This is a genomic window from Enterobacter cloacae complex sp. ECL411 (assembly GCF_021869665.1).
Lineage (GTDB): Bacteria > Pseudomonadota > Gammaproteobacteria > Enterobacterales > Enterobacteriaceae > Enterobacter > Enterobacter intestinihominis.
In genome coordinates this window covers 1,209,061-1,264,784 of record NZ_CP091486.1, presented here as the reverse complement: position 1 = coordinate 1,264,784, position 55,724 = coordinate 1,209,061, and the positions used below count along the sequence as shown (strand labels likewise).

The 55,724-nt window shown below is 58.2% G+C and carries 55 protein-coding genes (2 of these 55 only partly in view); 25 read left to right on the top strand and 30 right to left on the bottom strand.

Going from position 1 to position 55,724, the window contains the following annotated elements:
* A protein-coding gene (gene crcB / locus L3069_RS05975) for a fluoride efflux transporter CrcB (protein WP_017382474.1) crosses the window boundary here: on the top strand, positions 1 to 44 show its 3' end. It extends 340 nt beyond the left edge of the window; only the last 44 of its 384 coding nucleotides appear in the window; its start codon lies beyond the left edge, outside the window; the stop codon is at positions 42 to 44.
* 219 nt (positions 45 to 263) lie between these two features.
* On the opposite strand, the gene cspE is transcribed toward crcB, so the two are convergent.
* The 7 genes from cspE to L3069_RS05940 all read right to left on the bottom strand — a co-directional run bounded on the left by cspE (position 264) and on the right by L3069_RS05940 (position 7,725).
* A complete protein-coding gene (gene cspE, locus L3069_RS05970) occupies positions 264 to 473 on the bottom strand; it encodes a transcription antiterminator/RNA stability regulator CspE (RefSeq protein ID WP_002439184.1) in 210 nt (69 codons plus the stop codon).
* A gap of 189 nt (positions 474 to 662) precedes the next feature.
* On the bottom strand, positions 663 to 1,238 hold the full coding sequence (gene pagP, locus L3069_RS05965; protein WP_038415677.1) for a lipid IV(A) palmitoyltransferase PagP: 576 nt from the start codon (positions 1,236 to 1,238) through the stop codon (positions 663 to 665).
* 161 nt (positions 1,239 to 1,399) lie between these two features.
* The gene (locus L3069_RS05960) at positions 1,400 to 4,516 is read right to left on the bottom strand and encodes an efflux RND transporter permease subunit (protein ID WP_038415675.1); all 3,117 of its coding nucleotides are present in this window, start codon (positions 4,514 to 4,516) and stop codon (positions 1,400 to 1,402) included.
* On the bottom strand, positions 4,513 to 5,712 hold the full coding sequence (locus L3069_RS05955; RefSeq protein WP_038415673.1) for an efflux RND transporter periplasmic adaptor subunit: 1,200 nt from the start codon (positions 5,710 to 5,712) through the stop codon (positions 4,513 to 4,515). The genes L3069_RS05960 and L3069_RS05955 overlap by 4 nt, the downstream gene beginning before the upstream one ends.
* Positions 5,709 to 6,965 (bottom strand): TolC family protein, encoded by a 1,257-nt coding sequence (locus L3069_RS05950; protein ID WP_032624672.1) that lies wholly within the window; start codon positions 6,963 to 6,965, stop codon positions 5,709 to 5,711. The genes L3069_RS05955 and L3069_RS05950 overlap by 4 nt, the downstream gene beginning before the upstream one ends.
* 11 nt (positions 6,966 to 6,976) lie before the next feature.
* The gene (locus L3069_RS05945; protein ID WP_038415671.1) at positions 6,977 to 7,270 is read right to left on the bottom strand and encodes a copper-binding protein; all 294 of its coding nucleotides are present in this window, start codon (positions 7,268 to 7,270) and stop codon (positions 6,977 to 6,979) included.
* Positions 7,271 to 7,323: 53 nt separating this feature from the next.
* Positions 7,324 to 7,725 carry a hypothetical protein gene (locus L3069_RS05940; protein WP_038415669.1) on the bottom strand — a complete coding sequence of 134 codons (402 nt, stop codon included), beginning with the start codon at positions 7,723 to 7,725 and terminating at the stop codon, positions 7,324 to 7,326.
* A gap of 342 nt (positions 7,726 to 8,067) precedes the next feature.
* On the opposite strand from L3069_RS05940, the gene dcuC reads away from it, so the two are divergent.
* Together dcuC and rna are read left to right on the top strand one after the other, a co-directional pair.
* Positions 8,068 to 9,435, top strand: coding sequence for an anaerobic C4-dicarboxylate transporter DcuC (gene dcuC / locus L3069_RS05935; RefSeq protein ID WP_017382481.1), 1,368 nt, complete (start codon positions 8,068 to 8,070; stop codon positions 9,433 to 9,435).
* Positions 9,436 to 9,529: 94 nt separating this feature from the next.
* Positions 9,530 to 10,339: a ribonuclease I gene (gene rna, locus L3069_RS05930; RefSeq protein WP_100167666.1), complete on the top strand. Its 810-nt coding sequence runs from the start codon at positions 9,530 to 9,532 to the stop codon at positions 10,337 to 10,339.
* On the opposite strand, the gene L3069_RS05925 is transcribed toward rna, so the two are convergent.
* On the bottom strand, positions 10,333 to 10,959 hold the full coding sequence (locus L3069_RS05925) for a flavin reductase family protein (protein WP_038415666.1): 627 nt from the start codon (positions 10,957 to 10,959) through the stop codon (positions 10,333 to 10,335). The two genes, rna and L3069_RS05925, sit on opposite strands and share 7 nt — an antisense overlap.
* 262 nt (positions 10,960 to 11,221) lie before the next feature.
* On the opposite strand from L3069_RS05925, the gene rnk reads away from it, so the two are divergent.
* Complete coding sequence (rnk, locus tag L3069_RS05920; protein WP_022647414.1) at positions 11,222 to 11,632, top strand: nucleoside diphosphate kinase regulator; 411 nt, start codon at positions 11,222 to 11,224, stop codon at positions 11,630 to 11,632.
* A gap of 139 nt (positions 11,633 to 11,771) precedes the next feature.
* On the opposite strand, the gene L3069_RS05915 is transcribed toward rnk, so the two are convergent.
* A complete protein-coding gene (locus L3069_RS05915) occupies positions 11,772 to 13,010 on the bottom strand; it encodes a zinc-dependent alcohol dehydrogenase (protein ID WP_015571156.1) in 1,239 nt (412 codons plus the stop codon).
* 179 nt (positions 13,011 to 13,189) lie between these two features.
* Between L3069_RS05915 and uspG the strand changes: the two genes are divergently transcribed.
* A complete protein-coding gene (uspG, locus tag L3069_RS05910; RefSeq protein ID WP_038415664.1) occupies positions 13,190 to 13,618 on the top strand; it encodes a universal stress protein UspG in 429 nt (142 codons plus the stop codon).
* 59 nt (positions 13,619 to 13,677) lie between these two features.
* On the opposite strand, the gene ahpF is transcribed toward uspG, so the two are convergent.
* Entirely contained in the window at positions 13,678 to 15,243 is a 1,566-nt protein-coding gene (ahpF, locus tag L3069_RS05905) for an alkyl hydroperoxide reductase subunit F (protein WP_022647412.1), read from the bottom strand.
* Positions 15,244 to 15,430: 187 nt separating this feature from the next.
* Positions 15,431 to 15,994, bottom strand: coding sequence for an alkyl hydroperoxide reductase subunit C (gene ahpC / locus L3069_RS05900; RefSeq protein ID WP_014882974.1), 564 nt, complete (start codon positions 15,992 to 15,994; stop codon positions 15,431 to 15,433).
* Between the two features lie 621 nt (positions 15,995 to 16,615).
* Here ahpC and L3069_RS05895 point away from each other — a divergent pair.
* From L3069_RS05895 to L3069_RS05885, 3 genes are all read left to right on the top strand, one after another.
* The gene (locus tag L3069_RS05895) at positions 16,616 to 17,536 is read left to right on the top strand and encodes a LysR family transcriptional regulator (protein WP_022647411.1); all 921 of its coding nucleotides are present in this window, start codon (positions 16,616 to 16,618) and stop codon (positions 17,534 to 17,536) included.
* 129 nt (positions 17,537 to 17,665) lie between these two features.
* The gene (locus L3069_RS05890; protein WP_038415659.1) at positions 17,666 to 18,889 is read left to right on the top strand and encodes a phosphoadenosine phosphosulfate reductase; all 1,224 of its coding nucleotides are present in this window, start codon (positions 17,666 to 17,668) and stop codon (positions 18,887 to 18,889) included.
* Positions 18,874 to 19,500 carry a ParB/RepB/Spo0J family partition protein gene (locus tag L3069_RS05885; RefSeq protein WP_038415657.1) on the top strand — a complete coding sequence of 209 codons (627 nt, stop codon included), beginning with the start codon at positions 18,874 to 18,876 and terminating at the stop codon, positions 19,498 to 19,500. Before L3069_RS05890 ends, L3069_RS05885 begins: the two co-directional genes overlap by 16 nt.
* Here the strand turns inward: L3069_RS05885 and L3069_RS05880 are convergent, their stop codons facing one another.
* Complete coding sequence (locus L3069_RS05880; protein WP_032676370.1) at positions 19,501 to 20,661, bottom strand: pyridoxal phosphate-dependent aminotransferase; 1,161 nt, start codon at positions 20,659 to 20,661, stop codon at positions 19,501 to 19,503.
* 122 nt (positions 20,662 to 20,783) lie between these two features.
* Here L3069_RS05880 and L3069_RS05875 point away from each other — a divergent pair, with 122 nt between their 5' ends.
* From L3069_RS05875 to L3069_RS05865, 3 genes are read left to right on the top strand one after another with little or no spacing between them, the layout of a single operon-like run.
* Positions 20,784 to 21,398, top strand: a complete 615-nt coding sequence (locus tag L3069_RS05875; protein ID WP_038415654.1) for a methylthioribulose 1-phosphate dehydratase — start codon at positions 20,784 to 20,786, stop codon at positions 21,396 to 21,398.
* Positions 21,395 to 22,087, top strand: a complete 693-nt coding sequence (gene mtnC, locus L3069_RS05870; protein ID WP_038415652.1) for an acireductone synthase — start codon at positions 21,395 to 21,397, stop codon at positions 22,085 to 22,087. The genes L3069_RS05875 and mtnC overlap by 4 nt, the downstream gene beginning before the upstream one ends.
* Complete coding sequence (locus tag L3069_RS05865) at positions 22,084 to 22,626, top strand: acireductone dioxygenase (RefSeq protein WP_032624681.1); 543 nt, start codon at positions 22,084 to 22,086, stop codon at positions 22,624 to 22,626. The genes mtnC and L3069_RS05865 overlap by 4 nt, the downstream gene beginning before the upstream one ends.
* Positions 22,627 to 22,747: 121 nt before the next feature.
* On the opposite strand, the gene L3069_RS05860 is transcribed toward L3069_RS05865, so the two are convergent.
* Positions 22,748 to 22,972, bottom strand: a complete 225-nt coding sequence (locus L3069_RS05860) for a helix-turn-helix transcriptional regulator (RefSeq protein ID WP_023299573.1) — start codon at positions 22,970 to 22,972, stop codon at positions 22,748 to 22,750.
* 106 nt (positions 22,973 to 23,078) lie between these two features.
* Between L3069_RS05860 and L3069_RS05855 the strand changes: the two genes are divergently transcribed.
* Positions 23,079 to 23,351, top strand: coding sequence for a helix-turn-helix transcriptional regulator (locus tag L3069_RS05855; RefSeq protein WP_032624682.1), 273 nt, complete (start codon positions 23,079 to 23,081; stop codon positions 23,349 to 23,351).
* 61 nt (positions 23,352 to 23,412) lie between these two features.
* On the opposite strand, the gene L3069_RS05850 is transcribed toward L3069_RS05855, so the two are convergent.
* Together L3069_RS05850 and mtnA are read right to left on the bottom strand one after the other, a co-directional pair.
* Complete coding sequence (locus L3069_RS05850) at positions 23,413 to 23,883, bottom strand: SRPBCC family protein (protein WP_032624683.1); 471 nt, start codon at positions 23,881 to 23,883, stop codon at positions 23,413 to 23,415.
* Positions 23,884 to 23,926: 43 nt separating this feature from the next.
* Complete coding sequence (gene mtnA / locus L3069_RS05845) at positions 23,927 to 24,943, bottom strand: S-methyl-5-thioribose-1-phosphate isomerase (protein ID WP_038415650.1); 1,017 nt, start codon at positions 24,941 to 24,943, stop codon at positions 23,927 to 23,929.
* 102 nt (positions 24,944 to 25,045) lie between these two features.
* Between mtnA and mtnK the strand changes: the two genes are divergently transcribed.
* Entirely contained in the window at positions 25,046 to 26,245 is a 1,200-nt protein-coding gene (gene mtnK, locus L3069_RS05840; protein ID WP_032624685.1) for an S-methyl-5-thioribose kinase, read from the top strand.
* An 87-nt stretch (positions 26,246 to 26,332) separates the two neighbouring features.
* On the opposite strand, the gene L3069_RS05835 is transcribed toward mtnK, so the two are convergent.
* From L3069_RS05835 to L3069_RS05820, 4 genes are all read right to left on the bottom strand, one after another.
* Positions 26,333 to 27,574 (bottom strand): LVIVD repeat-containing protein, encoded by a 1,242-nt coding sequence (locus L3069_RS05835; RefSeq protein WP_022647399.1) that lies wholly within the window; start codon positions 27,572 to 27,574, stop codon positions 26,333 to 26,335.
* 92 nt (positions 27,575 to 27,666) lie between these two features.
* The gene (locus L3069_RS05830; RefSeq protein WP_022647398.1) at positions 27,667 to 28,731 is read right to left on the bottom strand and encodes a sugar ABC transporter substrate-binding protein; all 1,065 of its coding nucleotides are present in this window, start codon (positions 28,729 to 28,731) and stop codon (positions 27,667 to 27,669) included.
* 19 nt (positions 28,732 to 28,750) lie between these two features.
* Positions 28,751 to 29,746: an ABC transporter permease gene (locus L3069_RS05825; protein WP_038415648.1), complete on the bottom strand. Its 996-nt coding sequence runs from the start codon at positions 29,744 to 29,746 to the stop codon at positions 28,751 to 28,753.
* Positions 29,743 to 31,245, bottom strand: coding sequence for a sugar ABC transporter ATP-binding protein (locus tag L3069_RS05820; protein WP_038415646.1), 1,503 nt, complete (start codon positions 31,243 to 31,245; stop codon positions 29,743 to 29,745). The genes L3069_RS05825 and L3069_RS05820 overlap by 4 nt, the downstream gene beginning before the upstream one ends.
* 159 nt (positions 31,246 to 31,404) lie before the next feature.
* Here L3069_RS05820 and L3069_RS05815 point away from each other — a divergent pair, with 159 nt between their 5' ends.
* The 4 genes from L3069_RS05815 (at position 31,405) to L3069_RS05800 (ending at position 34,159) form a co-directional block, all read left to right on the top strand.
* Positions 31,405 to 32,493: an oxidoreductase gene (locus L3069_RS05815; RefSeq protein WP_038415644.1), complete on the top strand. Its 1,089-nt coding sequence runs from the start codon at positions 31,405 to 31,407 to the stop codon at positions 32,491 to 32,493.
* Positions 32,494 to 32,550: 57 nt separating this feature from the next.
* Positions 32,551 to 33,294, top strand: coding sequence for an SDR family NAD(P)-dependent oxidoreductase (locus L3069_RS05810; RefSeq protein ID WP_038415642.1), 744 nt, complete (start codon positions 32,551 to 32,553; stop codon positions 33,292 to 33,294).
* A gap of 183 nt (positions 33,295 to 33,477) precedes the next feature.
* The gene (locus tag L3069_RS05805) at positions 33,478 to 33,780 is read left to right on the top strand and encodes a type II toxin-antitoxin system RelE/ParE family toxin (RefSeq protein ID WP_032624689.1); all 303 of its coding nucleotides are present in this window, start codon (positions 33,478 to 33,480) and stop codon (positions 33,778 to 33,780) included.
* A complete protein-coding gene (locus L3069_RS05800) occupies positions 33,755 to 34,159 on the top strand; it encodes a helix-turn-helix transcriptional regulator (RefSeq protein ID WP_038415640.1) in 405 nt (134 codons plus the stop codon). Before L3069_RS05805 ends, L3069_RS05800 begins: the two co-directional genes overlap by 26 nt.
* Here the strand turns inward: L3069_RS05800 and L3069_RS05795 are convergent.
* Together L3069_RS05795 and cstA are read right to left on the bottom strand one after the other, a co-directional pair.
* Positions 34,156 to 34,353 carry a YbdD/YjiX family protein gene (locus L3069_RS05795; protein ID WP_006809671.1) on the bottom strand — a complete coding sequence of 66 codons (198 nt, stop codon included), beginning with the start codon at positions 34,351 to 34,353 and terminating at the stop codon, positions 34,156 to 34,158. The two genes, L3069_RS05800 and L3069_RS05795, sit on opposite strands and share 4 nt — an antisense overlap.
* Before the next feature lie 104 nt (positions 34,354 to 34,457).
* Complete coding sequence (cstA, locus tag L3069_RS05790; protein WP_038415638.1) at positions 34,458 to 36,563, bottom strand: pyruvate/proton symporter CstA; 2,106 nt, start codon at positions 36,561 to 36,563, stop codon at positions 34,458 to 34,460.
* 268 nt (positions 36,564 to 36,831) lie between these two features.
* Between cstA and L3069_RS05785 the strand changes: the two genes are divergently transcribed.
* From L3069_RS05785 to L3069_RS05775, 3 genes are read left to right on the top strand one after another with little or no spacing between them, the layout of a single operon-like run.
* The gene (locus L3069_RS05785) at positions 36,832 to 37,527 is read left to right on the top strand and encodes a nucleoside recognition domain-containing protein (protein ID WP_038415636.1); all 696 of its coding nucleotides are present in this window, start codon (positions 36,832 to 36,834) and stop codon (positions 37,525 to 37,527) included.
* The gene (locus L3069_RS05780; RefSeq protein ID WP_023305665.1) at positions 37,524 to 37,988 is read left to right on the top strand and encodes a YjiG family protein; all 465 of its coding nucleotides are present in this window, start codon (positions 37,524 to 37,526) and stop codon (positions 37,986 to 37,988) included. The genes L3069_RS05785 and L3069_RS05780 overlap by 4 nt, the downstream gene beginning before the upstream one ends.
* Positions 37,989 to 38,001: 13 nt before the next feature.
* Complete coding sequence (locus L3069_RS05775) at positions 38,002 to 39,114, top strand: M20 family metallopeptidase (protein WP_038415634.1); 1,113 nt, start codon at positions 38,002 to 38,004, stop codon at positions 39,112 to 39,114.
* A 90-nt stretch (positions 39,115 to 39,204) separates the two neighbouring features.
* Here the strand turns inward: L3069_RS05775 and entH are convergent, their stop codons facing one another.
* From entH to entC, 5 genes are read right to left on the bottom strand one after another with little or no spacing between them, the layout of a single operon-like run.
* The gene (entH, locus tag L3069_RS05770) at positions 39,205 to 39,618 is read right to left on the bottom strand and encodes a proofreading thioesterase EntH (protein WP_022647384.1); all 414 of its coding nucleotides are present in this window, start codon (positions 39,616 to 39,618) and stop codon (positions 39,205 to 39,207) included.
* Complete coding sequence (entA, locus tag L3069_RS05765; protein ID WP_023305663.1) at positions 39,618 to 40,370, bottom strand: 2,3-dihydro-2,3-dihydroxybenzoate dehydrogenase EntA; 753 nt, start codon at positions 40,368 to 40,370, stop codon at positions 39,618 to 39,620. The genes entH and entA overlap by 1 nt, the downstream gene beginning before the upstream one ends.
* The gene (locus L3069_RS05760) at positions 40,370 to 41,224 is read right to left on the bottom strand and encodes an isochorismatase (RefSeq protein ID WP_022647383.1); all 855 of its coding nucleotides are present in this window, start codon (positions 41,222 to 41,224) and stop codon (positions 40,370 to 40,372) included. Before L3069_RS05760 ends, entA begins: the two co-directional genes overlap by 1 nt.
* Positions 41,225 to 41,234: 10 nt before the next feature.
* Positions 41,235 to 42,845: a (2,3-dihydroxybenzoyl)adenylate synthase EntE gene (gene entE, locus L3069_RS05755; protein ID WP_063135849.1), complete on the bottom strand. Its 1,611-nt coding sequence runs from the start codon at positions 42,843 to 42,845 to the stop codon at positions 41,235 to 41,237.
* Positions 42,846 to 42,854: 9 nt separating this feature from the next.
* A complete protein-coding gene (gene entC, locus L3069_RS05750) occupies positions 42,855 to 44,030 on the bottom strand; it encodes an isochorismate synthase EntC (protein WP_023299559.1) in 1,176 nt (391 codons plus the stop codon).
* A 188-nt stretch (positions 44,031 to 44,218) separates the two neighbouring features.
* Between entC and fepB the strand changes: the two genes are divergently transcribed.
* Positions 44,219 to 45,178: a Fe2+-enterobactin ABC transporter substrate-binding protein gene (gene fepB, locus L3069_RS05745; RefSeq protein ID WP_023299558.1), complete on the top strand. Its 960-nt coding sequence runs from the start codon at positions 44,219 to 44,221 to the stop codon at positions 45,176 to 45,178.
* 77 nt (positions 45,179 to 45,255) lie between these two features.
* Here fepB and entS read toward each other — a convergent pair whose 3' ends face one another.
* A complete protein-coding gene (gene entS / locus L3069_RS05740) occupies positions 45,256 to 46,482 on the bottom strand; it encodes an enterobactin transporter EntS (RefSeq protein ID WP_038415630.1) in 1,227 nt (408 codons plus the stop codon).
* A gap of 108 nt (positions 46,483 to 46,590) precedes the next feature.
* Between entS and fepD the strand changes: the two genes are divergently transcribed.
* Genes fepD through fepC form a run of 3 tightly spaced genes read left to right on the top strand, consistent with a single transcriptional unit; the run spans position 46,591 to position 49,381 of the window.
* Positions 46,591 to 47,595: a Fe(3+)-siderophore ABC transporter permease gene (fepD, locus tag L3069_RS05735; protein WP_032624697.1), complete on the top strand. Its 1,005-nt coding sequence runs from the start codon at positions 46,591 to 46,593 to the stop codon at positions 47,593 to 47,595.
* Positions 47,595 to 48,584, top strand: coding sequence for an iron-enterobactin ABC transporter permease (gene fepG / locus L3069_RS05730; RefSeq protein ID WP_074129344.1), 990 nt, complete (start codon positions 47,595 to 47,597; stop codon positions 48,582 to 48,584). Before fepD ends, fepG begins: the two co-directional genes overlap by 1 nt.
* Positions 48,581 to 49,381, top strand: coding sequence for an iron-enterobactin ABC transporter ATP-binding protein (fepC, locus tag L3069_RS05725; RefSeq protein WP_038415628.1), 801 nt, complete (start codon positions 48,581 to 48,583; stop codon positions 49,379 to 49,381). The genes fepG and fepC overlap by 4 nt, the downstream gene beginning before the upstream one ends.
* An 88-nt stretch (positions 49,382 to 49,469) precedes the next feature.
* On the opposite strand, the gene entF is transcribed toward fepC, so the two are convergent.
* Genes entF through fes form a run of 3 tightly spaced genes read right to left on the bottom strand, consistent with a single transcriptional unit; the run spans position 49,470 to position 54,746 of the window.
* Positions 49,470 to 53,327 carry an enterobactin non-ribosomal peptide synthetase EntF gene (gene entF, locus L3069_RS05720; RefSeq protein WP_100167665.1) on the bottom strand — a complete coding sequence of 1,286 codons (3,858 nt, stop codon included), beginning with the start codon at positions 53,325 to 53,327 and terminating at the stop codon, positions 49,470 to 49,472.
* Positions 53,324 to 53,536, bottom strand: coding sequence for an MbtH family NRPS accessory protein (locus L3069_RS05715; protein ID WP_032624700.1), 213 nt, complete (start codon positions 53,534 to 53,536; stop codon positions 53,324 to 53,326). The genes entF and L3069_RS05715 overlap by 4 nt, the downstream gene beginning before the upstream one ends.
* 10 nt (positions 53,537 to 53,546) lie before the next feature.
* Positions 53,547 to 54,746: an enterochelin esterase gene (gene fes / locus L3069_RS05710; RefSeq protein WP_038415624.1), complete on the bottom strand. Its 1,200-nt coding sequence runs from the start codon at positions 54,744 to 54,746 to the stop codon at positions 53,547 to 53,549.
* 146 nt (positions 54,747 to 54,892) lie between these two features.
* On the opposite strand from fes, the gene L3069_RS05705 reads away from it, so the two are divergent.
* Positions 54,893 to 55,724: the start of a TonB-dependent siderophore receptor gene (locus L3069_RS05705; RefSeq protein ID WP_063135850.1), read on the top strand. Its footprint extends 1,409 nt past the window's final position; the window shows 832 of its 2,241 coding nt (coding positions 1-832); its start codon is at positions 54,893 to 54,895; its stop codon lies beyond the right edge, outside the window.

Genomic DNA, 55,724 nt, shown 5'->3' with positions numbered 1-55,724 from the left:
CTGCGATCGCATTCTGGTTATTTTCCTCCGCCAGCGGACATTAAGCGCGACAACCTTAATGTTGGCTTAATTTTTCTCTGTCATTCTTGGCTCAATATTGAACGAGGGTGATAGCATGAGAGAGAATCTGTCAGGCGTGGGTATGGTATTGCTAAGCGTCGCGATCGTCGCCAGCTTTCTGAAGATCTATCTTTTTGGTTGATTCATAACGAAAAAAACCCGCTCATTGAGCGGGTTTTGAAATTCTTGCTGACGCGTCTGAATTACAGAGCGATTACGTTAGCAGCAGAAGGGCCTTTGGCACCGTTAGTGATTTCGAACTCTACGCGCTGACCTTCAGCCAGAGTTTTGAAACCATTAGACTGGATTGCAGAGAAGTGTACGAACACGTCTTTGCTGCCATCTTCAGGAGTAATGAAACCGAATCCTTTGGACTCATTAAACCACTTAACGTTACCTTTAATCTTAGACATCAAAATTACCTTTACATTAAAAAACGACACAAATGCTGTGTCGGGTATCAGTACAACAATTGTGAGGCGTTTTGTCCAGCGGTTCTTTGATAAAAAGTGACAAAAGTCGCGTTAATTTTCGCTGTCCGATTTTTATCCTTTACATTTCAATGTCTGTGCGTTTTTGGCCGATTTACCAGACAAATTCAGTTAAAACTGAAACCGCATCCAGGCAAAGTAAACGTTACCGTTGTTATATGTACCCGGTATGTAGGTCATCTGAAACGTTGCCGGACCATAGCCGATGGAGGCAAGCGGCAAAAGTACCGGAACAGGAATGTACTTCCAGTTATCACGCGCCGTAAGCCCTGCCGTATAGCCCAGTCCCAGACGGAATTTGTCGTCTGATAACGGACGCCAGGTTTTTTCCCAGCCGTAGCCACCAATAGGCTCCCATTTATTGTAGGAGTCCTTAAACGCCATCAGGTACAGGCCATGCCAGTTACCTTTTTCATCCCAGCGAGACTGACCGAAACCAGCCCCCCACGGACGCTCGTTATAACGGTCTGTTTTTTCTTTATCGTAGGCAAAACGTGCATGCCACGTAATGGCCGGAATATAGAGATCGTAATGTTCAGGTTCGTTCCATGTTTGCGCGACGTTATCCGTGAAGGTGGTGAACCAGCTTTTATCCGCTGTATTGCTCTGTGCATTAACAGCAGACGCAAATGATAACTGCGCAATAATAAACAATAAAATCAGGGGGAATTTAATTCGTACAATCACAATGCCATTACCATATTTAGTATTCGGTGCAGACCTTAGCACAGATTACTTGAATGAACGCTTAACAGCATGGGTGTTATTCCTAATTACCATCCCGTTCCTGAGAATAGTCTGACGATACATAAACTGCATGCCTGAATAAGCACATGCAGTTGACATTTTTAACGTTGATGTAACAATTTGTAGAGTGCGGGAATAACTAACATCGACAATAACGGTGCAGTAACCATGCCACCAATCATCGGTGCAGCAATACGTTGCATCACCTCCGAGCCACTCCCATTGCCCCACATGATTGGCAGCAGTCCCGCCATAATCGTGGCGACCGTCATCACCTTCGGACGCACGCGCAGCACGGCACCTTCGTGGATCGCCCGCAATAGCACCGTATTTCCCCCTTCTGGCTCAAGCCTGTGATATTTATCAAGCGCATGATTCAAATATAGAACCATAATTACGCCGAATTCTGCTGCCACCCCGGAAAGGGCGATAAAGCCAACGGCCCCCGCCACAGACAAATTATATTCAAGCAGCCATAATAACCACACCCCACCAATAAGCGCGAAAGGCAATGCCCCCATTATTATCAGGACATTTGATATCCGCCTGAAGGTTAACCATAAAAGGATGAATATAATCATCAGCGTGACAGGTAAGACTATTTTAAGCGTCGCGGTCGCCCGTTCCAGATATTCAAACTGCCCGGACCAGGAGAGAGATACGCCCTGCGGCAATACCACCTTCTCCTCCACCCGTTTTTGCATTTCATCTACGGCGGACTTCAGATCGCGCCCGCGTAAGTCCACGTAGATCCAGCTGGAAAGGCGCGCGTTTTCACTTTTTAGCATCGGTGGGCCTTCCGTCACGACGATATCGGCCAGTTCCCCCAGCGCCACCTGGCTACCGCTGGCGGTTACTACCGGCAACACCCGCAACGTGTCGACGTTATCACGCAAATCGCGGGGATAACGCAGGTTGATGGGGTACCGCTCGCGTCCCTGGATCACCTCACCAATGTTATCGCCCCCGACCAGCGTGGAGACCAGGCTTTGCAGTTCATCGACGGAAACGCCGTAGCGCGCGGCTTTTTGCCGGTCGATACGAATATCCACGTAGCGCCCGCCTTCCAGTCGCTCCGCCAGCGCCGAGGAGACGCCAGGAACGTCCTTCACCACCTGCTCAATCTGCCGGGCCACGCGCTCAATGTCGGCAATATTATTGCCGTTCACCTTAATGCCGACCGGGCTTTTGATCCCGGTTGCCAGCATGTCCAGACGGTTACGGACAGGGGGCACCCACACATTGGCAATGCCCGGCAGCGACACGGTTTTATCGAGCTCCTCCACCAGCTTTTGCGGCGTCATTCCAGGCCGCCACTGCTCGCGGGGCTTAAAGTGGATAGTTGTTTCCAGCATGGTTAATGGCGCGGGATCGGTTGCCGACTCCGCCCGACCAGCTTTGCCAAACACGCTCGCCACCTCCGGTACGCTTTTGATCAAGCGGTCCGTCTGCTGAAGCAGCCGCGATGCCTCGCGAGCAGAGATCCCCGGCAGCGTGGAGGGCATATAGAGTAAATCCCCTTCATCCAGCGGCGGCATAAACTCACTGCCCAGGCGGCTCAGCGGCCAGAGCGTGGCGATCAGCAGCAGACATGCCAGTGCCAGCGTCGTTTTCGGGAAGGTCAGTACCTTATCAAGCAGCGGCTCATACAGGCGGATCAGGAGGCGGTTTATCGGGTTTGCCTTCTCATCCGGGATTTTCCCGCGAATAAAGAAGCCCATTAGCACCGGCACCAGAGTGATCCCAAGCCCGGCGGCCACGGCCATCGACCAGGTTTTGGTGAACGCCAGCGGCGAGAACATTCGCCCCTCCTGCGCTTCCAGCGAAAATACCGGTATAAATGACAGCGTGATGATTAACAGGCTGCAAAACAGCGCCGGTCCCACTTCAACCGCCGCCTTTTCCGCCAGACGCCAGTACTCTCCCGACGCAGGCTCCTTGCCCGGATTATCATGCCGCCACTGCTCCAGCACCTTGTGCATGTTTTCAATCATGACAATTGCCGCATCCACCATCGCTCCGATGGCAATGGCGATCCCGCCGAGCGACATCATATTCGCGTTAATGCCCTGATAGTGCATCACCACAAAAGCCCCGAGGATCCCCAGCGGCAGAGAAACCATCGCCACCAGCGCGGAACGCAGGTGGAACAGGAACAGCGCGCACACCAGTACCACCACGGCAAACTCTTCGAGCAGCTTGTGCGTCAGCGTTTTGACCGACTCCTCAATCAGCGTGGAGCGATCGTAGACCGGAACAATCTCGACGCCCTGCGGCAGCGTTTTTTGCAGCTCGCTCAGTTTCGCTTTTACCGCGCGAAGGGTTTCCAGCGCGTTCTGCCCGTAGCGCATCACGATTACGCCGCCAGCAACCTCCCCTTCACCGTTAAGCTCCGCCACGCCCCGGCGGATCTCCGGGCCAATGCCAATGGTGGCGACATCTTTCAGCAGGACAGGTACGCCATCGCGGGTGGCGATCACCACATTGCGAAAATCCTCCAGCGAGCGCAAATAGCCCGTTGTCCGCACCATATACTCCGCTTCGCCCATCTCCAGCAGGGCGCCGCCGCTCTCTTTATTGGCGGCCTGCACCGCGCCGGATAGCTGGCTGTGGGTAATATTCAGCGCGCGCATTTTCGCCGGGTCCGCCACGATCTGATACTGACGCACCATTCCGCCAATGCTTGCCACTTCAGATACATTCGGTACCGTCTTAAGCTCGAACTTAAGCGTCCAGTCCTGAAGGGCCCGAAGATCTGCCAGGCTGTGTTTTCCACTACGGTCGATCAGTGCATATTCGTAGATCCAGCCGACGCCCGTCGCATCCGGCCCCAGCGACACCTTCACGCCCGGCGGAAACTGCGCCTGTACCTGGCTTAAATATTCCAGCACCCGGGATCGCGCCCAGTAGAGATCGGTGCCATCCTCAAACAGCACATACACATAAGCGTCACCAAACATTGAAAAACCGCGCACGGTTTTGGCGCCCGGCACAGACAACATGGAGGTTGTCAGCGGCCAGGTCACCTGATCTTCAATCACCTGCGGCGCTTTCCCGGGGTAACTCGCTTTGATAATGACCTGCACATCAGACAGATCGGGCAACGCGTCCAGCGGCGCGCGCTGCACCGCCCACCAGCCCCAGCTGGCCATCATCAGCGCGGCCAGGATCACCAGCAGGCGGTTACGCAACGAGGCGCGAATCACAGCGGCAATCATGGCGTCACCTCCGGCATCACGCTACGCAGGCTGGCTTCGGAATCAATCAGGAATTGCCCGGACGTCACCACCTTATCGCCCTCTTTGACCCCGGACAGGATCGCCGTCCAGCCCTGCGCCGTCAGGCCGGTTTTCACCGTCACAGGCTGGAAATAACCGTCCCCGGTAGCCAGCAGCAGACGCGCAGACTCTCCGCTGTTAATCACCGCTTCTTCCGGCACCGCCAGCACCGGCGGGCCTTTCAGCTCTTGCGCACGCCTGACGGAGAGGTACATGCCCGGCTTCAGCTTATGTGCGGAATTTTCCAGCACGATACGGGCTTTCAGGGTTCGCGTGGCCGCCTCCATCTGCGGCAGCAATTCGCTGACCGTGCCGTGGAACTGCTCCCCCGGCCAGCTTTCTGAGGTTGCTACCACCTTGCTGCCCACCGCCAGAGACTGCGCCTGCGTTTGCGGGTAGTCGACCACCAGCCAGACCGGATCGAGGCTGGCGATCTCAAACAGCGGCGCCGTTGCGGTGATTTGCGCCCCTTCCCGCACGTCCAGCTTCACCACATAGCCCGCCCGGTCGGTGCGCAGAATGAGCGTGGTCTGCGGCTTACCGCTACGCTCCAGCAAACGAATGACCTCTTCTGGCATAAACTGCAACGCCAGCCGCTCGCGAGCGGCGCGGGTCAATGCGGCATCGCCAAGCTGACGAACCGCGAGATACTCCTGCTGGGCGGCGGTCCACTGCGGGATCCACAGTTGCGCCAGCGCCTCTCCGGCTTTTACCTGCTGCTGCGGCGCATTAACAAACAATTTTGACACCACGCCATTGGCCGGGGCTGACAACACCGAGACGTTACGTTCATCCGTTGCAACCGTGGCAAAGGCCGAGAACGGCGAAACCAGCTGGCGCATCTCAACGTTGGCGGTTTTCATCCCCAGGTTTTGCTGCTGTTGAGTGCTGATGGCCACGCCTGACGCCGCCTGCGCTTCATCGGCGTAGCGTGGGACCAGATCCATATCCATAAAAGGGGATTTACCCGGCTTATCGAAGCGCTGACCGGGCACCATGGGGTCGTACCAGTAAAGCACCTTGCGTTCTGATGGTTGTGAAGCCGCATCCGGCTGATGCGTCTGCTTCTGTCCGACAAAATAGCCGCCAACGGCAGCTATCGTGATGGCAATCGCCATTAACGTTGTTTTTTTCATTGCGCCAGCTCCTGCGGGATCAGCCAGTTCACGGCAGCCCAGGTTCGCGCCATTTCGCGCTCCGCCTGGTTCACCGCCAGTTCCGTATCCAGTACGCCACGACGCGCCTCCAGCAGGGCCGGAAGCGCCGACTGTCCAGAACGATATTGCGCCGTCAGCACCGCCAGCCGTTGTCGCTGCAACGGTAGTACCTCATCCCGCTGACGCTGCCACACCGTTTGCGCAGCCTGATACTGCGCCACCAGCGTTTGCACCTGGGCAATGTGTTCGCGTTTGAGCAGCGTCAGTTGATCCACCGCCTGCATTGAGCGGGAAACATCGGCGGCGTAATCCTTGTCCTGACGTTTTGACTGGAACAAAGGCAGATCCACGCTGAACATCACGCCAGCCATATCGTCATAGCCTTCGGCGCGGTGGGCGTAATAGACCTCCACATCCACATCGGGTAGCGCTGCCACGGCAGATTGCGCTGAACGCGCTTTCGCGGTCTCTGCTTCACGTCGCGCGGCCTCCACTTCCGGGTGTCTGGCAATCCCCTCCTGCAACGTTTTTTCATCGGCAGGAAGGCGCTGATAGCGCGGCAGCGGACCGCGAACCGCCGTAATAGCGTGCCCTGTTAGCTCCAGCAGACGGCTTTGCGCCAGCTGCACATCCCGCTGCGCCAGCGTCTCTTTGTCGCGCATGGCGCTGAGGATCATTTGCAGGGCCAGTACGCTGTCCGGCGTTGCGCCTCCCGCCCCGACGCTCGCCTTCTGCACGCCCCGCTGGCGTTCCGTTTCACGGACCAGCGTTCTGGCCGTTTTCAGCGCCTGCTGTGCCAGCGCCAGATCCAGCCAGGCCTGGGCGGTATCACGCTGAAGCGCGGCACGTACGGCCTCGGATTTTGCCAGCACGCTTCGCGCCTGCGCCTGAAAAGTCTGTGCTTTACGTTCCCGCTTCTCCGAGCTGACGTAGCTTTGCATGATGCCAACCTTCTGCATGGTCATCCCTTCGCGCGTAAGCCGCCGATCGTTGCTGCCCTGTACCGGCACGTTTTCAATACCGAATTTCAGTTTTGGATCAGGTAATTGCGTGGCGGAATCCGCCATCGCATCCAGCGCCTGCGCTTCGTTACGGCTGGCGGAGAGTTCTGCCGAGTAGCGCTGGGCTTCGGTCAGGGTGTGTTCGAGCGTCCACGGCTCCGCCTGCGCGGCGGAGGTTAACAGGCCGAACAACACCCCACCGAGCCACAGACTCAGTGTGTGTTGTTTCATGGTGACCTCGCTTAGCGCGCTGGCGTCAGCGAGATAATCTGGAAACCGTCACCCGCACGCTCAAGCGTGAAGGTCACCTCATCCCCCGGTTTGGTGCCATTCAGCGTGGCGCCGGCAGATAAAGTAAACGGCATGGTCATCGCTGGCCATTTTAGTTCCGGTATGGCCTCGTGACGGAGCATGACGGCATTGTCAGAGATCGACTGAACCACGCCGCGGCCCTGCCAGGTCTGGTTTGCCTGAACGGTATAAGAAACGAAAGAGATGGACGCGCCAACCAGCGCGGAAAGGAATAGGGTACGCATGATAAAACTCCTGTTAAACGTTAAGTAAATAAAATCAACGAATTAACAGGTTTTTACTCCCGAAACCGGCAATAGCGGATCGTTGCCGGCGGCCCCACAGCAGGAGGGGTAACAGACCACGCAGAATGGCTTGCAGATGAACACTCTGGCGTCGTTAAGGTCAGCGTCATGGCGGCAGGCAGCGCCACCAGATGCGGCTGGGCAGGTTCTTTTTGTACCTGATCCGGCACACAATGTTTTTCACACAGCGGTGAAGCACCGGCAGCATAATGCAGCCCCGGTCCCGCCATCATATCCATATGCTGGATGGTGGCCACCTCACCGCGCAAATCCATTGAACATTGATGGGAGGCGACGGCCACCTGACTCTGGATTAACAGCCAGCCAAACGCCAGCAAAAACATCAGCAGATGTTTTTTGATAAAGCGCAGGCGATACGTCCAGCTGGCGTGCATATTCAGATCGTCGGATAGGGTAAAAGTGAACCGAGTATAAGCAGGCAAAAGAATGAAAGAGAAGTAGTTTTAAAGAGATTTACGTTTTTAAATCGATTGTCGGCAAGTAATACTCAAAACCTTAACACTTCACCATCAATTTAATGACATATAATATCTATTCATCAGGTCAATAACGTCTTAATATAAATGACGCAGGGTTAGCAAAAATATCGTCATCATTGCCTTTAGTAGTCTCTTTCTTGATTTTAATCAGCAAGGACTGGCCATTTATTCGGCACATTTCAAGCTTCTTTTTTATTGATTATTTGTCTCTCGGGCAGCAAGGATACAGGGGAAATCATGCTTACTTTTCTCGAACTCCTCATTGGAGTCGTGGTCATTGTCGGTGTAGCACGCTACATCATTAAAGGTTACTCAGCCACCGGTGTGCTATTTGTCGGCGGCCTGACGCTGCTGATCATTAGCGCGCTAATGGGTCATCAGGTTTTACCCGCCAGCGAAGCCAGCACCGGATATACCGCTACCGATATTGTGGAATATATAAAAATTCTGCTGATGAGCCGCGGCGGCGACCTGGGCATGATGATCATGATGCTCTGCGGATTTGCTGCCTATATGACCCATATCGGTGCGAATGATATGGTGGTGAAGCTGGCTTCTAAGCCGCTGCAATATATTAACTCCCCCTATCTGCTGATGGTCGCGGCTTATTTCCTGGCCTGTCTGATGTCATTAGCCGTTTCCTCAGCAACAGGCCTTGGCGTGCTGTTAATGGCGACGTTATTCCCGGTAATGGTTAACGTCGGGATCAGCCGTGGCGCAGCGGCGGCTATTTGCGCCTCTCCGGCGGCGATTATTCTCTCCCCTACTTCCGGTGACGTGGTGCTGGCCGCGAAAGCCGCGGAAATGTCGCTGATTGACTTCGCCTTCAAAACCACACTGCCAATCTCCATCACCGCTATTCTCGGCATGGGCGTGGCGCATTTCTTCTGGCAACGCTACCTCGATAAGAAAGAGAACGTCAGCCATGAGATGATGGACGTCAGTGAAATCACCACTACCGCCCCGGCGTTTTATTCCATCCTGCCCTTCACGCCGATTATTGGCGTGCTTATTTTTGACGGCAAATGGGGCCCTCAGCTGCACATCATCACTATCCTGGTGATCTGTATGCTGCTGGCGGCCATCCTGGAATTTGTTCGTGGTTTTAATACCCAGAAGGTGTTCACGGGTCTTGAAGTCGCCTTCCGCGGCATGGCGGATGCCTTCGCGGGCGTGGTGATGCTGCTGGTTGCCGCAGGGGTGTTTGCTCAGGGGCTGAGCACAATCGGCTTTATCCAGAGCCTGATCTCTATCGCCACCTCGTTCGGCTCGGCCAGCATTATCCTGATGCTGGTGCTGGTGGTACTGACCATGCTGGCGGCGATGACTACCGGCTCCGGTAACGCGCCGTTCTATGCGTTTGTTGAGATGATCCCTAAGCTGGCACACTCCTCCGGCATCAACCCGGCTTACCTGTCCATTCCGATGCTCCAGGCCTCCAACCTGGGTCGTACCATTTCTCCGGTATCGGGCGTGGTGGTTGCGGTTGCAGGGATGGCAAAAATCTCTCCGTTTGAAGTGGTAAAACGCACGTCAGTGCCGGTGCTGGTTGGCCTGATTATCGTTATTATCGCCACCGAAGTGCTGGTTCCCGGCGCTGCCTAAGCGAAATTCCTGCTTTCCAAAAAGCGCCTGCGGGCGCTTTTTGTGCTTTAATAACCTCCAGAAATTAATCGCGCCCAACCAATCAGGAAAGCAAATGTTCAGGAAGGATATCGTTATCCCGTCTGGCGCAGTAGCGCTTGCACTCTGTGTCTTCTCAATTCAGGCAGATCCGCTTAAGCCAACCCAGTATGGCGATTTCGATCGCTACGTTCTGGCTCTTTCCTGGCAAACGGGATTTTGCCAGAGTATGGTCGAACGCAACCGTGACGAACCGGAAGAGTGTCGCCTGCAAAAAGAGAGCAGCAACAAAACCGATTTTCTGACCGTCCACGGCTTATGGCCAGCGCTGCCGAAATCTATTGCCGCTCGCGGAGTGGATGAACGCCGCTGGATGCGCTTCGGCTGTGCCACTCGTCCGGTTCCGAATATGCCGGAAGCAAAAGCCAGCCGCAAATGTGACGCCGCAGAGACCGGACTATCGCTAACGGGCGCGGCGAAGCTGAACAGCGTGATGCCCGGCGCGGGCGGCAACTCCTGCCTTGAACGTTATGAATACGCGAAACACGGCGTCTGCTTTGGTTTTGATCCCGACGCTTACTTCGGCACCATGGTGCGCATGAACCAGGAAGTGAAAAATAGTGCGGTTGGGGAATTTCTGGCGGAAAACTATGGCAAGACCGTCCGCCGTAGCGATTTTGATGCAGCCGTGGCCAAAAGCTGGGGGAAACAGAACGTAAAAGCGTTCAAGCTTACCTGCCATGGCAATCAGGCTTATCTGACCGAGATGCAGATCTCGCTAAAATCCAGCACCATTAACAACTCGCTCTCAGCCAGCACCTTTGCGCCACAGCCGCATCCGGGCAACTGCGGCAAACAGTTTGTTATCGATAAAGCTGGTTACTGATTGTTCCTGCGCGCATCCGGGCGTACCAGATCGAAGCGATGGCTGTCGCTGATGCCGTAGTAGGCGGACGGTCCACCCGCACGCAGAATGGGCTGCGCTTTCGCGGTCTGGTAAATCCCCTCTTCCAGCAAACTCTCGGCGATATGGACGCCCACCACTTCGCCGAGCACCAGCCAGGTATCAATCGGGGTCCCATCCGCGCAGGTCAACTGAATGCACTGTGACAATCGACACTCGAAATTCACCGGGCTTTCCGCCACGCGCGGCGAGCTCACAAGCTGGCTGGCTTCGGGCGTCAGGCCGGCAAAGGTAAATTCATCCTCGCCATGAGGGAGTGTGGCGGAGGTTTCATTCATCGCCTCAGCCAGATCGCGCGTTGCGAGGTTCCAGACAAACTCTTCCGTTTCGGTAATATTCCGCACGCTATCCTTCCAGCCGTTGCTGGAAAAACCAATGATCGGTGGGCGATAGTTAAAGCAGTTAAAGAAGCTGTACGGGGCAAGGTTCAGTTGACCGGCCTTATCACAGGATGAAATCCAGCCAATCGGACGTGGACCGATAATGGCGTTCAGCGGGTCGTGCGGCAGACCGTGCCCCTGAGACGGTTGGTAAAAGTACATATCGCTCTCTCTACGCTGGGGCTGCAACGCGCATTGCCCGGTTTAAGTTTTACCAGCGTAACGAAATTTCAGTTCAGCGTGAATCGGGATGCCGGGTTTATCGCCAAAAATTCATATGGCGCACGAATGTGACCTTCATCACTTCAAACTTAGGGTTTCAGACAGTATCATCAGATAAGTTAAACCCTCGCTGCCAGACGGCGAGGGTTTTCTTTTGGATTGGTTTCTGCGTTACACGCAGCATTAACGACATGGAGTAAAAATGTCCAGACCTACGATTATCATCAATGAACTCGACGCAGAACGTATTGACCGACTGTTGGAGAAACCAGAATTCGCCTCGCTGCCGGTAGCCGATGCGCTGAACGAAGAGCTAGATCGGGCGCAGATGTGTACGCCTGAGACCATGCCGCATGATGTGGTCACCATGAACAGCCAGGTGAAGTTCCGCAACCTGACCACCGGGGAGGAACTCACCCGTACGCTGGTCTATCCGGCACAGATGACCGACAGCAGCATGCAGCTTTCGGTGCTGGCACCCGTGGGCGCGGCGCTGCTTGGACTGCGCACGGGCGATACTATCCACTGGGAACTCCCGGGCGGCGCCTCAGCCCATCTGGAAGTGCTTGAGCTGCTCTACCAGCCCGAAGCCGCTGGCGATTACCTGCGTTAATCCCTTCTGAACAAGCGACCCCGCTTTGCACAGAGGATGCACCTGCATCCTCTTTCCGCAAATTCACCCGATTGTGTTATATCGGACAAAAACCGCTTAATCCATGTTTACTCTGTCGTAGTGCCGTGGGGACGAAACCTCACACAACGCCGCCGGGGAAGGCATTCACCAGTCCCTTCACTTTCTGCTGCGCTGCCTCCGGGGTGTCTGCGCCAGGCACCAGGATCACCTTGCGGCACTCCTCCTCCCGTTTTTCGAAGATCTTATAGGCGCGCTCCGCATCAGCCAGCGGAAGATAGTGGGTCACAATATCTTCCGGTGTAAGCAACCCTTTTTCGATAAGCGGCAGCAGCTCTCCCAGCCAGGCGTGGACGTGCGTCTGCCCCATCTTAAAGCTCAGCCCTTTATCGAAGGCATCGCCAAACAGGAAGCCATGGATGAAACCGGCGTACACGCCCGGCACGCTGACCACGCCGCCGCGTCGCACCGCAGCAATGCACTGGCGCAGGGCTTTGCCGCTGCTGCCTTCAATTTTCAGGTTACTGAGGATCGTTTCCGTCGTGCTGCCTTTGGCCTCAAACCCGACGGCATCAATCACCGCATCCACCCCGCGCTGCCCGGCCGTTTGCTCAATGATTTTCTCCGCCGCGTCGTTATCATCATCAAAGTTAATCGGGATCGCGCCGTAGCGCTCCTGGGCAAACCGCAGTCGATAGGGATGATGGTCAACCACAAAAATCTGCTCTGCGCCGAGAAGCCGCGCGCAGGCAATGGTCAGTAACCCCACCGGCCCGGCCCCGAATACGGCGACGCTGGAGCCTTTCTGGATCTGCGCATTTTTCGCCGCCTGCCAGGCGGTAGGCAGAATATCTGACAGGAAAAGCGCTTTGTCGTCTGACAGCAGCTGAGGCACTTTAAACGGCCCTACGTTGCCTTTCGGCACGCGCACATACTCCGCCTGTCCGCCCGGCACGCCGCCATAAAGATGGCTGTAGCCAAACAGCGCGGCAGGGGCGGGAATTTGCTTTTTGTTCAGCGCCGCGCCCTGCCCGCGGTTCGTGTTTTCGCAGGCCGCGTACTGTTGCATCTGGCAAAAGAAACAGTCACCGCAGGCAATCACAAACGGGATCACCACCCGGTCACCTTTCTGCACGTTCTTCACTTCGCTCCCGCACTCCACCACCTCGCCCATAAATTCATGACCAAAGATATCGCCGTGCTGGACCTTGGGAATTTTTCCGCGATAAAGATGCAAATCGGAACCACAGATCGCCGTGGCTGTTACGCGCAGGATGATATCGTCAGGCTGTTCGATGCCCGGATCGGGGACATTATCGACCCGAACATGATGTGGACCGTGATAGGTGAGAGCTTTCATGCAACCTCCGAAAGGGTGTGGGTAAGCTTATAAAAGGGTAGCTACCTCTCGGGATCTGCCCCGGAATCCGGCTGTTTTGAGATTTATCCTGGCGAGATAAAAGTGCTGTCGGGATTACAGAAACCATTTATATTTTGTGGTTGAATGATTGCAGCGTTTATAAACAAGGAGAAACGGGTATGTATCAAACAATCATTATGCCGGTTGATGTTTTCGAAATGGAACTGAGTGATAAGGCTGTACGTCACGCGGAATTTCTCGCGCAGCAGGACGGAGTTATTCATCTTCTGCATGTTTTACCGGGCTCTGCCAGCCTGAGCCTGCATCGTTTCGCTGCTGATGTGCGTCGTTTTGAAGAGCATTTACAGCATGAAGCCGAGACGCGCCTGCAAACCATGGTCGGGCACTTCAGCATCGATCCTTCCCGCATAAAAACCCACGTCCGGTTCGGTAGCGTGCGTGACGCCGTTAATGAACTGTCCGCGGAGCTGAACGCAGACGTGGTGGTGATTGGTTCGCGCAACCCGTCTATTACCACGCACCTGCTGGGGTCGAACGCCTCCAGCGTGATCCGCCACACCCACATTCCGGTGATGGTCGTCAGATAAAAAAAGAGGCCACCTTTAGGTGGCCTCTTGTATTGCAGGTGTCGTCTTGCTTTCTTTTATTATGCAGTTTTGGTGCGGATCAGGTAATCAAACGAGCTCAGCGACGCTTTCGCACCTTCACCGGTAGCGATGATGATCTGCTTGTACGGCACGGTGGTGCAGTCGCCCGCCGCAAATACGCCCTTCACGCTGGTTTCGCATTTCGCATCGATGATGATCTCGCCCATGCGGTTGCGCTCAATTGCGCCTTCCAGCCAGGTGGTGTTTGGCAGCAGGCCAATCTGAACGAAGATCCCCGCCAGCGGTACGCTGTGAATATCGCCACTCACGCGGTCACGGTATTCCAGACCGGTCACTTTGCTGCCGTCGCCTTTCACTTCTGTCGTCTGGGCATTGAGCACAATGTCGACGTTATTCAGGCTACGCACTTTATCCTGCAACACCTGGTCCGCTTTCATCTCAGGGGCGAACTCCAGCAGGGTAACGTGTTCAACAATTCCCGCCAGATCGATAGCCGCTTCCACACCGGAGTTACCGCCGCCGATCACCGCTACGCGTTTACCTTTGAACAGTGGGCCGTCACAGTGCGGGCAATAGGTCACGCCTTTGGTGCGATACTGATCTTCGCCCGGCACGTTCATGTTGCGCCATTTCGCGCCAGTGGCAATGATCACGCTGCGCGCCTTCAGCACCGCGCCGGACGCCGTTTCAATCTGGTGCAAACCACCCTCGACCGCTGCCGGAACCAGTTTGCTGGCGCTCTGGCTGTCAATGACATCCACGTCGTAGTCGCTGACGTGCGCTTTCAACGCCCCGGCCAGCTTCTGGCCTTCGGTTTTCGGCACGGAAATGTAGTTTTCAATGTCTACGGTATCCAGAACCTGACCACCGAAACGCTCGCCCATCAGACCGGTACGGATCCCTTTACGTGCGGAGTAAACCGCTGCCGCCGCGCCCGCCGGGCCGGAGCCAACAATCAGCACGTCGTACGCATCACGTTGGTTCAACTCTTCCGCCGCACGTTTTTCTGCGCCGGTATCCACTTTGGCGACGATTTCGGTCAGCGTCATACGCCCCTGGCCGAACTCCTGACCATTCAGGTAAACCGCCGGAACGCCCATCACGTTGCGCTCGGTGATTTCGTTCTGGAACGTACCGCCGTCAATCGCCGTGTGCTTAATGCGTGGGTTGAGCACTGACATCAGGTTCAGCGCCTGCACCACGTCCGGGCAGTTGTGGCAGGAGAGCGAGTAATAGGTTTCAAACTCAAAATCACCGTCGATATCGCGGATCTGCTCCAGCAGCGCCTGCGCTTCTTTTGACGGATGACCACCGGTCCACAGCAGCGCCAGCACCAGGGACGTAAATTCGTGCCCCAGCGGAGAACCCGCGAAACGCGGCCCCTGGTCAGACCCTGGGTTGGCGATCAGGAAAGAAGGCTTACGGACTGCCAGCGTGTTGTCTTCTTTGAAGGTCACTTTCGGCGACAGCTCAGCAATCTCTGTCAGCAGCGCTTTGATTTCTGCCGATTTCGCGCTGTCGTCCAGCGTGGCAATCAGCTCAACAGGTTTGGTCAGTTTCTCAAGGTAGGCCTTGAGCTGGGTTTTCATGTTAGTGTCGAGCATTATTCTTCCCTCTCTTAAAACGTCATCATGCAAGCCGCCTTATACGGGCTGCCTGAATGCAACTTGCATCATGGTGCTGGAATGAAATGGGCGCGGGTGCGCCCATTGATTGCCGGGTGGCACTTCGTTTACCCGGCCTACGATACTGTAGGCCTGTGCAAGCGTAGCGCCGCCAGGCTTTACAGACTTAGATCTTGCCGACCAGGTCCAGAGATGGCGCCAGCGTCGCTTCGCCTTCTTTCCATTTCGCCGGGCACACTTCGCCTGGGTGAGAAGCAACGTACTGAGCCGCCTTAACTTTGCGCAGCAGGTCAGATGCATCACGGCCGATACCTTCAGCGGTAACTTCGATAGCCTGGATAATGCCCTGCGGGTCAACAACGAAGGTCGCACGGTCAGCCAGGCCTTCATCTTCACGCATGTTGTCGAAGTTACGGGTCAGGGCGCCAGTCGGGTCGCCGATCATCGCGTATTTGATTTTCGCGATAGTTTCAGAGCTGCTGTGCCACGCTTTGTGGGTGAAGTGGGTATCGGTAGAAACAGAGTAAACGTCTACGCCCAGCTTTTGCAGTTCTTCGTAGTGGTCTGCAACGTCGCCCAGTTCGGTCGGGCAAACGAAGGTGAAGTCAGCCGGATAGAAGAAGAACACGCTCCAGCGGCCTTCGGTATCTTTCTCAGTAACTTCGATGAACTCACCGTTTTTGAACGCCTGGTTTTTGAAAGGTTTAATTTTGGTGTTAATCAAGGACATCTGTACTTCCTCCGTGTTTTCGTTGAGGTGTAAGGTAACCAACTTTGTTCATCGGGGCTAATGCGTATGCTTTATCAAATCAATCAGCCAAACCTTACAACAGCAACAAGACAGCAAGGTGAACCTTTTACAGGAAAGCCTGAAAGTAAAAAGGCCGCCTCAACGGGCGGCCCTGATACCTGAATTCCCCGCAGGTACATTCAGTGCCAGCCGAAGCTGGCGTTGCGTTGCGCTCTACATACCTTGTATCAAGGCCGTAACAGCGGTTTGATTACAGCACCCCTGCGCGCAATGAGCAATGCATAAGAGGGATAGTCCTGCCTATGGCTGTGATAGGCAGATTCGAACAGGTCATTGAAACATTATAAATTTAATTTCATTATGGGTTTCACGCTATATATAAACGCCATTTGTCATTCAAATAATTCAATCACACTTTAAAGATAAAATTATCTTAATAACTCTTGAAGATATGTTTCAATAATCCAAAGCCGTGATATATTAAGATCACTTAAATTTTAAATTAAGCGAGTTATTCACACGGATTGTAAAGGGTAACTACACTCTGTCGTACTCCATGGTGTGATAACGACAGCAAACTCAACTCACTCAGGACGAAACATGGCAAACCTCTACGACCTAAAAAAATTCGATCTCAATCTGTTAGTTATCTTCGAATGCATTTACCAACATCTCAGTATCAGTAGGGCTGCCGAGACGCTTTATATCACACCATCCGCCGTCAGCCAGTCGCTGCAACGCCTGCGCGGTCAGCTTGATGACCCCCTGTTTATCCGTTCAGGGAAGGGAATTACGCCCACCACGGTAGGTACCAACTTGCATCATCATCTGGAAAAAAATCTCAATCAGCTTGAGCAGACGATCAACATGATGCATCACTCGGACATCAAGAAAAAGTTCGTTATCTATTGCACTCAAATGGTGTCTCCTGGTTCGATGCTGGAACCGTTGAAGCTTTTAATATCTGAGGAGAATTATGAGATAGAACAAAGAGATATGCTTATTTCCTCCGAATCAGCGGAAGATTTGTTGGCCTATCGTAAAGCCGATCTCATCTTCTCTATCGCACCTATCCACAATCGCTCTGTGGTCTGCACCCACTTCACTACGGTGCCGATAGCCTTAATCTGTAGAGCAGACCACCCAAGGCTCGCTGACACAGCTACAGTGGACGCGCTATACCAGGAGAAATTCACTTTTTACCAGAGTGCTCATCCGGGTGTAAAAGAGTTCCAGAGTCGGGCCAATGACGCTTTTCCGGAAAGAAATATTGCTTTTCGCACCGACTCCCTTAGCTCTCTCATCTCTATGGTCAGTTCATCTGATTTGTTAGGCTATATCCCCGTGTCGATCTATGAAACATTTAAAGAATCTTTGAAATTAAAAAGGCTTGAGCCACCGTTTGCGCTGCCTGAATTAAAGATCTATATGCTCTACGGCCGTTCATCACTGAATAGCTCTGTTTTTTCAACATTCATTGAAAAAATGCATAAGCTCTGCGTTTCTCCGCCGTCTGCGTAAAATACATTTGCATGGTGAATATAATTAAAGCGAACCGAAAAAAAATGACTCCGTGAAATTAAGGATAAATAATTCCATAATATCGTTTTGATTTTCCCAAGACATTTAACACGCAGGACGCGATTAATCATGTCGAACTATAAAATCCCTTTACAGGAAAATGTTTTAGACGCTTCTGCGGAACGCATACACTGGACGCTTAACAATTTCCCCAGGGTATGCGTTTCCTTTTCCGGTGGAAAAGATTCTACCGTGATGCTGCATCTTGTTGCCCAGAAAGCACGGCAATTAAAGCGAAAAATAGACGTCATCTTTCTGGACTGGGAAGCGCAATTCTCGTCGACCATTCAGCATGTTGACGCTATGAAAACGCTCTATCGGGATGTTATCCACCAGTTCTGGTGGGTAGCGCTTCCGCTCACGACCCAGAACGCCCTGTCACAGTTTCAACCTGAATGGCAGTGCTGGGAACCCGGGACAAACTGGGTTCGCCAGCCACCAGAAGATGCCATTACCGATTATCACTATTTCGATTTTTATCAGCAGGGAATGACGTTTGAAGCCTTCGTGCGCGAGTTTGCCGAATGGTATGCGCAAAGACGTCCTGCCGCAGTCATGGTGGGGATCCGCGCCGATGAATCTTACAACCGCTTTCTGGCTATCGCGTCGGCGCGTAAGCAGCGCTTTTCTGATGATAAACCCTGGACGACCGTCGCCCCGGGTGGGCACGCCTGGTATATCTACCCACTGTACGACTGGAAAACCGCCGACATCTGGACGTGGTTCGCGAAATCAAAATGTTGCTATAACCCGTTATACGACCTGATGTACAAGGCGGGGGTGCCGCCGCGTTATATGCGCATCTGCGAACCGTTTGGTCCGGAACAGCGTCAGGGCTTATGGCTCTATCATGTCATTGAACCCGAACGCTGGGCGGCTATGTGTGAACGCGCCTGCGGCGTGCGAAGTGGAGGTATTTATGCCGGGCACGATAACCATTTTTATGGCCACCGGAAGATCCTGAAACCTGACCATCTCGGCTGGCGCGAATACGCCATGCTGCTACTCGACAGCATGCCGCAAAATACGGCGGAACATTACCGAAATAAAATCGCAATTTATCTCCACTGGTATCAAAAGCGAGGCCTGGACGATATTCCCGATACGCAGGAGGGTGACATTGGCGCAAAAGATATCCCTTCCTGGCGACGCATTTGCAAGGTTTTGCTCAACAATGACTACTGGTGCCGGGCACTCTCATTTAGTCCAAACAAACCTAAACACTATCAACGCTACAGCGAAAGAGTGAAAACCAAACGCAAGGAATGGGGGATTTTATGCAACAGCAAATAATCAGAGAAATGCAGACGTACCTGCAGGCCCTTTCTGAAGAAGAGAAAATCGGCGCTATTAATGCCTTTCGTCAGGCAATACACGAAATCAGCCCTTTTCATAATCAACCCGTCGACTGCGTATTGTGGATAAAACAGACTGACATCACCGCCAATGACTACAACCCAAATAATGTCGCTCCGGCGGAGAAGCGGTTGCTCAGCAAATCACTGGAGCTGGATGGATTCACACAACCTATCGTTGTGACGGAAAATGCGCCTGAGAGCTATGAAATTGTCGATGGATTCCATCGCCATGAGCTTGGCAGTCATCGGGCTATTCTGAAGCGTCAACTTAAAGGTTACCTCCCTGTTACCTGCCTGCGTAAAGCACGCCAGGAAAAGTTCGATCGCATGGCTGCAACCATTCGTCACAACCGCGCGCGTGGACGCCACCAGATCAATGCCATGTCAGAAATCGTGCGAGAACTGGTGCTTATGGGCTGGAGTGAGCAGAAAATTGGCCTGGAGTTGGGTATGGACAGCGATGAAGTGCTGCGACTGAAGCAAATCAACGGTCTGCTGGAACTCTTCGCGGACCGTCGTTTTTCAGAAGCCTGGACGGTTAAATAGTCAGAGCGAATTTAAGCGCGCAGCCGCTGCCAGCAGCGTCGACTCCTGCTTCGCAAAGCAAAGACGAATCAGTTTATGCGGGAAGGGATCGGCGCAGAACACCGACAGCGGAATGGCCGCCACGCCCACCTCTTTCGTCAGCCACTGGCAAAAACTGACATCATCCAGATCGGAAATCGCGCTGTAGTCCGCCAGCAGGAAGTAGGTGCCTTCGCATGGCAGGATCTCCAGCCGACTCTCGCTCAAGGCAGTCACAAACCGATCCCGCCGCGCACGGTAAAAAGCTGGCAGGTCCCGGTAATGTTCAGGTTCAGCGCGCAGCATATCCGCCAGCGCCAGCTGGGCGGGTGTGTTTACGGCAAACGTCAAATACTGGTGCACTTTACGCAGCTCAGCGCTGATGGCGGCGGGCGCCACGCAGTACCCTACCTTCCAGCCGGTCATATGGTAGGTTTTCCCAAATGATGATACCGCGATTGCGCGCTCGCGAAGCTGCGGATGCGCCAGCACGCTGGCATGACCCTCTTCGGCAAAGCAGATGTGCTCATACACCTCGTCGCTCAGAACATAGATTTCACGTTCGGCGATGGCCTGCCACAGGGCGGCAAAATCGCTTTTCTGCCACACCGTCGCCGATGGGTTGTGTGGCGTATTCAGGATCACCAGCCGGGTTTTATCGCTCAGCAGCGCGGCAAACGCCTGCCAGTCCGGACGAAAATGCGGCGGCTGGAGCGCCACGCGTTTCACCACGCCACCGGCCAGTTCAATCGCCGGGGCGTAGCTATCGTAGCTCGGGTCAAAGCAAATCACCTCATCGCCCGTACGCACCAGGGCGGTTATCGCCGCATACAGCGCTTCGGTGGCCCCTGCGGTTACCGTGATATCGCTGTTCGCGTCAGGCTTATGGCCGTATAACTCCGCCGTTTTATCCGCAATGGCTTCACGCAACGCCTGCACGCCGGTCATCGGCGCATACTGGTTGGCTCCCTGCGCAACGTGGTACGCCAGACGCTCCTGCAAATATTTCGGCCCGTCAAAATCCGGGAAACCTTGTGAGAGGTTAATGGCGTTGTGCTGCTGCGCCAGGGCGCTCATCTGCGTAAAAATCGTCGTGCCGAGATTCGGAAGTTTACTCTGCGGGATCAACGGGTTATTGCTCATTGTAGTGTGCCTGCCTGTAATACTTATGTTGCTGACACTATAACACGATGTTAGTCTTTGGCAATCAAGACGCTTAGACGTCTAAATGATATAAATATTCCTGACCGAGAGGGTAAAAGGAAATGACAGACAACCTGCAACTCACACACCTGGCCGAGGCCTGCCGCTGGATTGGCGCTAAAGGCTGGGCGCCCGCTACCGGCGGCAATATGTCCGTGCGTCAGGATGAACATCTGTGCTGGCTGAGCGAATCCGGAAAAGACAAAGGCAGCCTGACCACCGCCGATTTTCTACAGGTTGAAATCGCCACCAACCGTGCGCCTTCTGGCCGTAAACCGTCGGCAGAGACCGGGCTGCATACCCTCATCTATCGCCTGTTCCCGGAGGCTAACGCCGTCCTGCACGTTCACACCGTCAATGCCACGGTGCTGTCGCGGCTGGTCAACGAGACCGAGCTGAAGATCTCCGGCTTCGAGATGCAAAAATCCCTTACCGGGCAGACCACGCATCGGGATACGGTGGCCATCCCGGTGTTTGATAATGACCAGGACATCGACGCCCTCGCCTCTCGCATCGCCCATTACGCGCAGGAACGCCCGCTTAATTATGGTTTTCTTCTGCGCGGTCATGGCTTAACCTGCTGGGGACGCGACGTGGCCGAAGCCCGCCGTCATCTGGAAGGTTTAGAATTCTTATTTGAATGCGAAATGCGTTTACGACAATGGGAGAGAGTATGATTCGCGCGATTGTGACGGATATTGAAGGGACCACCAGCGATATCCGTTTTGTCCATGATGTTTTGTTCCCTTACGCGCGTGAGCGGCTGGCGGCCTTTGTGACCGCGCAGCAGTACGCCGAGCCGGTCAAATCGATTCTGGACAACCTGCGCGATGAAATCAGCACTCCGCATGCCAGCGTCAGCGATCTCATCAACGTGCTGTTTACCTTTATGGATGAAGACCGCAAATCGACGGCGCTCAAAGCCCTGCAAGGCATCATCTGGCAGGACGGTTACGTCAACGGTGACTTTACCGGCCATCTCTACCCTGATGTACTGCCCGCGCTGGAAAAATGGAAGGCACAAGGGATTGATCTCTATGTTTATTCCTCTGGCTCCGTCGCCGCGCAGAAACTGTTATTTGGCTACAGCGACGAAGGTGATATTACTCATCTGTTCAGCGGCTATTTTGATACCCGCATCGGGGCCAAGCGTGAGGTGCAGTCTTATCAAAATATTGCGGCGCAAACGGGCATCGCCCCGTCGCAGATCCTGTTCCTGTCGGATATTCATCAGGAGCTGGACGCGGCTGAACAGGCGGGTTTTCGCACCCTGCAACTGATACGCGGTGAAGAAGATGACGGCGTAAGCCATCACCATCAGATCCACCAGTTTGACGAGATTAACCCGGAGCAGATCCCTTCATGAGCGCATTGACCATTTATTCCGATAAAGACGCCAGTAAGCACCTGTGGCACAGCACCGACGCCGTCGAGATCGCCCGACAGCTCAACGCCAAAGGCGTGCGGTTTGAACGCTGGGCGGCAGACCGTGATTTAGGGCAGGATCCCGCGCCTGAAGCCGTGATTGAGGCGTATCAGCATGCAATCGACAAGCTGGTGGCAGAGAAAGGTTATCAGAGCTGGGACGTGATTAGCCTTCGCGCCGACAATCCGCAGAAAGAGGCGCTGCGCGCGAAGTTTCTCAACGAGCACATCCACGGCGAAGACGAAGTGCGCTTTTTCGTGGAAGGGGCGGGACTATTCTGCCTGCACATCGGCGATGAGGTGTATCAGGTGCTGTGCGAGAAAAACGACCTGATTTCCGTACCCGCAGGCACGCCGCACTGGTTTGACATGGGTTCAGAGCCGAACTTTACCGCCATTCGTATTTTCGACAATCCGGAAGGCTGGGTTGCCCAGTTTACGGGCGATGCAATCGCGGATGCGTATCCACGCCTGGCCTGATCTTTTCTCCCTACCCCGCAAAGTAATGCGAGCACCGTGCTATCCCCTCGCCCCTCTGGGGAGAGGGTTAGGGTGAGGGGAACATACGGCTCAGGGGGTCAGTTCCATACTCAGGCATTAATTAAATACTGGCGATAATCCTCTGCACATCTGCGCCAACCAGCCTCGCCAGATGCACAAACTCCACCACGTCCAACCTACGCTCACCGTTTTCCACTTTAGCAATAAACGATTGTGGTTTTCCCAGTGCCTCCGCAAGCTGCGCCTGAGTCATCCCCTTCTCTTTACGCGCTTTCTTCAACGCATTGATAACACGCTGGTATTCATCCGAGTAAACTGAAGCCATTGTTCCGATTCCATACAAATATCCTGAAATCGAATATCCTCCCGCTGCCTTCTTATCCCAAAATAGGATAATTGAGCACGTAACGAACACATGTAAGGAGGACACAATGCAACATCAGAACTGGCACCCGGCCGACATTATCGCTGCACTAAAGAAACATGGAACAAGCCTGGCTGCGTTGTCCAGAAAGGCTGGCCTTTCCTCATCCACACTGGCAAATGCGCTTACCCGACCATGGCCTAAAGGTGAACTGCTTATCGCTCAGGCGCCAGACATTCCACCCGATGTGATATGGCCGGAAAGATACTTTGATGAAAAGGGAGAGCGAGTATTTCGTCAGATGAGGAATACCAAAAAGAGAAATCTGTCTTCAACATAATCAATGAATTCTCCCCCCTCACCCCAGCCCTCTCCCTCAAGGGAGAGGGGGTCTAAGGGCACTACCGTTTCAGCCCTTTCACATACCCCACCAGCTGATCCAACACCACGTCCCACCCTTCGTGGAAGCCCATCTGTTCATGCTGCTCGCGGATTTCCTTCGTTGGGTGACGCGCAATCGCCGTGTAGCGGGTCTTGCCCTCCCCCACATCTTCCAGCAGCAGGATCGCTGTCATAAACGGCTTTTCAGCCGGCTTCCAGCCCTCAGTATAGCCATCGGTAAAGACCAGCTTGTTCCCCGGATCGATTTCAAGAAATACGCCCCGGTTATCCATCCGCTGCCCGTCCACCTCAAACACGGTATTGAACCGCCCACCCACACGCAGATCGAGGTCGCATTCAGTCACCTTATGGGGAGCAGGAATGAAGAAGTTTTTGATGTGCTCCGGTGTGGTCCAGCAGAGCCACAGCAGGTCGCGCGGTGCGTCCACCACGCGTTCCAGTTTTAAATCTGTTTCAGGATCGAGCGTCACGATAACGTCCTCTAAAGGGAACCCCTTACAAGGATAGTCCCACTCAGGCGAATTTCCCTTTCGCTACCTCTTCAGGGGTGACCACGCCCGTATCCAGCACCCAGCCGCTAATCAGCGAGGCGGGGGTAACGTCAAACGCCGGATTATAGACCTGCGCCTCTTGCGGTGCCCACTGCACCGCGCCAAAGCTTCCCGCCACGCCCGTCACTTCGCTGGCCGCGCGCTGCTCAATGGGGATCGCGTCACCGTTCGGGCAGTCCCGGTCGAGGGTCGTTTGCGGGGCGGCGACGTAGAACGGAATACCGTGGAACTTCGCCAGCACCGCCAGGGAATAGGTGCCGATTTTGTTCGCCACGTCGCCGTTGGCGGCAATTCGGTCTGCCCCCACCCACACGGCATCCACCTGCCCTTTTGCCATCAGGCTGGCGGCCATGGAGTCAGTAATCAGCTGATAAGGCACGCCCAGCTCGCCCAGCTCCCATGCGGTCAGCCTGCCGCCCTGCAACAGCGGACGGGTTTCATCCACCCAGACGTTGCTGACGTTGCCTGCCTGATGCGCGCGGGCAATCACCCCCAGCGCCGTACCGACGCCCGCCGTTGCCAGCCCGCCGGTATTGCAGTGGGTCAGCAGGCGGCTGCCGGGCTTCACCAGCGCGCTACCCGCTTTCGCAATCGCGTCGCAAAGCCGTTTGTCTTCATTAATCAGGCGCAGCGCTTCAGCCACCAGCGCCGGAACGAACGCTTCCTGCCAAAGCGCAATCTTCATGCGGTCGAGATTGTTCATCAGGTTCACCGCCGTCGGGCGGGAGGCACGCAGGGTCTCCAGCGCCGCCGCCAGCTCGTCGCGGCCTTTACCGCTTTCCGCTAACAGCGCCAGCAGCAGGCTTGCAGAGAGACCAATCAACGGCGCGCCACGCACGCGCAGAGCGTGGATATGCCCAACCAGCGCCTCCACCGTCGAGGCATCCAGCCAGCGTTTCTCCTGCGGAAGCGCCTGCTGGTCGAGAATAAAGAGCTGATTATTCGCCACCCGCAGGCTGGTCGTCTGTAATGTCTGCATGTCGTTAATTCCCTGTTGCGTTGTTGTAGCACATTGTGTCAGGATGAAATCCAGATGTATAGACGTCTACATGTCTTAATTAGCAAAACTGAGGAGCAGGCCATGTCGCAATACCGTACCTTTACCGCTCAGGACGCCGTGGAGTATGCCAGGCAGTTTGGCGGACTTGACGATCCGTCATCGCTGGTGGAGGCGCAGGAAATCGGCGACGGCAACCTCAACCTGGTCTTTAAAATATTCGATAGCGCGGGGGTGAGCCGCATCGTCGTTAAGCAGGCGCTGCCCTATGTGCGCTGCGTCGGCGAGTCCTGGCCGCTGACGCTGGATCGCGCTCGCCTGGAGGCGCAAACCCTGGTCGAGCATTACAAGCACAGCCCTGAGCACACGGTGAAAATCCACCACTTTGACCCGAAACTGGCGGTGATGGTGATGGAAGATCTCTCCAGCCATCGCATCTGGCGCGGCGAGCTGATTAACAACATTTACTACCCGCAGGCGGCGCGGCAGCTGGGTGAATATCTGGCTCACACCCTGTTCCACACCAGCGATTTTTATCTGCATCCGCACGAGAAAAAAGCGCAGGTGGCAAAATTCATCAACCCGGAGATGTGCGAGATCACCGAAGATCTGTTCTTTAACGATCCGTACCAGATCCACGCGCGCAACAGCTACCCGGCCGATCTGGAGAACGATGTTGCCGCCCTGCGCGACGACGCCCAGCTTAAAATCGCCGTGGCCTCCCTGAAGCACCGCTTCTTTTCGCATGCCGAAGCCCTGCTGCACGGGGACATTCACAGCGGCTCAATTTTTGTGGCCGACGGCAGCCTGAAGGCCATCGACGCCGAGTTCGGCTACTTTGGCCCGATTGGCTTTGACGTTGGCACCGCCATCGGCAACCTGCTGCTGAACTTCTGTGGCCTGCCGGGGCATCTGGGCATTCGCGATGCCGCCGCCGCGCGCGAGCAGCGCCTGACCGATATTCAGGAACTGTGGAACACCTTCGCGGAGCGCTTCCAGGCGCTGGCGAACGAGAAAACGCGCGACGCCGCGCTCAGCGCGCCGGGCTATGCCTCTGCGTTCCTGAAAAAGGTCTGGCACGATGCCATCGGATTCTGCGGCACCGAGCTGATTCGCCGCAGCGTCGGGCTTTCCCATGTGGCGGATATCGACACCATTCAGGATGAAGCGATGCGTCACGAATGCCTGCGCCACGCGATATCCCTCGGCAAGGCGCTGATTGTGATTGCTGACCGCATCGACAGCGCGGAAGAGCTGGTAGCGCGAGTGCGGCAGTACAGTTGAGAACGTTTGCCCGATGGCGCTGCGCTTACCGGGCCTACGGGTGCAAAATGTAGGCCCGGTAAGGCGAAGCCGCCACCCGGCAAAAACTCACCCCAGATACTCAATCACCGACATCCCACCGTTATAATCCGTGCTGTAAATAATCCCCTGCGCATCCACAAACACGTCGCACGACTGGATCACCTGCGGGCGATTGGGCCGCGTATCCATCATCTTTTCCGGCGCCGCGGGCACCAGCGCCCCCGTTTCCACCGGGCGATACGGATTGGAAATGTCATACGCGCGCACGCCCGCGTTCTGGTACGTCGCGAAGATCAGCGTTGAGCTGACAAAGCTCCCCGGCCGGTTTTCGTGCAGGTTGTGCGGGCCGAAATGCGCCCCTTTCGCCACGTAGTCGGTTTCATCCGGCTGCGGGAAGGTAGAAATGCTCACCGGGTTCGACGGCTCGCGGATATCAAACAGCCAGATCAGCTTCTCGCCGTCCTGCTGGTTATCCAGCACCGCCTCGTCCAGCACCACCAGCAGGTCGCGATCCGGCAGCGGAAGCGCGGTGTGCGTCCCGCCGCCAAACGGCGGGCTCCAGTTACGATGGCTAATGAGCTTAGGCCGGGTGCGGTCCTTCACGTCCAGCAGCGTCAGGCCACCGTCGCGCCAGCTGCCGTACGCGGTATCGCCTGCAATAATCGCATGGTGCAGGGCGTAGCGTTTGCCTTCCGGCCAGTTCGGCTGTTCGCCTTCGGCCTGATTCATCCCCGGCAGCCACCAGCGTCCCGCCACTTCAGGCTTGCGCGGGTCCGCCAGATCGATGGTCAGAAAGATGTAGTCGGTAAAGCCGTCTATCAGCGCTGAGACATACGCCCAGCGGCCACCGACGTACCAGATGCGGTGAATGCCGATGCCGCTCAGCGATAAAAAGCCTATCTCGCGTGGCCTGTCCGGTGTGGAGATATCAAAGACGCGAAGCCCGGCGCTCCAGCCTTTATCCTGCACATCGCTGACGGTCTCCCCCACCTGGCGGGTGTAGTAGACCTTCTCGTCGGCAAAACGCGCATCGGCAAACAGATCCCGGGCGTTGATCACCAGCAGCAGGTCGTCATGCGCCTGGAGATGCACATTCCAGGTACCCGGCGGCGCAGGCACGTATCCTGCGGCTTTTGGTTTTTTCGGGTCGCGCACATCCACTATCGAAAAGCCCTGCGACACCATATGGCCGATATAGGCGAAACCGCGGTGCACCATCAGCTGCACGCCGTCCGGGCGACCGCCCTGATCGCTATGGCCAATCAGCCGCATATTGCGGCTGTATTCGGGAGGGGGTAATTGAGACACCTTATGCTCCTTACGCCCGGTGGCGCTGCGCTTACCGGGCCTACGGGTGCGAAATGTAGGCCGGGTAAGGCGCAGCCGCCACCCGGCTTGGTTTACTTGTTTTTAGCGGCAAGGGTCGCAAACCACGGCGCGATAAAATCTTCCGTCTGGCCCCAGCCCGGAATGATTTTCCCCAGAGACGCCACGTTCACCGCGCCCGGCTGGGCGGTCAGCAGCGCCTGCGGAATGGCCGCCGCCTTGAAATCGTAAGTGGCAGGCGTCGCTTCTCCGGCAATCTTATTGGCAATCAGGCGTACGTTGGTCGCGCCAATCAGCTTCGGATCCACCGCCACGCTCACTGCCCATGGGCTACCCGGCTCGCGCATCAGCTGTAAATCCTGGTTGGAGATGTCGATGCTGTAGAGTTTGATCTCGGTTCGGCCGTTCTCTTTCAGCGCCTTATACGCGCCCTGGCTGAAGGCATCCCAGGTACCCCAGATGGCATCGATTTTACCTTTCGGGTATTTCGCGAGGATCGCGCCCACCTTGTTGGCAGTGTCGCCCTGCACGTCAGAGGAGACCGCGCCGATGGACTCCAGCTCTTTAATCTCCGGGTACTGCTTTTGCAGTTCTTTGTAGGCCGCCTGACGGCGCTCCATCGGCGGGAAGCCCGCGACCCATAGCTTGACGATATTGGCCTTGCCGTTGAAATCTTTCGCCAGCTGGCCGAAAGAGAGGTTGGTTAGGGAGGCATCGTCCTGCTGGGTAACGGTTACGCCCGGGATCTCGCCGTTCACAGCGGTATCAAACACCGAAACTTTGATCCCGGCATCCACCGCCTTCTTCACCAGCGCGGTGGAGTACGGATCGCGCCCCTGAGAGAGAATAATCCCGTCGTATTTCTGGCTGATGGCCTGGTTAACGAAATCCTGGAATTTGGCGTCGTCCCCGTTACTTAAAAAGGTGCTGACCTTAAAGCCGAGCTTTTTCCCTTCCTGAATCGCCCCGGCAACAAACTGCGTGGTGTTGTCGTCCGAGCCCAGGTTGCGGATCACCGCGATGCGGATCGGGCCGTCATGGCTGGCAATGGCGGTCGGAACCGGCGCGGGGGTAGCCGCCAGGCCCGGCAGAGAAGTGAGTAACCCAAGAGCTACCAAAGAGAGCGCAATCTTTTTCATTTATTATCCCGTTGTGTTGTCAGCGTTTTTGTATGTAGGTAATCGCCAGCGCTACCGCGAGCACCAGCCCTTTTATAATGTCCATGGCGTAATACGGCACGGAGAGCATCACCAGCCCGTTCGACAGCACGCCGAGGATCACCGCCCCCACCAGCGTACCCAGCGCGTTCGGCTTGCCGGATCCGGCCAGCGAGAAGCCGATCCACGCCGCCGCCACCGCGTCCATCAGGTAGCCGCCGCCCGCATTCACCTGCGATGAACCAATACGCGAGGCCAGCAGAATGCCGCCCAGCCCCGCCAGCAGAGAGGCAATCACGTAGGCTGCCACTTTGTAGCGAGTGGTGCGAATGCCGGAGAGGCGCGCGGCTTCGGGGTTGCCGCCAATGGCGTACATCCGGCGTCCATGGGTGGTCAGCGACAGGCCCAGTTGCGCCAGCACGGTCACCACCAGCATGACGATCACAATGGTCGGCACCTGCCCCAGCAGGCCAAACGCCGCCGGAATGGTCCCTTCCGCCATGTCGCCGCTCGGCAGTACCATGTTCTCGGTAATCGACCCGCCGTAGCTGTAGGTCATCGCCACACCCTGAATGACAAACAGGCTGGCAAGGGTCGCGAGCATGTCCGGAATGCGCAGGATGACGATCAGAAAGGCGTTAAACAGGCCGACCAGCGTACAGAGCGCGAGGGTCAGCAGAATCGACTCGGTGGTGCCAAAGCCGTGCCAGACGAAAAGCGAAATCACCAGCGCGTTCGCCAGCGACGCGGTAGATCCCACGGAGAGATCGAACCCGCCGACGGTCAGCGAAATAGAGACGCCAACGGCAATCACCGTCACGATGGCAATCGAGCGCAGAATGTTGATGATGTTGTTCGGGTCGAGGAAGCTGTCCGACGCCAGGCCAAACACCGCCACCAGCGCGACGACGGTCAGCAGCATGCCCCACTTATAAAGAAAATCGAAAATCTGCTGACGGCCAGACGCCGCCGTGGTCACTGAAAGGGCCTTGCTCACGACGCCGTTCCTCCGGTTGAATAATAAAGTAGTGTTTCTTCCCGGGCCTCTGCCCCGGCGATTTCCGCCACGATGCGCCCGTCCCACAGCACGCAGATGCGGTCGCACAGACCGACCAGCTCGGCAAATTCACCTGAGGCGTAAATCACCCCTTTGCCCTCGCGCGCCAGGCCGTCGATCAGCTGAAACAGATCGGTTTTGGCCTTCACGTCCACGCCTTTGGTCGGCTCGTCGAATATCAGCACGCTGGCGTCATTGCGCAGCCATTTCCCGATGGCGACCTTCTGCTGGTTACCGCCGGAAAGCCGACGCAGCACCTGCCCCGGCCCGCGCGTGCGCACGCCGACGCGGGCAATCACCTCTTCCGCCCAGCGCCACGCCTGACGATGACCAAACAGGCTCCAGCGCGAGAAACTGTTATCGGCGCACACGGCAAGGTTCATGCTCACCGGCTCGTCGATAAAAATGCCCTCTTTGCGCCGCTCCTCCGGCACCAGCGCCAGACCGCGTAGCACCGAGTCTGCCGGATCGCGCGGTTTCCAGGCCTGATGGTTCAGCTCGCCGCGCGCCACGCGGCTTTTGCTGGCGCCAAACAGCGCCTTGCAGAGTTCCGTTTTCCCCGCCCCCGCCAGCCCGGCAATGCCGAGGATTTCACCTTTGCGCAGATGCAGGGAGATATCTTTCAGCAGCGCGTCGTCGTGCAGGCCTTCCACCCGCAGCAGCATCTCTTCACCGTGCGGCGGTCGCGGGGGCGGATAGATATCGCTCAGCTCGTGGCCGAGCATCTTCTCGACGATCTCCTCTCCGCTCAGATCCGCCATCGGGCCGGACTCAATCAGCCTGCCGTCGCGCAGCACCGTCAGGGTGTCGCAGATGGCCTTCAGCTCGTGAATGCGGTGAGAAATAAACACCACGCCAATGCCCTGCTGTTGCAGACGTCTTACTACCGCAAACAGACGCTCGCTTTCGTGCGCGTCCAGCGGCGCAGTGGGCTCATCAAGAATGAGAAAACGGCAGTGGTGCGAGAGCGCCCGCGCCAGCAAAATCTGCTGCTTTTCAGCCAGCGTGCAGCTGTCGATGGAACGGCGAACGTCCAGCGAAACATCCAGCTGCGCCAGCGCCTGCCGCGCCTGCTGACGAATCGCGCGCCAGCTGTAGCGGTGTCCCGGCTGCGCCAGCTGGTCGAGCATAATGTTCTCCGCAATGCTCAGCCCGGGGATCAGCGCCACGTCCACCTCCTGCTGCACAAGGTGGATACCCAGCCGTTTAGCGTCCAGCGGCTCGCGGATGCTTACCTGCTGGTTGTTAATGCAGATTTCGCCTTCATAACGATCGTGCGTCCCACACAGCACCGCCATCAACGTCGATTTTCCCGCGCCGTTGGCGCCGGTCAGCGCATGCACCGACCCGCCATTCAGGGTGAAATCCACGCGCGACAGGGCCTGAAAGCCGGAAAAGGCCAGGCTGATACCGCGCATCTCAAGGCGACTGGAAACCATCCGCGTAAATCCTTCATTACTCTTCTGATTTAGCGAATTTTTCACAGCTCCGGTTGACTGACAACGACGGAAAAGGCATAAGATAAAGCGAAATATTATTAGCCATCCGGATGTCCAGACATAACATCGGGTTAGCGCTTGCTAAAAAAGGACAACTTCATGAGCAACACCAATATCCGCGTCGTGCCCGGCCCGGCGAACTACTTCTCTCATCCGGGAAGCCTTGCGCACCTGGATGATTTCTTTACTCCGGAACAGCTTTCCCGCGCGGTGTGGATCTACGGCGAGCGGGCTATCGAGGGCGCACGCCCTTATCTGCCGGAGAGTTTTAACGCGACGGGGGCAAAACATCTGCTGTTTAAGGGCCATTGCAGCGAGCGTGACGTCACTCATCTGGTGAACGCGTCGGGTGGTGAAGCCAGCGTGGTGATTGGCGTGGGCGGCGGTGCGGTAATGGATACCGTCAAGGCCGTGGCACGTCGTCTGGGCGTGCCGTTCGTGGGCATTCCCACCATCGCCGCCACCTGCGCGGCGTGGACCCCGCTCTCCGTGTGGTACAACGATGCCGGGCAGGCGCTACAGTTTGAGATTTTTGACGACGCCAACTATCTGGTGCTGGTGGAGCCGCAAATCATCCTTAACGCCCCGGCGGAATACCTGTTGGCAGGCATCGGCGATACGCTGGCGAAGTGGTACGAAGCGGCGGTACTCGCCCCTGAACCGGAAAACCTGCCGCTGACCGTGCGTCTTGGCCTGAACGGTGCGCTGGCGATCCGCGACGTGTTGCTGGAGCGCAGCGAAGAGGCGCTGGCCGACCAGCAGCGCGGCGACCAGACGCAGGCGTTTCGGGACGTGGTGGACGCCGTTATCGCCGGTGGCGGTATGGTCGGCGGTCTGGGCGAACGCTATACCCGCGTGGCGGCGGCACATGCGGTGCACAACGGCTTAACCGTGCTGCCGCAGACGGAAAAATACCTCCACGGCACCAAGGTGGCCTACGGCATTCTGGTGCAGAGCGCCCTGCTCGGTCAGGAGGACGTGCTGGCGCAGCTGGTGGCGGCATACCAGCGTTTTAACCTGCCGACCACGCTTCGCGCGCTGGAGGTCGATATCCATAACCGCGACGAGCTGGACAAGGTCATTGCTCACACCCTGCGCCCGGTGGAGTCGATTCACTTTTTACCGATTACGTTAAGCCCTGACGTTCTGCGCGCCGCGTTTGAGAAGGTGGAATCCTTCAGCCGTTAATCGCGCCGACGGGCTATACCTAATGATGATTCTCTCCACTCTTACAACGAGGTCATCATGCAGATCGATTTAACAGGTAAAAAGGCGCTGGTCACCGGCGCCAGTCGTGGGCTGGGTCGGGCGATTGCGCTGTCGCTGGCACGCGCCGGTGCCGATGTGGTTATCACCTACGAAAAATCCGTCGATAAAGCCCAGCAGGTCGTCGATGAAATCAACGCGCTGGGGCGACACGGCGAGGCGATTCAGGCCGACAGCGCCAGCGCGCAGGCGATTCAGGATGCGGTCACGCAGGCGGCGCGCTCCCTCGGCGGGCTGGATATTCTGGTCAATAACGCCGGGATTGCACGCGGCGGCCCGCTGGAGTCCATGACCCTGGCGGACATCGACGCTCTGATCAACGTCAATATCCGCGGCGTGGTGATCGCCATTCAGGAAGCGCTGGTGCATATGTCTGACGGCGGACGCATCATCAACATCGGCAGCTGTCTGGCGAACCGCGTGGCGCAGCCGGGGATCGCCGTCTACTCGATGACCAAATCGGCCCTAAACTCCCTTACCCGGGGTCTGGCCCGCGATTTAGGCCCGCGCGGCATTACCGTCAACCTGGTTCATCCCGGCCCGACCAACAGCGATATGAACCCGGAAGACGGCGAGCAGGCGGAAGCCCAGCGCCGGATGATCGCGCTTGGTCATTACGGCCAGCCGGAGGATATCGCAGCGGCGGTCACCTTCCTCGCCAGCCCGGCTGCGGGGCAAATTTCCGGCGCCGGTCTGGACGTGGATGGCGGTTTGAACGCCTGATCGCAATTTTCCTGCAAGCCTCTGTCGCCCAGCAGAGGCCTTTTCGAGCCGCCTCGACGGTTTGCGTTTTGCCTCTTACCTGCGCTTTTTTTCCGCTCTACAGTACCCCATAAGAAATTCGGAATTTATCTAATAGTCTTATTATTTCCTTATATTTTGTGTGGGCGTACAGTGGAGGTACGGATGAAGATCGTGTGGTCAAAAACAGCAGAGAAGCAATTTTCTAAAATCGATACGCGATATCAGAACCGCATTAAATTCAGGCTGGAGAAGATGGATGATAAAACATCACCTGTCGCGGATATCAAGAAATTATCTTCTCCCGAAAACCACTACAGGTTGCGATTAGGTGATTACAGGGTCATTTACACCTTCGGGGATCCGCCGGGTGATATCTGCTACGTAGTGGCGGTAAAACGCCGGACAACCACCACCTACCTTCATGAGGAGCATACGGAATATGACTGTTCAGTTCATCAAGGATGAAGAAGGAAAAAAACAGTATGTTGTCATTCCCTACGATGAATATTTTCGCATGCGTTTAGCCATGCTTGAGTATGATGACGATGATGAAAACGACTGGGAAGACATCCCTTACGAATCAGATATCTACGATAACGTAGGTTTACCGGGTGAAGTGTGCGACATCATGCATAGCGAGAACGTCAGCCTGCAGGCCGCGTGGCGTATCCTGCGCGGGCTATCCCAGCAGGAGGTGGCGGAAAAACTCGGCATCAGTCAGTCCGCCGTGTCACAGCTGGAGGCACTGGACTCCCGACCGCAAAAGCGCACCCGCGAAAAGCTGGCGGCAATTTACGGCTGTAAACAGGAGCAGATCAGCCTCTATTTACCAAAAGAGGGTTAACAGCACTTCGCCCCGCCCTTGCCGCCGTAGCGGGCGTCCTGGCGGTCGCGGAAAAATTCTTCGTAGGTCATTGGCGTCTGATCCGGGTGGTTGACGCGCATATGCTCGACGTAGTTGTCGTAATCCGGCACGCCAATCATCATTTTTGCGGCCTGGCCCAGGTATTTACCTGCTTTGGAAAGGGTGTCGAACATAGTCAGTTTCTCGTTTGTTTCCCTCACCCCGGCCCTCTCCCGGAGGGAGAGGGAGGATAAGAAATGTAGGCCGGGTAAGGCGAAGCCGCCACCCGGCACACGGGTTAATGCGCCCCTTTCGCCTGGGTGACAATCTCGTCCAGGTTCTCAGGCATTGGCTCATACGGCGTCTCTTTCGCCGTTGGCGTGTCGACTTTCAACGCCGCCAGCGCGGTTTTCAGAGAATACAACGCCAGCACCACAACCACCACCATAAAGAAGATGGTCAGCCCGGCGTCCAGACGGTTGTTAAACACCAGCTGGGACAGCTGAGATTCGGTGTACTGCGCCGGGATCTTGCCGCTGTCGATCATCGCCTGGAACTTGTTGGCAATGGCCAGGAAGCCCACCTTGTTGTCCGGGCTGAAGGCTTTCTGCCAGCCTGCTGTCAGGGTACAGATCAGCAGCCACGCCGTTGGCACCAGCGCCACCCATGCGTAACGCTGGCGCTTCATCTTGAACAGGACTACGGCACAAAGCATCAGCGCCATGCCCGCCAGCATCTGGTTGGCGATTCCGAACAGCGGCCACAGGGTGTTAATGCCGCCCAGCGGATCGACCACGCCCTGATGCAGGAAGTAGCCCCACGCCAGCACGCACAGTGCCGTCGCCAGCAGGTTAGCCGGGAGTGAATCGGTACGTTTCAGATTCGGGGAGATCACCCCCAGCAGATCCTGCAACATAAAGCGCGCAGCGCGCGTACCGGCATCAACCGCCGTCAGGATAAACAGCGCCTCGAACAGAATGGCGAAGTGATACCAGAACGAGACATCCATCAGCCCGCCCAGCGCACCGTGCAGGATGTAGGCCATACCCACCGCCAGCGTCGGCGCCCCGCCCGCACGGGAGATAATCGACTGCTCGCCGACCTCGTTAGCGATATGCGTCAACGTTTCAGGGGTAATCGCAAAGCCCCAGCCGCTCACCACCTGCGCGGCAGAGGCGACCACGTCAACAGTGCCGGCCGGGGCCAGTACCGCCATCGGGCTGTTCATCGCGAAGTACACGCCCGGGTCGATAATACAGGCCGAGACCAGCGCCATAATCGCCACGAAGGATTCCATCAGCATGCCGCCATAGCCAATCAGGCAGGCCTGATTTTCATTCGCCAGCATCTTCGGCGTGGTCCCGGAGGCGATAAGCGCATGGAAGCCAGACACTGCCCCACAGGCGATGGTGATAAACAGGAACGGGAACAGGTTACCGGTCCAGACCGGGCCGGTGCCGTCAATGAATTTGGTCAGGGCAGGCATGGTCAGGGTCGGGCGCATAATCAGAATGCCGATCGCCAGCCCGACGATGGTACCAATTTTCAGGAACGTAGAGAGGTAGTCACGCGGGGCCAGCAGGAGCCATACCGGCAGCACCGCCGCCACGAAGCCGTAGCCCACCAGCATCCAGGTCAGCTGCACGCCGGTGAAGTCGAAGAACGGTGCCCAGGTCGGGCTTTCCGCCACCCAGCCGCCGGAGATAATAGCAAACACCAGGAACACCAGGCCAATGACTGAAACTTCACCAATGCGTCCCGGACGCAGATAGCGAATGTAGATCCCCATGAACAGCGCCAGCGGAATGGTGAAGGCGACGGTATAGGTTCCCCACGGGCTGTGGGTCAAGGCTTTCACCACAATCATCGCCAATACCGCGAGGATGATGACCATGATCATAAAGGTCGCCACCAGCGCAATCACCCCGGCAGTTGCCCCCATCTCCTCTTTCACCAGCTCACCCAGCGAACGACCGTCGCGACGGGTGGAGACGAACAGCACCATGAAGTCCTGCACCGCGCCCGCCAGCACCACCCCCGCGAGGATCCAGATCATCCCCGGCAGGTAGCCCATCTGCGCGGCCAGTACCGGCCCCACCAGCGGGCCTGCCCCGGCAATCGCCGCGAAATGGTGACCGAACAGCACTTTTTTATCGGTCGGCACGTAGTCCAGACCATCGTTATGACGCACGGCCGGCGTCATGCGCGTGCCGTCTACGCCCAGTACCGTCTTCGCGATATAACGGCCATAAAAACGGTATGCGATCAGATAAATGCAGACGGAGGCGACCACGATCCAGAGCGCATTGATCTGCTCCCCCCGGTTGAGGGCGATGTAGCCCAGGGCAAAGGCTCCCACAACGGAGAGCCCTGCCCATATAAGGTATTTCCCTGAGTTGTTCATAATGGTTATCCGTTGTTGTGAAACAGTGAGATGTTACATTTTGTTTCTAGAACAACGGATAAAATTTAACAACTTTGAAACGCAATAATGCGTGGTCAAACCAGACATTTACACCACATTGTTAAGCCGATCACTTTCGTAGCGTCACCGTTCACACTTTTACCTTTTTCGGCCAGACACCGCCTTACGGAATGATTTGTATCATTTTTTTTGGCCATAACCTCGCCAGAATGATCCTGCGCAATCGCGTGCATACAAGGAAAAAGATATGAACAGTTCAGTACCTCAGGATAGTCAGGTCGGGCCGGGCGCGTACTTCGCGCTGGCGTTTGCAGCCGTTTTCTTCTCGGGTCTGTTAGGCGGACCAGAGTGGTACGGCGTCTTTGATTTCACCACCCTCAACGGCGCATTTGGCAAAGTGGTCAGCAAAGCCAGTCTGGATGACGGTACGTTAACCACAGCCAGCAGCGCCTTTCGCGGCACCGGCGGCAGCGGCGCGATGGACGGGTTTCTCTTCGCGCTCGGTTTAATTCCCGCGGTGATGTTCGCGCTGGGGATGATCAACGTGCTGGAGCACTATGGCGCCCTGCGCGCCGCGCGCAAACTCTTAACTCCTCTGCTGCGCCCGCTATTGGGGATCCCTGGCACCACCGGGCTGGCGCTGATTGGCAGCCTGCAAAGTACCGACGTGGGCGCGTCGCTTACCCGTAATCTCTCTGATGAAGGGCAAATCAGCGAAAAAGAGAAAGACGTTTTCGCCATGTTCCAGTTCTCCGCCGGGGCGATGATCACCAACTTTTTCTCTTCCGGGGCGATCCTCTTCACGCTGCTCGCCGTTGACGGCACGGCGGCGGTGCCCACCTCCATCGGGGCCTGTATCGCGGTGATGTTTATCATGAAAATTGTCGGCGCCAATCTGCTGCGCCTGATCCTGACGTTCACCCATAAAGGAGACGCCGCATGAGTGCCCCACAGTCCAATCCCGTCATTACCGATGTGTTTATCGAAGGCGCGCGCAAAGGCTGGAGCATTGCCACCAGCAGCACGCTGCCCAACGTGGTGATGGCCTTTATCATCATCAAGGCGCTGGAAATTACCGGCGCGCTGAAAGGGCTGGGCACGATCTTCTCCCCGCTGATGGGCCTGTTTGGCCTGCCGGGCGAAGCGGCCGCCGTGCTGATTGGCGGCTGGATGTCGATGGGCGGCGGGATCGGCGTTGCCATCGGCCTGTTTGATAAAGGCATCCTCACCGGCGAGCACCTGGCGATCCTGGCGCCCGCCATCTACCTGATGGGCTCGCAGGTGCAGTACCTGGGCCGCATTCTGGGGGTGATTGGCACCCGCGCCAAACGTATTCCGCTGATGATCGCCCTCTCGGTGGTCAACGCTTTCTTAGCCATGCTGCTGATGCGCATTATTCTCTGAACAGGACGTGAACATGAATCTTGACCATTATATCGAAGAGCTGAAAACCCTGGTGAACGTAGACTGCGGCACCCAGACGATTGACGGCGTCGCCGCTGTTGCAGGCATCATGCAGCAACTGTGGCAGCGCGAAGGCTGGCATACGGAGCAGGTGAACCTGGGCGACAAGGTGGGCCCCGGCGTCTTCGTCAGTAACAAGCCGCAGGCGGAACGGTTCGACGTGCTGCTGGTCGGGCATCTGGATACCGTATTTCCCGCCGGCACCGTGGCCGCGCGTCCGCTGAGCGAGGATGAAACCCGCCTGTACGGCCCCGGCGTCTCGGATATGAAGAGCGGACTTCTGAATATTTTGTGGGCAATGCGCGCGCTTGACGCCGCAGACAACGATCGTCTCGCGATTGCCGTTGCGATGAACCCGGACGAAGAGACCGGATCTGTCCATTCCCATGAGTGGATTGGCGAGCTGGCTAAGCGTTCCCGCTGCGTGCTGGTGTGCGAAGCCGCCCGCGCCGACGGTTCGCTGGTGAAAGCGCGTAAAGGGATGGCGGGCTATCACCTCACCTTTTGCGGCGTGGCGGCACACGCGGGCAATGACCCGGAAAAAGGCCGCTCGGCGATCACCGCGCTGGCAAAGAGCGTTATCGCCATCAATGCGCTGACGGACTGGGATCGCGGCACTACACTTAACGTCGGCGTGATTCAGGGCGGCAGCGCGGCGAACGTGGTCGCGGACAGCGCTGTGGCAGAACTGGACGTTCGCTTCTGGGAAAACGACGAGTATGACCGGGTGAACCAGGCGCTGGAGTTGTTATGTGAACAAGGCTTTTTAGACGGCGTGACCACCACGCTGACGCGGGTTAATCACAAACCGGCGATGGCCGCGAGCGACGCGACGCAGGCGCTGATGCAGCAGGTTGAAGCGGCGGGTAAAGCGGAAGGCATCGACATTACCTGGCAGGCAGTCGGCGGCGGCAGCGACGCCAACCACACCGCCGCGCTCGGCATCCCCACGCTTGACGGCTTCGGGCCGGTTGGCGCCGGGTTCCACAGCCCGGCGGAATGGCTGGATAAAGCGTCCATTGCGCCGCGAATTCGGCTGTTGAAGCGGGTGGTATCGATGTTGTGACAACCGCCCGGTGGCGCTTCGCTTACCGGGCCTGCATGTTTCGTAGGCCGGGTAAGGCGAAGCCGCCACCCGGCACTCCCGCCGCACAATCTAACCCAGCACCATCGTACTCAACCGACACGTACAGCACCGCCGCCCCTGCTCGTCGAACACCACAATCTCCCAGCTCTGACTGGAGCGGCCCAGATGCAGCGGCTGACATACGCCGCGCACCTTACCGTGAGAGACCGCGCGGTGGTGCGTAGCGTTCAGTTCCGTGCCCACCACATTCTGCCCGTCGCGGGTCATCAGAAAACCGGCCATCGACCCCAGCGTTTCCGCCAGCGCCGCCGACGCACCGCCGTGCAGCAGGCCAAACGGCTGGTGGGTGCGCGCATCCACCGGCATCTCCGCTTCCAGCGTATCGTCCCCGAGGCGGGTATAGACGATGCCAAGGTGTTCCACCATCGTGTTCTGGCTAGTGGCATTCAGCTCGTCGAGGGATAAATGACGTTTCCAGATCATTACGCCCCCAGCGTGGAGCCGCCGTCCACCACGATATCCTGCAAGGTGATATGGCTGGCGGCATCGGATGCCAGGAACAGCACGGTCGCGGCAATCTCCTGCGGACGGGCAATTTTACCGAGCGGAATGCCGAGTTTGAACTGCTCGCCGAAGCCGCGAATGCGCCGCTGTTCCGCATCATCGCTGGTCCACAACGTGCGCTGCATGTCGGTATCCGTAGAACCCGGCGACACCAGGTTACAGCGTACGCCGCTGCCCGCCAGCTCCAGCCCGACGGTCAGCGCCAGGCTTTTCAGCGCCGCTTTCGACGCGCCGTAGGCGCTCATGCCGATGCGCGGCGTGTGCGCCGCGTCAGAGGCCACGGTCACAATCGCCCCGCCCTGCTGACGACGGAACTGGCCCATCGTCTGCTGGAACAGGTTGAACGCGCCGCCGACGTTGACCGCAAAGGTCTGCTGCCAGTCCTCCTGCGAAAGCTGATCCGTCGCGCCCATACGCAGAATGCCCGCCGCGTTAACCAGCACGTCGAGCCGCTCAAGGCTGCTGAGCAAACGCCCGCAGACATCACTCGCCTGCGCCGCATCCGCCACGTCCAGTGTTTCGGTGGCAAACGGATATTCGCCGTGAGGGAAAGCCAGATCGAACCCGGTCACCTGCGCCCCGGCCTCCACAAATGCCAGCGCGGTCGCATAGCCAATGCCCTTACCCGCGCCCGTCACCCAGACGGTTTTACCGGTAAAATCAAAAGCCATCACTTCACCTCGCGGGAGAGCAGCGCCCACCAGGCATCGAGGGTCGGATTTTTTGCCAGCATCACGAAATCAATGTCGCCGTGCACTTTGCGCCAGCGGGCGGCCAGCGCCATCATCCGTACTGAATCCAGACCGTAGTCGATCAGGTTTTCGTCATCCATCGGCTCGTCGGACTCGTCCAGCAGCGGCAGGATCAGCTCACGCAGCGCGGCTTTCGTTGCCGGAACAGACGGCAGCAACTCGTCGGTCATCACCACGCGGCCCGAACGTCCGGCCACGTATTTCAGCGACATCAGGTGCTCGTCGCGGGTGAAATCCGCCAGCGCGTCGGCGATAAAGAACGGTTTGATGTCGCGCATAAAGGCGTCGGTGGCGGTGGTCATGCAGCCGATGTGGGCGTACACGCCGGTGATCAAAAGCTGGTTGCGCCCGGTCTCTTTCAGCATCTGCTCCAGCGGGGAGCGGTGAAACGCGCTGTAGCGCCACTTCACCAGCACGGTGTCCGCTTCGTCCGGGGTCAGCTCAGCGACGATGCGCTGCTGCTCCGGTGAGCGAGTCAGACCCGGCCCCCACATATCGTTCAGCAGGGCGCGGTCTTCATCGCTCTGATCTTTCGGCTGCGCGGTGTAGTACACCGGAATATTGTGCTCTTTGCAGTACGCGCGCAGTTTAGCGATGTTCGCCACTACCTGCTGCATCATGTCGCTATTTTCGCCCCAGAAATTCAGGAAGTACTCCTGCATATCGTGGATCAGCAGTGCGGCGCGCTCCGGCTCAAACGCCCAGCTTACTTTACTGGTCGGCAGTTCGGCGGCGGTTGGCAGCGCATATGCGGTTAATTTTGGAATAGCCATTCTCTGTTCCTCAGCCCCGGGCGCGTTCAGCAAGCCACAGGCGCAACTGTTTCTTATCAACTTTGCCGACCGGCGTGAGCGGAAGCGCATCCACGCTCTCCACGCGGTCCGGCAGCTTAAATTCGGCAACGCCCTGCTCGCGCAGGAAGCGGCGCACCTCCACCGCGCGCAGCGGCTGTTTCACCACCAGGTACGCGCAGCTTTTTTCGCCCAGCAGGCTGTCCTCCATGCTCACCAGCGCGGCGTGGATCACTGCTTCGTGGCGCAGCAGCAGGTTTTCGATCTCTTCGGCGGCGATCTTCTCGCCACCGCGGTTGATCTGATCTTTCTCGCGCCCCTGCACGGTGATGTAACCCTGCTCATCGATGGCGATCAGATCGCCCGAGCAGTAGAAGCCGTTGGCATCGAAGGCGCTGGCGTTGTGGTCCGGGCTGTTGAAATAGCCGCGGAAGGTGTAAGGGCCGCGCGTCATCAGACGCCCGACCTCCCCGCGCGGCAGCGGGTTACCGTCCTCGTCCGCCACCCACACTTCATCGTCCGGGCACATCGGGCGGCCCTGGGTATTGATGATGCGCTCCGGCGCATCGTCGAGGGCGGTATAGTTCACCAGCCCTTCCGCCATGCCAAATACCTGCTGAAGCTGGCAGCCAATTTCCGCCGGAATGCGCGCCGCAAGCGTGGCGGAGAGGCGTGCGCCGCCCACCTGGAGCAGCCTGAGGGATTTCAGCTGGGCGTTCCCCGCGCCGTCGGCAATCGCCTGCAACCACAGGCTGACCGCAGGCGGCACCAGCGAGGTGACATTTATCTGATGCTGCTCAATCAGCGGGAAGCAGAGCGTGGCGCTCGGATCGTTCGCCAGCACCACGCAGCCGCCCGCCGTGAAAACGCCTAACGATCCTGGCGAGCTCATGGCGTAGTTATGCGCCGCGGGAAGGGCGTTCAGATAGCGGGTGTGCGCAGTGATACCGCAGATTTCGTTGCTGCGACGGATGCTGTAGTCGTAATCGTTATGCGTGCGCGGGATCAGCTTCGGCGTGCCGGTGCTGCCGCCGGAGAGCTGGAAGAACGCCACTTCGTCGGCGGGCGTCGGGTTCGGGATGAAATTGTCCGCCGGGCGCGCAATCGCCGCCTCCAGCGCATGTTCGCCCTTATCGCCACGCAGCAGCACAACGCGTACCGAGCGATGCGCATCCACAAAGGTGTTGAGAAAATCATCGCCTGAGAACAGCGCGTGGTCGCGATCGGCAATCAGTACGGCGGGTTTGATCTGCTCCGCGTAGGCGTTGAGTTCACTGCGCTGATGGCTAAAGAGCGCGTTGACCGGCGCGACGCCGATTTGCAGTAGCGCGAAGAAGGTGATGTAGAACTCGGCCACGTTGCCAAGCTGCACCAGCGCGGTCTCGCCGCGATGCAGCCCCTGCGCCTGAAGGGAGGACGCCAGATTCGTCACCGCCTGATTAAACGCGCGGTAGGTGATGCGGCGATCGCCGTCAATTATCGCGACCGTATCGCTGTCCGCATGGTCCGTCAGGATGTGGGTCAGCGGCAGATCCTGCCAGTAGCCTTCTTCACGGTAGCGGCGGGCAAACTCCTCAGGCCAGCGGGTAAAAGGGATGGTCATGAGTATTCCTTAGTGCAAACCAAACACGTTGAGCATGGTGGAGAGCTTCACGCCCGTCTCGCGCCACTCGCCGACCGGGGAGGAGGCAGGCACAATGCCCGCGCCAGCAAACAGGCGAACGGTATTTTGATGCAGCCGCGCGCAGCGGATAGTTACCACCCACTCGCCGTTACCTTCGCTGTCGCACCAGCCGACGATGCCGCCGAACAGCTCGCGGTCGAACGGCTCCAGCTCGGCAATCAGCTCTTTTGCCGCCTGATGCGGGAAGCCGCTCAGCGCGGGCGTCGGGTGCAGCAGGCAGGCTAGCGTCAGGGCGTTCTCGTTTTCACGTGCCTCACCTTCTACCGGCGTGGCCAGATGCCACAGCGTCGGGGTGGTGATGAGCTGCGGGGAAGCCGGCATGCTCAGATGATGGCTACGCGGTTCCAGAATGGTTTTCATCGCCTGCGTGACCAGATCGTGCTCGTGGCGGTCTTTTTCGGAGGCCAGCAGCTTAGTGCCCGCTTCGCGATCCAGCACATCGTCCGGCTGACGGCGCGCAGAGCCTGCCAGCGGCAGCGAGCTAAAGTGCGCGCCCTCTTTGCGCAGCAGCAGTTCCGGGCTGGCGCCCAGCAGCACGCCGCCGTCTTCCAGCGGTACGTGGAAGTTAAAGCTCGCCGGGTTCTGGGCGATAAGACGCTCCATCAGCGCGCTGCTATCGATCTGTTTGTCGGTAGCGATATCAATCAGGCGCGACAGCACCACCTTATTCACCTGCGGCGTAGCGGTGAGCGACGCGGCGCGAGCAACCATCTCCTCGAAAACCGGCTGCGACGGGATCTCGGTGCGCTGTTGCACGTTCAGCGTCTGCGCGCCGGAGGCATAACGTGCGGACTGCTGACGCGCCGGGCGGGAGAAGGTTTGCCAGCGTTGCGGAATAAACAGCGATGACGGTTTGCGGGTATCGAAGGGGATCGCCCCTACCATCACCGGATGGGCAATGCCGCTGTTTTTCGCATTCCGGAAAGCCTGAGCTAATTTCTGCTGAAAGGGACCCGCCGGATCGTCACCGCCGACGGCGGGTTCAGAAAAACGGGCAAAACAGCCGGACGTGGTAAAACTGCGGTAAGGCGACATAAAGAAAAAGCTGTCTGATTGCAGCGTTGTCGCGGTGTGCTGAACTTCCTCAGCCAGGGACGTGTCCATATCATCCTCCTTAAAATGATAAAAGAAGCAATAATGATTATCATTTATATTTTCGTCGGCTAACCTAATCCCACATCGCCCCGCTGTCAACCGTCGGGCAAATAACTTGTGCGACAAACGCTTGCATCCCTTCCCTACAGCCCTGAAAATGAGAAGCATTATCTTCAATAAAATCAGGATGCCGCTCTGTGAAAATCGCTGCCGTTTGCCGCAATGCCCTTCTTTTAACAGGACTTTTTGTTTTAGGACTAACCTCAGCCGTCGCCGCCGACTGGCCGCGCCAGGTCACCGACAGCCGCGGCGTTCACACGCTTGAGAGCAAACCGACGCGCATTGTCTCCACCAGCGTGACCTTAACCGGCTCCCTGCTGGCCATTGACGCGCCGGTCATTGCCAGCGGCGCGACCACGCCAAACAACCGCGTGGCGGATGCGCAGGGCTTCCTGCGTCAGTGGGGCGATATCGCCAAACAGCGTAAGGTTGCCCGGCTGTACATCGGCGAGCCGAGCGCCGAAGCCGTCGCGGCCCAGATGCCGGACCTGATTTTGATCAGCGCCACCGGCGGGGATTCCGCGCTGGCGCTCTACGATCAGCTTTCCGCCATCGCGCCGACGCTTATCATTAACTACGACGACAAAAGCTGGCAGGAACTGCTGACCCAACTGGGGACGATCACCGGGCAGGAGACACAGGCCGCAGAGCGCATCGCTGCCTTCGACAAACAGCTCGCCAAGGTGAAACAGCAGATGAAGCTGCCGCCACAGCCGGTGAACGCCATCGTCTACACCGCCGCGGCGCACACGGCGAACCTGTGGACGACAGACTCCGCGCAGGGCAAGCTTTTGCACCAGTTGGGCTTTACGCTGGCCGACGTGCCTGCCGGGTTGCACACCTCAAAAAGTCAGGGCAAACGCCACGACATTATCCAGTTAGGGGGTGAAAACCTGGCGACGGGGCTGAACGGCGAAGGGCTGTTCGTGTTTGCCGGCGATCAGAAAGACGTGGACGCGATTTACGCCAACCCGCTGCTGGCGCATCTGCCGTCGGTTAAGAACAAGCGCGTCTGGGCATTAGGAACCGAGACGTTCCGCCTGGATTATTACAGCGCGATGTTGGTGTTGCAGCGTTTGAATTCAATTTTTAAATAAGTGGCACGTTCCCCGTAGGCCCGGTAAGCGCAGCGCCACCGGGCGTTTTGTCGGGTGGCGGCTACGCCTTACCCGACCTACAGGGTCTGCCTGAACCGACGCAACTCCACCAGAACCGCCAGTATAATCACGCCAACAACGGCTAACACAAACCCGCTGCTGCTCGCCGACGCCACCGGGGTCATTATCGCCCCCAGCCCGCCGAGGATCGCCGCGCCAATCGCATCGCCCGTGACGTTCTGCGCCGTCCACAGGCCGTTAATGCGCCCGAGCATCCCTTCCGGCGTCTGGGTCTGGATCAGGGTGTACTGTAAAAGAGAGCTGACCGCGCTCAGCCAGCCGAAAATCACCAGACACATCACCCCCAGCGCCCACACCGGCATCAGGCTAAAGAAACCAATGGCGATAAACGAGGCCAGCGTCGCCACCAGCATGATCAACCCCGGTCTCGCGCTCTGCGCCAGGTTGCCGCTGGTCAGCGCCCCGAAGGCCGCACCGAGCGGAATGGCGGCGTACAGCACGCCAATCTCTGAGGCGCTCATCTGCCACTCACCCGCCAGCGCCGGATACAGCACGCGCACGGCGCTCGCCATCGTCAGCAGGCCGCCGAGCAGCGCAATGCCGCCAATCAATGGGTTGCTGAACAGGAAACGAATCGCGGCCATCAGGGACTTCAGCGGATGCTCGCGCGGCTGCGGCGGGGGTGGCAGGAGCGGCAGACGCAGTAGCGTCAGGGTGGTAATAAACGTTCCCGCCGCGGCAAGGCCGTAGTTCCACGCCACGTTGCCGGTCGCCAGCAACAGACCGCCCACCATCGGCGAAATCACCGAGCCGAGACGTACGGTGAGCATAGTGATCGCCCCCGCCTGCATCAGGTTCTCGCGCCCGACCAGCGCGGGCGTGGCCGCCAGCAGCGCCGTCACGCCTAACGAAGCAAAAAAGCCGTCCCACAATCCCAGCACGTAAATGGCCACCAGCGACGGCTCCGGCAGCATGGCGTTCAGACACAGCCCGACAAAGCCCACCCCGCAGGTGCCGCGCGCCAGCAGGATCAGCTTTTTACGCTCGTAGCGGTCCGCCAGCACGCCGCCCACCATCAGGCCGATAAACATCGCCCCGCCGGTTAAGGTGACGGATAACCCCACCAGCCAGCTGGAGTGAGTCATGGTCTGGATTTGCACCGGTACGGCCACACCAAGCAGACCGAGGGACAAAATGGAGATAAAGCGAGCGATAAAAACGGCGCGATACGCCGGGTGTGTTTTGAGCAGGCTGAGGTTAAGCAGCCAGGATTTTTGATTCATGACAAAGCCTTGAGTCTATTTCTACCCATTCCATGGGCGCACATGCTAACATAGCCAAATAAGATAGATAACGATAATCACTATCATTATCAAATCATGGATGTTGCTATGTCGTTTTCCTCTTCTGCGGTGCGCGCCCTTGCCGTGCCCGTTTTATTGCTACTGCTAATCCTTGCGATTGCACTCAGCCTGCTGGTCGGCGCAAAACCGCTGCCCGCGTCCGTTATTGTCGATGCGCTATCCGGTACCTGTCAGAGCGCCGACTGCACCATCGTGCTCGACGCTCGCCTGCCCCGCACCCTTGCCGGATTGCTGGCTGGCGGTGCGCTCGGCCTTGCCGGTGCCCTGATGCAAACCCTCACCCGCAACCCGCTGGCGGACCCCGGCATTCTCGGCGTTAACTCCGGCGCCAGCTTTGCCATCGTGCTCGGCGCAGCGCTGTTTGGATTTACGTCCCCCTCTGAACAGCTGGTGATGGCTTTTTGCGGCGCGCTGGCGGCCTCGCTGGTAGTGGCGTTTACCGGCAGCCAGGGCGGCGGCCAGCTCAGCCCGGTACGCTTAACGCTGGCGGGCGTAGCGCTCGCGGCGGTACTGGAAGGCTTGTCCAACGGCATCGCCCTGCTCAACCCGGACGTGTATGACCAGCTGCGCTTCTGGCAGGCGGGTTCGCTGGATATTCGTACCCTTGAAACCTTAAAGGTGGTGGTGATCCCGACAATCGTCGCTGCCGCCGTGGCGCTCTGTTTAAGCCGGGCGCTGAACAGCCTGAGCCTCGGCAGCGATACCGCGACCGCCCTCGGCAACCGCGTGGCGCGCACGCAGCTGACGGGGCTACTCGCCATTACCGTGCTCTGCGGCAGCGCGACCGCCGTGGTCGGGCCGATTGCCTTTATCGGCCTGATGATGCCGCACATGGCGCGCTGGCTGGTGGGGGCGGATCACCGCTGGTCGCTGCCGGTCACGCTGCTGGCGACCCCTGCCCTGCTGCTCTTTGCCGACGTACTGGGCCGCCTGCTGGTGCCGGGTGAACTGCGCGTCTCGGTGGTCAGCGCCTTTATCGGCGCGCCGGTGCTGATCTTCCTGGTTCGACGCAGACGCGGGGGTGGCGCATGATGGCCCCGTCCCGTCGTTTACTTACCAGCGTCGCCCTGCTGGTCGTCGCCAGTCTGCTGCTGGCGGTCTGGAGCCTGCAAAGCGGTGCCGTAACGCTTGATTTCGCGCAGGTCTTTCACGCTCTCAGCGGCAGCGCGCCGCGTAACATCACCATGGTGGTCACCGAATGGCGACTGCCGCGCGTGGCGATGGCGATCCTGGTGGGCGCGGCGCTTGGCGTCAGCGGCGCGATATTCCAGTCGCTGATGCGTAACCCCCTCGGGAGCCCGGACGTGATGGGCCTGAATACCGGCGCGTGGAGCGGCGTGCTGGTGGCGATGGTGCTGTTCGGGCAGCATCTTACGGCCATTACCTTTACGGCGATGGCGGGCGGCATTCTCACCTCCCTGCTTATCTGGGCCCTGGCCTGGCGCAACGGCATCGACACCTTCCGTCTGATCATCATCGGGATCGGCATCCGTGCGATGCTGATGGCGTTCAACACCTGGCTTCTGCTACAGGCATCGCTGGAAACCGCGCTCTCCGCCGGGCTGTGGTACGCCGGCTCCCTCAACGGTCTGACGTGGGGAAAAACCTGGCCCGCCGCGCCGCTGATTTTGCTGATGTTTATTGGCGCGTTGCTGCTGGTCAGGCGCATGCGGCTGCTGGAGATGGGCGACGACAGCGCCTGCGCGCTGGGCGTGAGCGTAGAGCGCTCGCGCCTGATGCTGATGCTGGTGGCGGTCTTACTGACCGCAGCGTCTACCGCCATCGCCGGGCCGATCTCGTTTATTGCCCTCGTAGCCCCGCATATCGCGCGGCGTCTTAGCGGTACCGCGCGCTGGGGATTAACCCAGGCGGCGCTGTGCGGCGCATTGTTACTGCTGGCCGCCGATCTCTGCGCTCAGCAGCTGTTTATGCCTTATCAACTGCCGGTGGGCGTGGTGACCGTCAGCCTCGGCGGGATTTACCTCATCGTCTTGCTCGTTCAGGAGTCACGCAAGAAATGACAGATTCAACATTCCGCTTGCGCGGCGAAAACTTGACCCTCGGCTACGGCAAAAAAATCATTGCCCGGGATTTATCCGTGTCCATTCCGGACGGCCACTTCACCGCCATTATCGGCCCGAACGGTTGCGGCAAATCGACCCTGCTGCGCACGCTGAGCCGCCTGATGTCGCCGGTTGAGGGTAGCGTGTTCCTCGACGGGGAGCAGATCCAGCGCTTCGCCAGCAAAGAGGTGGCGCGCCGAATTGGTCTGCTGGCGCAAAACGCCACCACGCCGGGGGATATTACCGTGCAGGAGCTGGTCTCCCGCGGGCGCTACCCGCACCAGCCACTGTTTACCCGCTGGCGCAAAGAGGACGACGAGGCGGTGAAGCGCGCGATGCAGGCGACGGGCATCACCGATCTGGCCCAACAAAGCGTCGATACTCTCTCCGGCGGACAGCGCCAGCGCGCCTGGATTGCAATGGTACTGGCGCAGGAAACCTCGATTATGCTGCTGGACGAGCCGACAACCTGGCTCGATATCAGCCATCAGATTGATCTGCTGGAGCTGCTGAGCGAACTTAACCGCACGCAGGGGTACACCCTGGCGGCAGTGCTGCACGACTTAAATCAGGCGTGCCGCTACGCGACGCATCTGATTGCGCTGCGCGACGGCGAGATTGTGGCGCAGGGCGCGCCGAAGGAGATTGTGACGCCGGATCTGATCGCGCGGATCTACGGCATGCGCTGCATGATTATTGACGATCCGGTGGCGGGTACGCCGCTGGTGGTGCCGTTGGGCAAGCGTGCGGTCTGATGCCCTCACCCCGGCCCTCTCCCACGGGGAGAGGGAGCAAACCATCCCCTCTCCCTGTGGGAGAGGGTTAGGGTGAGGGGCATTTGCACTATCCTAAAATTTCCTTCAGTACCGGCCCAATCTTCTCAAACGCCTGCGGTGAAATAATATCCACGTGGGCGCAGTCCTGGCTGTACACCTCCAGCGCACTCACCCACGGCGCCCATGCGGCCTGCGGATCCATGGTTCGCGTGCGTTCGGCGACAAACAGCGTCGCTTTACCGTCGAACCGTGAACTATGCGCGGTGGTGAGCAGCCGCACCGCATCGGCGTAGTTGCCTTCAATAGCGTTAAACAGCTCGCTGGAACCTTGCCCCTGCTGGGCGGCGATAAACGCCTGACGCTCGCGCTCAATTTCCGCCAGCACCTCCGGATCGAGGCCATTGGCCTCTTTCTCCGCCCAGTTCTGGGTTTCCGGCGGCCAGGTATCCAGCAGGCCGAGGAACGCCACCGCTTCACCCTGCTCGCGCAGACGCGCCGCAATGCCCTGCGCCAGCGTGCCGCCGAGGGAATAGCCGAATAGATAATACGGCCCCTGCGGCTGCTGCTTACGCAACGTGTTCAGATGATGTTCGGTCACCGCATCGAGATCCGCACACTGCTCCATCGGCCCCTCAGGCCGGGGAGACTGAATGCCGACGATTGACCAGCGCGGGCTGAGGTAGCGCGCCAGGACGCTAAACTGCCAGGCAAAGCCGGACGCCGGATGGAAGCAGAACAGCGTGGGGCCGTTGCTCTCACGCAGCGGGAGAACAGTTTCATACCCCAGACGCTGCGCCTGCTCGTCGCTCATCTGCGAGTCCAGCAGGCCGCTAAGCTTACTCACCGTTGAGGCGACCATAATCTGGCCCGGCGTGACCTTACGGCTGAACGCACGGCTGAGCTGAGCCGCGAGGCGCATCGCCAGCAGCGAGTGGCCGCCGAGGGCAAAGAAATCGGATTCGATATCGTTCACTGCGCAGCCCAGCAGGGCAGAAAACGCCTGCGCCACGGCGACTTCGGTTTGTGTCTCAGGCGCGCGACCAGAGGTTTTGCTGGTCAGCTCCGGCAGCGGCAACGCCTTGCGATCCAACTTGCCGTTGGCGCTTAACGGCAGCGCGCTGATTTGCAGCAGCACCACCGGCACCATATGTGGCGGCAGCTGGGCTTTGAGTGATGCTAGCAGCGCGTCGCGATCCAGCGGTAAGCCGGATTCGGAGACAACGTACCCCACCAGCTGGCGGGCATCGCCACCTGTCGCCGCTGCCTGGTTGAACACGCAGGCGTGCGCCACGGCCTGGGCCACATCCGGCAGCGCGAGCATCGCCCGATCGATTTCGCCCAGTTCGATACGCTGTCCGCGGATTTTTAACTGGTCATCGCTGCGGCCCAGATATTCCACCGCGCCGTTGTCCAGCCAGCGGGCAACGTCCCCGGTGCGGTACATCCGCTCGCCGGGGGCAAAAGGATCGGCGATAAAGCGGCTGGCGGTAAGGTCGGGGCGTCCCAGATACCCCTGCGCCAGCTGGATGCCGGTGAGATACAGATCCCCCGCCACGCCGAACGGCACCGGGCGCATCATCGCGTCCAGAATGCGCAGCCCCGTATTCCACACCGGGAAGCCGATCGGCACGCTGTTCCCTTCCACCGCCGCCAGCTCGGGGCCGTACGCCGGATACCAGCTGACGTCCACCGCCGCTTCGGTCGGGCCATAGAGGTTGTGCAGCGGCGCATGGGTGAGCTGTTCCCACTCGCGACACAGCGCAGTCGGCAGCGCTTCGCCGCTACAGAACACCTGCTTAAGGGTTTTGCAGCACACAGCGTTTTCCGGCGTCAGCGAGGCGACGAACGCCGCCAGCATCGACGGCACGAAGTGGGTGGTGGTTACGCCATATTCTGCGAAGAAGCCCTGCATCGCCTGCGGATCGCGGTGCGCGTCCGGCTCGGCCATCACCAGCTTCGCCCCGGCGATAAACGGCCACCAGAACTCCCACACCGACACGTCAAAGCTGCACGGCGTTTTCTGCGCCACCACGTCATGCGCCGCCAGTGGATAATGATCCTGCATCCACTTCAGGCGGTTAACGATGGCGGTATGGCCGACCATCACCCCTTTTGGTCGTCCCGTCGAACCGGAGGTAAAGATGATGTACGCGGTCTGCTCCGGCTTCGCCAGGCGCAGAGGTTCAGCATCGGTGGCCGGTAATAGTGTGTTGTAACTAAAGGTGGCGATCGGCAGATCGTTAAAGCGCGGAAGCTGCTCGTCGGTGGTAATGAGCAGCGACGGCTTCGCGTCCTCCAGCATCATCCGCAGACGGTCGTCCGGGTAACCGGTATCCAGCGGCAGCCAGGCGGCGCCAGCTTCAACAATCCCGTGCAGCGCCAGGGTCAGGAACACCGAGCGCGGGAGCGCCACCGCCACGCTGTCGCCCGGCTTCACGCCGCGCGCGCGCAGCAGATTTGCCAGCGCGACCACCTGCTCGCGCATCTGGCGGTAGTTCAGCTCAGTATGGGCATCCGCCAGCGCCGGGGCGTCCGGCGTTTTGCTCGCCTGCTCCGCGACAAGGTCCGCCAGCGTGGTGGACGGCAGCGCCAGCCCGGTATCGTTGATTCGCGCCAGCCGGGCGTATTCCTGCTCTGATACGGTTTCCACGTCGCCACAACGCAGGTCCGGGTTGGCGGCAAACTGCGTCAGCATTGCGTTCAGCCGCGCCGCGTGCCCCTTCAGCGTCGCCTCGTCGTAACGCTGCCTGTTGGCGAGGATCTCAATGCTTAGTCCGCCCTGCTCGTCCGGGAACAGCGCCAGCTCCAGATCGTTCACCGGGCCGGTCGCCAGCGTGTGGGTAATGGCCTCCACGCCGTCGATATCCAGCTGATAATCGAACACCTTGACGTTCAGCACCGGACCAAACAAGGGTTCGTCCCCTGCTGCCTGCCCGCTGTCGCGCACGATCTGCTCGGCGTCGTAGCGCTGATGGCGGCGCATCTTTTTCAGCTGGTTCGCCAGGCGCAGCGCCAGCGCCGACAGGCTCTCGTGCGGGCTAATATTCACCGCCAGCGGCAGGACGTTGAGCACCGGTCCGGTCGCGGTCAGCGCGGCGGAGCCCATGCGGCGCATAAAGATAAACCCGGCGGCGTAGTCCAGCCGCCCGGTCAGGCGGCCCAGCCACAGCGCCACCAGCGCAAGCGCCAGATCGGTTCGCTGCGTTTGCCCGGCCGCCTGTGCAAGCAGGCTGAACGCATGGCCGTCCATCGCCATTTTCAGGCGCAGGATGTCGGTGGTGGCGGCACGTCCCGGCAGGGGCGCGGAAGAGAGCGAGACCGGAGAAGGAAGCTGTTTGCGCTGTTCGGTCCAGAAAGCACCGTCGCGCTGATACGCCTCGCTGTCGCTATAGCGCTGATACTCTTCTACCACCTCGGCGAACGGAGTAAACGGGGAGGCGGGCGCAGGTTCACCTTTCTGCCACGCAGCGTAAATGGCGGCGATTTGACGGGTAATGGCCGGGAAACTGAAGCCATCTACCACCAGATGATGATACCGCTGATACCAGTACCAGTGGTTTTCTCCCACCTGAATCAGCTGGTGAAACGCCAGCGGCTGACCGCTGTCGACGCGCAGGTTCTGGTTGAGATCGGCCTCCATCAGCGCCACGGCGTCGTCGTGGGAGTTAACGCGCACAATGGACGGCTCCGGCAGGATCATGGCCTCATCGACCCACTGCCACACCTCGCCGTTATCCTCGGTGAAACGCATCCGCAGGGTGTCGGCCTGCATCATGCCTTCAGCGATGGCTTTTGCCAGCAACGGCGCGTCGATAGCGCCTTTCAGTTCGGTGTAGTGCGCCACGCTCCAGGCGTTTGGCAGGGAGGAAAGCTGCTCTGCCATCCAGATCCCCGGCTGGGCGGCGACAAGAGGGAGACGGTTCATGCGCGCTCCCCCGCAAAATAAGACGGCTCAAGCGTCTGCCACTGTTCCGCCAGCCACTGCTGGCACGCCTCCTGAGATTGCGGTTCGCACACCACGCGCCAGCCCGCGGGCAACTCGCACTCCTGCGGCCACAGGCTGTACTGCCCCTGGTCATTTTGCAAAATGGCGAACTGTCCCTGCGGATTATCGAAAGGATTGCTGAATTCCATACAGACTCCGTTATTGAATAAGCGGCTGCCAGAGGGTCATCAGCCCCTGTGTCAGCCCACCGCGCCAGCAAAGCGCATCGTGTCCGCCGTCAACCTGACGCCAGAAAACCGGTTGCTGAGTGTGTAGTTCGGCGAGGATCGCCTGGTTTGCGCGTAAGATAAGCGGCTCGTTGCGCCCAGCCTCAAGGACGATGCGCAGCCCGCGAGCGGTTTTTTCACCCGCTTTGAGTTGTTCAATGAGCAGCCCGTCCTGCTGCGCGCCGCGGTGCGGCCACCAGTAGGATCCGGACTGGCTGAGGATGCAGCCAAAACGCTGCGGCCAGTTGAGGCCCGCATAGAGGGAAGAGAGCCCGCCGAAGCTTTGGCCCGCCACCACGGTATGGTCGGCGCGGTCGCTGAACGGGGCCATGCTTTTCACCTGCGGGAGGAGTTCGTCCTGCACCGCCAGCCAGAAATCAGGGTTGCACGGCAGCTCGCGGCTGCGGTGTGCGGTGTCAATAACGTCGATTAAGACATAAACCGCAGGCGGCAGTTTGCCTTCATGGGTGAGCGACGCCAGCGCAGGCCAGACGGGCATGCTTTCGGCCCAGAATTGCCCATCAAGCAGCACCGCCAGCGGGCGCTCGGGGCTTTCATCCCCGGTGGTAAAAATCCACACGCGGCGATGGTTCTTCAGACGCGCGCTGTGCCACTCAATGCAGACAGGCTTTTTATAGGGCGTATCGGGATGATTCCAGCCGGGCTGTACGGGCGCCTCCGGCATCTCCAGCGCCGAGACGGCGTGCCCGCGTCCGCCGCGCCAGCTCTGGGCATTCAGCGGATCGGAAACCGCGTGCGGCAGCAGTTTGCGCCAGCCTTCGCGCAGCGCCATGCGGTCCGGCTGCTCGCCTTCAAACACTGCGCTGGCAAAATCATCTTCATTGTCGGAGGGGATAAAACAGTAGCTGCCGCGCCATTCGGGGCTGAACTCGCCCTGCCACTGCCAGACGTCGGTATCCGGGATACGTTCAAGGGACTGCGGACGGGCATTTTGATGGTGATCGGTCACGCCGGTGACGTAGAGCCAGACGCGTTTAATCGTCGACGTTTTCTGCGTTCCCGCCGGGTCCCGCCACCAGAATGTCACGCGATAGTTTTCCTGATGACGTTCCCGTTCCGGCCCGTTTTTCGCCTGCCACCACGCTTCACTTCCGGTTGTTAACGCCGTCACCCTTATAACCCCATGTTTAACAGTCTTTTTTGTTTCAGAGCAAATTTTATTGATAATATTATTGATAACTATTTGCATTTGCAATAGCGTAATGCCCGCGCTGTGGGAAGCGCGCTCATTAAATAACCATAAAAGCGGGACGTACAATGAATAAGAAGATTCACTCTCTGGCCTTGCTGGTCAATTTAGGGATTTATGGTGTCGCGCTGCCCGTCATGGCAGACGACAACACCGCCTCCGCGCAGCACGAAGACACCATGGTGATCACCGCCGCCGAGCAGAATTTGCAGGCGCCGGGCGTGTCGACCATCACCGCCGATGAGATCCGCAAAAACCCGCCCGCGCGCGACGTGGCGGAAATCATCCGCACCATGCCGGGCGTTAACCTGACCGGCAACTCCACCAGCGGCCAGCGCGGGAACAACCGTCAGATTGACATTCGCGGCATGGGCCCGGAAAACACCCTGATCCTGATTGACGGCAAGCCGGTCACCAGCCGCAACTCCATCCGTCTGGGCTGGCGCGGCGAGCGTGACACCCGCGGCGATACCGGCTGGGTACCGCCAGAGATGATCGAGCGCATCGAAGTGATCCGTGGCCCGGCCGCTGCACGCTACGGTAACGGCGCGGCGGGCGGCGTGGTGAACATCATCACCAAAAAATTCGACGACCAGTGGCACGGCTCCTGGAACACCTATCTGAACGCGCCAGAACATAAGGACGAAGGTTCGACTAAACGCACCAACTTCAGCCTGAGCGGCCCGCTGGGCGGCGACTTCAGCTTCCGCATGTTTGGTAACCTGGACAAAACCCAGGCCGATGCGTGGGACATCAACCAGGGTCACCAGTCTGAACGTACCGGTGCCTACGCCAACACCTTGCCCGCAGGCCGTGAAGGTGTGGAAAACAAAGACATCAACGGCGTGGTGCGCTGGGACTTCGCACCGATGCAGTCGCTGGAGTTTGAAGCGGGCTACA

What these genes read in the sequence shown, in the direction of transcription:
- ahpC (WP_014882974.1), bottom strand. Translation starts at nt 15,994, where the DNA reads ATGTCCTTGATTAACACCAAAATTAAACCTTTCAAAAACCAGGCGTTC.
- entA (WP_023305663.1), bottom strand. Translation starts at nt 40,370, where the DNA reads ATGGCTTTTGATTTTACCGGTAAAACCGTCTGGGTGACGGGCGCGGGT.
- L3069_RS05820 (WP_038415646.1), bottom strand. Translation starts at nt 31,245, where the DNA reads ATGGTTTCCAGTCGCCTTGAGATGCGCGGTATCAGCCTGGCCTTTTCC.
- L3069_RS05780 (WP_023305665.1), top strand. Translation starts at nt 37,524, where the DNA reads ATGAGTGCCCCACAGTCCAATCCCGTCATTACCGATGTGTTTATCGAA.
- mtnC (WP_038415652.1), top strand. Translation starts at nt 21,395, where the DNA reads ATGATTCGCGCGATTGTGACGGATATTGAAGGGACCACCAGCGATATC.
- entC (WP_023299559.1), bottom strand. Translation starts at nt 44,030, where the DNA reads ATGGACACGTCCCTGGCTGAGGAAGTTCAGCACACCGCGACAACGCTG.
- L3069_RS05865 (WP_032624681.1), top strand. Translation starts at nt 22,084, where the DNA reads ATGAGCGCATTGACCATTTATTCCGATAAAGACGCCAGTAAGCACCTG.
- L3069_RS05800 (WP_038415640.1), top strand. Translation starts at nt 33,755, where the DNA reads ATGACTGTTCAGTTCATCAAGGATGAAGAAGGAAAAAAACAGTATGTT.
- cspE (WP_002439184.1), bottom strand. Translation starts at nt 473, where the DNA reads ATGTCTAAGATTAAAGGTAACGTTAAGTGGTTTAATGAGTCCAAAGGA.
- L3069_RS05715 (WP_032624700.1), bottom strand. Translation starts at nt 53,536, where the DNA reads ATGGAATTCAGCAATCCTTTCGATAATCCGCAGGGACAGTTCGCCATT.
- L3069_RS05880 (WP_032676370.1), bottom strand. Translation starts at nt 20,661, where the DNA reads ATGAGCAATAACCCGTTGATCCCGCAGAGTAAACTTCCGAATCTCGGC.
- entS (WP_038415630.1), bottom strand. Translation starts at nt 46,482, where the DNA reads ATGAATCAAAAATCCTGGCTGCTTAACCTCAGCCTGCTCAAAACACAC.
- rnk (WP_022647414.1), top strand. Translation starts at nt 11,222, where the DNA reads ATGTCCAGACCTACGATTATCATCAATGAACTCGACGCAGAACGTATT.
- L3069_RS05760 (WP_022647383.1), bottom strand. Translation starts at nt 41,224, where the DNA reads ATGGCTATTCCAAAATTAACCGCATATGCGCTGCCAACCGCCGCCGAA.
- mtnK (WP_032624685.1), top strand. Translation starts at nt 25,046, where the DNA reads ATGTCGCAATACCGTACCTTTACCGCTCAGGACGCCGTGGAGTATGCC.
- L3069_RS05795 (WP_006809671.1), bottom strand. Translation starts at nt 34,353, where the DNA reads ATGTTCGACACCCTTTCCAAAGCAGGTAAATACCTGGGCCAGGCCGCA.
- L3069_RS05895 (WP_022647411.1), top strand. Translation starts at nt 16,616, where the DNA reads ATGGCAAACCTCTACGACCTAAAAAAATTCGATCTCAATCTGTTAGTT.
- L3069_RS05940 (WP_038415669.1), bottom strand. Translation starts at nt 7,725, where the DNA reads ATGCACGCCAGCTGGACGTATCGCCTGCGCTTTATCAAAAAACATCTG.
- rna (WP_100167666.1), top strand. Translation starts at nt 9,530, where the DNA reads ATGTTCAGGAAGGATATCGTTATCCCGTCTGGCGCAGTAGCGCTTGCA.
- uspG (WP_038415664.1), top strand. Translation starts at nt 13,190, where the DNA reads ATGTATCAAACAATCATTATGCCGGTTGATGTTTTCGAAATGGAACTG.
- entH (WP_022647384.1), bottom strand. Translation starts at nt 39,618, where the DNA reads ATGATCTGGAAACGTCATTTATCCCTCGACGAGCTGAATGCCACTAGC.
- L3069_RS05775 (WP_038415634.1), top strand. Translation starts at nt 38,002, where the DNA reads ATGAATCTTGACCATTATATCGAAGAGCTGAAAACCCTGGTGAACGTA.
- entF (WP_100167665.1), bottom strand. Translation starts at nt 53,327, where the DNA reads ATGAACCGTCTCCCTCTTGTCGCCGCCCAGCCGGGGATCTGGATGGCA.
- L3069_RS05955 (WP_038415673.1), bottom strand. Translation starts at nt 5,712, where the DNA reads ATGAAAAAAACAACGTTAATGGCGATTGCCATCACGATAGCTGCCGTT.
- L3069_RS05915 (WP_015571156.1), bottom strand. Translation starts at nt 13,010, where the DNA reads ATGAAAGCTCTCACCTATCACGGTCCACATCATGTTCGGGTCGATAAT.
- L3069_RS05815 (WP_038415644.1), top strand. Translation starts at nt 31,405, where the DNA reads ATGAGCAACACCAATATCCGCGTCGTGCCCGGCCCGGCGAACTACTTC.
- L3069_RS05875 (WP_038415654.1), top strand. Translation starts at nt 20,784, where the DNA reads ATGACAGACAACCTGCAACTCACACACCTGGCCGAGGCCTGCCGCTGG.
- L3069_RS05805 (WP_032624689.1), top strand. Translation starts at nt 33,478, where the DNA reads ATGAAGATCGTGTGGTCAAAAACAGCAGAGAAGCAATTTTCTAAAATC.
- ahpF (WP_022647412.1), bottom strand. Translation starts at nt 15,243, where the DNA reads ATGCTCGACACTAACATGAAAACCCAGCTCAAGGCCTACCTTGAGAAA.
- entE (WP_063135849.1), bottom strand. Translation starts at nt 42,845, where the DNA reads ATGACCATCCCTTTTACCCGCTGGCCTGAGGAGTTTGCCCGCCGCTAC.
- L3069_RS05945 (WP_038415671.1), bottom strand. Translation starts at nt 7,270, where the DNA reads ATGCGTACCCTATTCCTTTCCGCGCTGGTTGGCGCGTCCATCTCTTTC.
- L3069_RS05855 (WP_032624682.1), top strand. Translation starts at nt 23,079, where the DNA reads ATGCAACATCAGAACTGGCACCCGGCCGACATTATCGCTGCACTAAAG.
- cstA (WP_038415638.1), bottom strand. Translation starts at nt 36,563, where the DNA reads ATGAACAACTCAGGGAAATACCTTATATGGGCAGGGCTCTCCGTTGTG.
- L3069_RS05860 (WP_023299573.1), bottom strand. Translation starts at nt 22,972, where the DNA reads ATGGCTTCAGTTTACTCGGATGAATACCAGCGTGTTATCAATGCGTTG.
- L3069_RS05925 (WP_038415666.1), bottom strand. Translation starts at nt 10,959, where the DNA reads ATGTACTTTTACCAACCGTCTCAGGGGCACGGTCTGCCGCACGACCCG.
- L3069_RS05890 (WP_038415659.1), top strand. Translation starts at nt 17,666, where the DNA reads ATGTCGAACTATAAAATCCCTTTACAGGAAAATGTTTTAGACGCTTCT.
- fepG (WP_074129344.1), top strand. Translation starts at nt 47,595, where the DNA reads ATGGCCCCGTCCCGTCGTTTACTTACCAGCGTCGCCCTGCTGGTCGTC.
- L3069_RS05810 (WP_038415642.1), top strand. Translation starts at nt 32,551, where the DNA reads ATGCAGATCGATTTAACAGGTAAAAAGGCGCTGGTCACCGGCGCCAGT.
- L3069_RS05960 (WP_038415675.1), bottom strand. Translation starts at nt 4,516, where the DNA reads ATGATTGCCGCTGTGATTCGCGCCTCGTTGCGTAACCGCCTGCTGGTG.
- L3069_RS05785 (WP_038415636.1), top strand. Translation starts at nt 36,832, where the DNA reads ATGAACAGTTCAGTACCTCAGGATAGTCAGGTCGGGCCGGGCGCGTAC.
- L3069_RS05830 (WP_022647398.1), bottom strand. Translation starts at nt 28,731, where the DNA reads ATGAAAAAGATTGCGCTCTCTTTGGTAGCTCTTGGGTTACTCACTTCT.
- fepD (WP_032624697.1), top strand. Translation starts at nt 46,591, where the DNA reads ATGTCGTTTTCCTCTTCTGCGGTGCGCGCCCTTGCCGTGCCCGTTTTA.
- dcuC (WP_017382481.1), top strand. Translation starts at nt 8,068, where the DNA reads ATGCTTACTTTTCTCGAACTCCTCATTGGAGTCGTGGTCATTGTCGGT.
- L3069_RS05950 (WP_032624672.1), bottom strand. Translation starts at nt 6,965, where the DNA reads ATGAAACAACACACACTGAGTCTGTGGCTCGGTGGGGTGTTGTTCGGC.
- mtnA (WP_038415650.1), bottom strand. Translation starts at nt 24,943, where the DNA reads ATGCAGACATTACAGACGACCAGCCTGCGGGTGGCGAATAATCAGCTC.
- L3069_RS05885 (WP_038415657.1), top strand. Translation starts at nt 18,874, where the DNA reads ATGCAACAGCAAATAATCAGAGAAATGCAGACGTACCTGCAGGCCCTT.
- fepC (WP_038415628.1), top strand. Translation starts at nt 48,581, where the DNA reads ATGACAGATTCAACATTCCGCTTGCGCGGCGAAAACTTGACCCTCGGC.